We start from the raw sequence: 42,147 nt of genomic DNA on the forward strand, positions 1-42,147 counted from the left end.
CTGGTATAAAAGCTGTGTATCCAATTGTAACTGCATGGAAACCTCCTTGGCTTTTCGCGTGCGCATCGCTTGGCTGATTCCAATCATAGAGGTTGTCCCTACAGTAAGGTCAATTGTATAAACAGGACAAAATTTTCTTTTGAATTTTTTCTATTACAACAATATTTGCAGCTCATACCAGGCGTCCGACCAGTCGGTCAGGTTATCTTCGAACTCCAACGCGATGGCAAACTTGGGCTGTTCCTTGTTGGAAAAGTAGGTGGTGAGCAGGCCCGGGTCCCAGTCCTCGTGCAGCAGCTGTGTCCGCAGGCACAGGTATTCACCCGCCGGTAAAATATCATACAGGTCCTCTTTCAGCTGGGGCTTTGCGCTGAAATAAGTAAAATATGTCCGGGGATAAAACTCCCTGCGGAACAGACTGTCGATATCCAGGCGGTAGCCGTATTGCCGGTGGAAGGATTCGCCGCGGTATGCCGGCCTGCTCTTCACCTCTGCCAGGCGGATTTCCATATTGGCGAGAGGTTCCTTATAATAGCAGGGACAGCTGACGATATACCGCTCCGGATGGCGCACCGTGTAAAGCTGTTCCGCTCCGCCCTGGGAATCCATATAGGTGCAGTAGTCGATGTACCAATCCAGGTTTTCCCGCCGCTTCTGCAAATCCCGCATCTCCCGGTCCATGTCCGCCCGCTTTTTTTGGAGCTGCTGAAGCAGGTGGTCGTTTTTTCCGTTCTGGATGATGAGCTGAATCTCCTCCAGAGACATGCCGAAGCCCTGCAGATATTTGATCCTGTCAATGATGTGGAACTGCTGGTAACGGTAATGCCTGTACCCGGTCTCGGGGTCCACATGGCATGGCGAAAGCAGACCGATCCGGTCGTAATGCCGCAGCGTCTGCGTGGTGACGCCCAGCAGTTTTGCTGTTTCTCCGATGGTATAATACTGTTTCATGCAGTCTGTCCTCCCGGCGCTGCAGAACTTTTTGTGCTGTTTGCCGCAGCTGTATATAGATTACTCTGTTTTTTGAGGCAATGTCAATGTTCGTTTTCATCGTTGACACAGGGAATTTTCATATGCTATGATGCAGAAAACATTGACTTGTACGGGAGGGCGGCTATGCGCGCACCATTGGAATCTGTTTGGAAAAATACCGGCGTTATGATCATCGACGGCTCCATGTCCACCGCACTGGAGCAGTTGGGCTGTGATCTGAACGACAGCCTCTGGACCGCGAAAGCCTTGGCGGAGTGTCCGGAACTGATACGGCAGGTCCACACGGATTACTTCCGGGCCGGTGCGGACTGCGGCATCACCTGCAGCTATCAGGCCACCGTTCCGGGGCTGACGGCCAGGGGATATTCCGCGGAGGAAGCCGAACACCTCATTACCCGCTCGGCGCAGCTTCTTTTAGAGGCCCGGGAAGCCTGGTGGACGGCGGAGGGAAAGGGGGAAGGGCGTCTTTGGCCCCTGTGCCTGGGTTCTGTGGGGCCCTATGGCGCCTATCTGGCCGATGGGTCTGAATACCGGGGAAACTACGGCGTTTCTCCGGAGGTCCTGCGGAGTTTTCACAAGCGGCGGATGGAGCTTTTGTGGGAGGCCGGCGTGGACCTCCTGCTGATCGAAACACAGCCATCTCTGACCGAGGCGCTTGTTGAAGCTGACATCGCTGAGGAGCTGGGCGCGGATTATTGGATCAGCTTTTCCTGCCGGGACGGACGGCATATCAACGAGGGCGATCTGATCCGTGACTGCGCGGCGGCTCTTGCGAAGGGACATCCCCATCTGAAAATGATCGGCGTCAACTGCGTGCCGCCGCAGTTCGTGGAGCAGCTGATCGGCGAGATAAAGGCGGGCTGCGGCCTGCCGGTGGCGGTCTATCCCAACAGCGGCGAGGAGTATGACCCTGCCACCAAAACCTGGCATGGAAGCCGGGACGGCGTCACCTTCGGCGACTACGCCCGCCGCTGGATCCGCGCTGGTGCCAGCGCCGTGGGCGGCTGCTGCCGAACTGTGGACAGCCATATCCGGGAGGCGGCCCGGGCCCGTGAGATCACGGGGAAGATCCGCGTTCCCCGGGGATGAATCGCGCCCGCAAGCGGCGGAATGCGCTCCCTGTGCCGGATAGACACTTGTACCGTTATCAGCACATAAAATTCGTTGTTAGAAGAAAGCCGACCCTATTATAGTCGGCGCGCTTGGGAAAGGGTAAAAAGGAAGCGAGAGAAAAGGGGATACAGCAGGGTGGAGGATGCAGGCGGACTGACGTCCGCCAAAGACGGCAACGCCGCTGGTTCTCGTTTTATCCACCGAACTTTACCGGTTTTCAGGTGCGCCGGCTATAAAACATATTAGCCATAAATTCCACAGATTTTTATGGAAAAGGGGCAATTGACTTTAGTCCTGCAGCAAACTGTATGTTTACGGTATCAAGTAAAGACGGAGGGATTGACGTGAAAGCCCTGAAGCGGGCCTGGCTTGAAATATCGTTTGACCGCCTGCGTTTCAAAGGTCAGCCGCATACCCGCCGGGACATATGTGGGGTACAGCCGGGTATTTCAGGCGGAAAGGGAAATGGATATCGCGATCCTCACGATCGGGTATTCGGATGCCTCCGCAAAAAGGCGGCGGAAGCACGATGGCGGCCTATATCCTGATCCGCATCCCGAAATCAGCTCATGGATGCAGAAGACTGTGCAGGATATCGACTGGTGTGTATAGGTGTCAGCACAATGACGACCGCCATGCAGAAAAAACAAAAGCTGTGAAGGTTGGAAGGAAAGAATGGACACCGCTTTTGCCGCGCATCAATGGGAGACTGCTGCTTACCGGCAGCATTTAGAACGGTATAGGTGCTGAAATGCTGCCGCTCTATATGGGCGGCGGCCCCTCTGACGGGCGCCACGGTCGCCGTGGCCGTGGCGGTTGCCGAGAGCCGGAAGTAAGTTTCCAATACGAAATGTAAAAATCCCCGGAGTTTTTACTCTGGGGATTTCTTTCTGCCCAAAAGCAGCATAAAAAGACCTGCGACACACAACAAAATGCAGCCGCTGATCTCAGACAGGCCATGCACCCAATAAATCATCAGCTCTTCTGGGCTTTGCGGAACCCAAAAGAAATAGAGAAGGGAACCCAGAAACCGCAGGAGTCCGGTCTTCAGCGGAGCGACTGGAAATCCAAACAGTCCCATGGCAACCAGCGCCCAGCCGGCATGATACCACCGAAGGTTCCCGGCGGCCCGCTTTCCGTATAGAACCGCCAGGGCGCCCAGCAGCATTTTCAACAGATTCTCCAGGTGCGTTGGAAGCAGGGCGATAAAAAGCAGGTTCAACATACCCATCAGCCCGCCTACAGGCAGATAGAGCACCACTGCGTTCCAGATGGAACATAGCAATCCAGAGATGCCCCACGCCACCAGCAGCCAACCTGAGAGCCAGGCCTTTTCCCGGTAAAGCGCAGCGGCCCGTTCCCAGAGGGAAAAAGAGGGCGCAGCCTGTGGTGGAACAGGTGAAACAGAGCGGCCCCGCACCAATTCGTCCAGAGAGACCTCAAACAGATCGCTCAGCTTCACCAGTTTATCCAGCTCCGGCACGCTGGCGTCCGTCTCCCATTTGCTGACGGACTGCCGGGAGACGCCCAGGCTCTCCGCCAGGGCGTCCTGGGACAGTCCCTTTTGATTCCGCAGCCGGACCAGCCGTTCCCCGAAAGTCACAGCGTCACCTCCCTATGTAGATGCTTTTATGGTAGCAGAGGACCCCAAATCTGTCCAGCAAGGCCGCTTGACGTTTCGCAACCGGCAGTTGCAGGTGGTGCTGAAATATAGTCAATTAACTTGAAAAATCGCAAGCGATTTTCCAAGCGAGCTACGCCCGCTGCACGCAAAGCGTGCAGTCATTGACTATGAAATCCAAATTAAGGCCGCATACCGCGGCCTGTCAAAGCGCACATGCGCTGTGACACTTGAAAAGCGGTTTTACCACTTTTCAAGTAATTTGATTATTATAAAAAGAGGACGCCCAAGGCGTCCTCTTTGCGATGCTATGTAAGGAATCAGTCGTCGCACAGACCGGCGGTGATGATGGCCATGGAATAGACCTCCTGGGCGTTGCAGCCGCGGGACAGGTCGTTGATGGGGGCGTTCAGACCCTGCAGGATGGGGCCGTAGGCCTCGAAGGAGCCCATGCGCTGGCAGATCTTGTAGCCGATGTTGCCGGCGTTGATGTCGGGGAAGATGAAGGTGTTGGCATGACCGGCCACCTTGGAGTCGGGGCACTTGGTATGGGCGACCCGGGGAGAGACGGCAGCGTCGAACTGCAGCTCGCCGTCGATGGCCAGGTCGGGAGCGGCGGCCTTGGCCTTAGCGCAGGCGTTGCGCATCTTGTCCACGTCCTCGCCCTTGCCGGAGCCCAGGGTGGAGTAGCTCAGGAAGGCGACCTTGGGATCGATGCCGAACACCTTGGCGGTGTTGGCGGTCTCCAGGGCGATCTCCACCAGCTCGTCCTCATTGGGCTTGATGTTGATGGCGCAGTCGCCCATGGCCAGGACCTCGCGGTCGCCGGTGGCGGAGGGACGGACCAGAATGAAGCAGGAGGACACGATCTTGCTGCCGGGCTTGGTCTTGATGATCTGCAGGGCGGGACGGACAGTGTCGGCGGTGGAGTAGGTGGCGCCGCCCAGCAGGGCGTCGGCGTAGCCCATCTTCACCAGCATGGTGCCAAAGTAGTTGCCCTGCTTCAGGACTGCGCGGCACTGCTCCTCGGTCATCTTGCCCTTGCGCAGCTCCACCAGCGTGGCGACCATCTTGTCCATATCCGCAAAAGTCTCGGGATCAACGATCTCGGCGCCGCGGATATTGAAGCCGATCTCCTCGGCGGCCTTCTGGACCTCGTCCACATTGCCCACCAGAACGGGGGTCAGGAAGGTACCGGACAGCAGACGGGCAGAGGCCTCCAGGATACGGGGATCGGTGCCCTCGGTAAACACAATCTTGCGGGGATGGGCTTTCAGCTTCTTGATCAAGAACTCAAACATTTTGATTTCCTCCAAAAATTGTCAGGTTGGGCTGAATCATATACTAATTTCATTATACACAACTGATTGGCGGGGTCAATCAGAAAATGGAAATATCACCACAAAAATTTACGAACACTTCACCAATTCTTCTGTTGAATGTGTAAAATAATCAGCGCTGTTTCCCCGTGGACAGAGGAAGCAAAAGTGTCAAAATGGAGCCATTTGAAGCGGTTTTAGGTACAAATAAAACTTGACGAACCCCTGTAAAAGGGGTATCATGAAATGGTAACAATTTGTAACTATTTTGGATGTCATTGATTCAGGAGAATTATGAGTCAGAATACAAAAAGAGAACATCAGTCGGAGACCCAGGGGGGCAAACGGCTGTCAAAGCCTGCGCAGTCCCGCCGCACGGTCGGCGAGACCAGGCGGCGGAGACCGGAGGCCGGACGCAGGGAGGACCGGGAACCCCGGACGCAGACGGAGGCGGATGCCGCTGCCGAGGAGCGGACAGAGGACCGTGGAACGGCCCGCCGGCCCGCCAAGGCTGCTATTTCCGCATGGGAGGAGCCGCCCGCGGCACGCCCGGAGCGGAAACGGCCGGTGCGTAAGACGCGAAAAAGCATCCTGGAAAATCTGCTGGAGGACTGGCGGGACCCGGAGGACGACGCCGGATTTTTCAAGAGCTGCTACTTTGGCATGAAGCGGATCACGCGGCGGGTCCGCCGCCGCTGGCGGCACATCGTCCGGGAAAAGCACGCCCACAACTTCCCGGAATCGGAGCGTCTGCCCATTCAGATCCTGCTGTTCGCCTGGTGCATGCTGCCCATGCTGGGCAGCCGCCTGCGGAAATTGCTCCTGGGGCGCCGCCGTCAGGCGGCCAAAGGACCGGGACGTGCGCGGAAGTGGAAGCGAACGATCCACCCCGCGGCGTTTCTGGGCGGCGGCTGCGTCATCGCGGCGGTGATCCTGTTCTGCTCCACCTATACCTTCGGCACGACAGTCAGCTATGACGGCGAGGTGATCGCCGCCGTGGCCAGCAAGAGCACAGCCGAGGATGTGCAGAAGGATCTGGAGCAGATCACCACCCGGACCCTGGGAGAGACCTTTACCATCGACGACTCCCTGATTCAATATTCCTCCGGCCTGCTGCGCCGGAAGGACGTGGTGGACAAGGACACGCTGGAGGAGGACCTGTCCGAGGAGATCGGTCTGGTGACGTCGGCCTACTGCCTGTATGTGGACGGCGAGCGCATCGGCGCAACGCCCTACGAGGGGGCCCTGGATGAGCTGCTGAAGCAGCTCCGCAGCGGCGCCACGGACGAAAACACCATCTCCTGCACCTTTGCCGAGGATGTGGAGATCAAGCAGGAATTTGTTCCCACAGATGAGATCATGAACCTGGGCCACCTGGCGGAGACACTGTACAGCACCAAGACCGCCGAGGTGACCTACGAGGTGAAGAAGGGCGACACCTGGTCGGAGATCGCCAACAGCCACGGTCTGACCTCCAAGGAGCTGCTGGCGCTGAACCCCGGCTACAACATCAACAAATTGCAGATCGGCGAAGTGCTGACGCTGTCCGCGTCCGTGCCCTATCTGACCATGACCGTGGTGCAGCGGGAGCGGTATGTGGAGGACGTGATGTACGACATCGAGTACACCGACTCCGCCAATATGTACCAGGGCGATACCAAGGTCACCTCCGCCGGCCAGTACGGCGCGGCTGACGTGGTGGCCACCGTCACCTACGTCAACGGCGAGGAGACGGAGCGGACGGTGCTGTCCTCTGTCACATTGCGGGAACCTGTCACGGAGCAGCAGCTCCGGGGCACAAAGGTCCGGCCCACCTGGCTGCCCACCGGCAGCTTCCGCTGGCCGGTCTCCGGACGCATCACCTCCCGTTTCGGCGGGCGGAAATCGCCGGGCGGCATCGGCTCCACCAATCACAAGGGCATCGACATCGCAGCGCCGAGAGGAACGCCGGTCTGCGCCGCTGACGGCGGTATCGTGACCTACGCCGGATGGATGGGCGGATATGGCTATCTGGTCCGCATCAACCACAACGGCAACGGCTACGAGACGTATTACGGCCACAACAGCAGCCTGACGGTCTCCGTGGGCGACAGGGTCTATAAGGGCCAGCAGATCGCCCGGGTGGGCTCCACCGGCAACTCCACCGGAAACCACTGCCATTTTGAGGTGCGCTACAACGGCGTTGCCAAAAATCCGCTGAATTACCTGTAAAGAGGCCAACAGAAGGCGCCCGCACGCGGGGCGCCTTCTGTCATCGTAGGAGGGCTGAACAGGAGCTTTTTAAAAAAATGCGGATGATTTGAAATTTTTCTTACATTTTTAGTCTCAAATGTGGTATACTAAATACGCAGCGTGTGGTCCCGGCAGACGTAAGTCCAGTTGCCGGGACCACACGCGTTTTGTATAAGGAGGGATTTTCATGCTTCAGCCAGGAGATATGGTCGTATATGGAACCACCGGTGTCTGCCGGGTAGAGGAGGTCACCCGTCCCAATATGCGCGGCGTGGACCGGAACAGGCTGTACTACCTACTCAAACCGCTTTTTCAGGACGGTGTGATCTATAGCCCCGTGGAAAATGGAAAGGTGTCCATCCGTCCGGTGCTCTCCGCGGAGGAGGCAGAGGCACTGATCGACCTGATCCCGAGTATGCGGGCGGAGGCCTGCCATGCGCCGACACTGCAGGCCCTGGCTCAGCACTATCAGACCTCGGTGCGCAGCCATGACTGCAGGGATCTGATGGAATTGATGATGTCTATCTATACCAAGCGCCGCCAGGCGGAGGCGCAGAAGAGGCGGCTGGGCATGGTGGACGAGAAGTATATGAAACAGGCGGAGCGCCTGCTTCACGGGGAATTTTCCGTGGCCCTGGGTATTCCCTTTGACAAGGTGCCGTCCTACATTGCCGGCCGGGTGGCGGGGGAACCTCCCGCCAAAGCGTCCGGCATGTAAGTGAGGAGAGGCAGGGCATTCCCCGGTACTCCCTGGTTTCATATACCGTGATCCCATGAAAAACAGCGCGGCTGCGGACAATCAAGTCTGCAGCCGCGCTGTTTCACAGTTGAAGATACCGTCCGCCATTGTGCCGGTAGAGGCGGTGGGAGATGGAGATCACCGTGCGGTCCCGGGCGGCCTTTTGCAGCGCGGCCAAGACTGCCTGCTCCGTGTCCGCGTCCAGATTGGCGGTGATCTCGTCCAGCAGGAGGATGGCCGGGTCCGCGGCAACGGCCCTGGCAATAGCCAGAAGCTGCCGCTCCCCCTGGGAGAACAGCGCCTCTGTCCAGGGGGTGCCGTAGCCCAGCTCTAGGCGGGAGATGGTCTCGTGCAGCCCTGCCAGCTTGGCGGCGGCTACCACCTGTTCCTGCGGGATGGACGCATCCCAGAGGGCGATCTGGTCTGCCACCGTGCCGGGAACTGGGCGGAAGGTCTGCTCCACATAGCCGAAGAGCCTGCGCCTGACGGCGCTGGGGATCTTGTCCGCATCGGCGCCAAAGATGCGGACGCTGCCGCTGTCCGGCGCATACAGTCCCAGCAGCAGCTTGAACACCGTGCTCTTTCCCGCGCCGGTCCGGCCGGTAAGGGTGACGGTCTCCCCAGGGGCGACTGTAAAGCCGCAGCCGCGCAGGACCTGCTGGCTGCCGTCGTAGTGAAAGGACACGTCCTTCAGCTGAACAGCGGGTTTGCCGCTGGACAGGAGGGACTCCAGGGTGATGGAAGGGTCGCCCTCCGGCTGCTCCGGCTCCGCCAGGAATTCCTGGATGCGGCGGATACCGGCCACGGCGGACTGGATGTTTTGGATCTCCATGCCGATGCTCTCCAGCGGCTCAAACACCTTGCCCACATAGGCGATGACCGCCACGGCGGTGCCCACGGACATGCCGAACAGGGCCTGCGCCGGGCCGCCCAGGGAGGAGGCGGTCATCATGACGGCCACCACCACGGCGCTGATGGTCAGGATGATGGGGGAGTAGACGGCATCGTAGAAATTGGAGCGCTCCATGGCACGGTAGCTCTCCTGAATGGCCTCGTCATACCGCTCCTCCATATACCGCTCTTTGCGGAGGGTGTGGATCATGCGGATGTTTCGGATGGTCTCGGGAACATGCTGGCTGACACGGCTCACAGCCGCCCGGTTGTCCAGCTGCGCTTGCAGCATCCGCTTCTGGAAGAGGCGGGTCATGGCAAACAGCGGCGGCGTCACCAGCACCAGCAGGCATCCAAGCCCGGGGCTTTTGACAAAGATCACCGCCAGAATGCCGGCGATCTTGCACACGTCCACCACCATGCTGATAACGCCGGAGGCGAACAGCGTCTCCACGGTGTCCACATCCCCCACGAACCGGGAGACGGTGGCCCCGGGGGCCTGGGCGGTGAAATAGGCGGCGGGGAGACGGGACAGCTTGGCACACATGGTATGGCGGAGGCCGCGGGTGATCTTTTGACCGAATACGGTGATCAAAAACGCCTGGGCCGCGTCAAACAGGCCGGAGACCGCCAACGCCCCGAAATACAGCAGGGCCAGCCGGAGGGACACCGTTCCGCCGCCGGTCAGGGCATTGACGGCAGCCTCCAGCACCAGCGGCGGGAGCAGCGCGAAGGCCACGGAGCCTGCCGCGGCCAGCAGCAGCCCCAGAACCAGCAGCCTGTTCCGAAGCAGGACAGAGCGGAGGACGGTCCAGAGAGAGGGCTTATGCGTCATAGCGGGCACCTCCTTCCGCCTGGGCCTGATACAGCCTGGCGTATTCCGGACAGGACGCCATCAGCGCGGCGTGGGTGCCGGATGTGACCTGCCCGTGCTCCATCCAGAGTACCTGGTCAAAGGTGGGAAAGCGGGTCAGGCGATGGGAGATGAGGAGCACGACGCTCTCCCCGGCCAGCTGCCGCAGATGGGTCAGGATCTCCCGCTCGGTCCCCTGGTCCACGGCGGAGAAGGGATCGTCCAGGATCAGGAGCGGCCGCCTGTGGCAGAGCGTCCGGGCCAGCGCCAGGCGGGACTGCTGTCCGCCGGAAAGCCCTGTGCCGCCGTCTCCCACCAGCGTCTGGTCCCCGGCGGGCATGGCGGATACCTCATGATCCAGGCAGACAGCCTCCAGCCAGGGGGCCGCATCTCCATCGGCGCCCAGCAGGATGTTTTCCGCGATGCTGGCCCGAAGAAGCTCGGGCTGGTGGCCCAGATAGCCCACGACCGCACTGTGCTCCGCCGGGGACAGGGCGGACAGCTCCCGCCCGCCAAAGCGGATGCTGCCGCCGTAAGGCGTCTCGCACAAAAACGCCTTGCCCAGGGTGGATTTTCCGCAGGCCACAGGTCCGGTCACTCCGATGATCTGACCGGGCCGGGCGGAGAAGGAAACGCCTGAGAACACCTGGCGCCCGCCGGGATAGGAGAAGGACAGGCCGGAGACCGCCAACTCCGCAGAGGGCGCAGGCGGAAGCGCGGGCACGGTCTGGAGGGGTTGGAGCAGGGGCTTGACGCGCTTCCAGGACACCTGGGCCTTCTGCACGGAATTGAACAGCTTGGCGGCCTTGGAGGTCTTGACGGCCAGCTTGGCATAGCAGGTGAGAAAGGCGGTGAACGCCGCGATGTCCCAAGACATCCAGCCGGCGCCATGGACATTCCGCGCACCCAGCCACAGGATGGGCACCGTGCCCAGCATGGAGATGATCCGGTACAAGGGCGGCATGGTGTTTTCCCACAGGTTGGCGGCCACCGCCTGCTTTTCGTAATCAGCCAGCCGGACTTCGTAGTCGGCATTCCGGGTTTCCTCCAGGCCAAACACCCGGTAGGTTATGGCACCGGACACCCGGTCCAGTGTGGCGCCGCTCAGCTTTCCGGCACTCTCCTTATAGGCCGCCGCGCAGCGGGCCACCGGCTTTTTCATGTGCTCCGCCAGGAAAAGCGCCGCAGGAGGGAAGAGGCTGACCAGCAGGGCCAGACGCCAGTCGTAAAACAGCAGGAGGGCCAGATATGCCGCCATAGCCACCCCGGTGTCAAACACCTCTGTGGTGAATTTGCGCATTCCTTCCGCGCAGGCATCCACGTCGGCGATGGCACGGGTCATCATGCCGCCTACGCTCTCCCGTTCCAGCTCCGGCTTGGGCGTGTGCACCAGGCTGTTGTACAGGACGCGCTTCATGCGGCGGTTCACATCGTTGGCAAAGCGCCGCACATAAAAGCGCTTCAGATACCGCATCCCCTGCACGAACAGCGTCACAGCCCCATAGAGGGCCGCCGCGGCCAGCATGGCGGGCCACTGGGCAAGGCCCTGCAGGATCTCCAGCAGGCATTGGACCAGCTGGCCCTCCAGCAGGGGCCCTGCCGCAAGGCCCACATTGTAGAGGATCCCGGTCGCGGTGACGATCAGCAGAGGCTTTTTTTCCTGCGCAAAGTAGGAGAGGATGCGGTCCGGCCGCCGAAGGCCGGAGGTGTTTTGACTCATACCGATTCCTCCTCGCCCAAACGGGCGGTCACATGGGGAAAGCCGCTTCGGCTCTCGGTTTTGGAGCGGACGTAAAGCGTGTGCAGAAGACTTGTGAAGGTCTCCTGCTCGGCGGGAGACAGACCCTCCAGCAGCCACGCATAAAACGCGGTCTCCACCGTGACCTTGGAACGCTTCAGCGACTCCGCTTTTTCTGTGGCGTACAGCATCTGCCCCCGGCTGTCGGCGGGATTCTGATGCCGGACCAGATAGCCCTTGCCCTCCAGACTTGCCACCCGGCGGGCCACGGCGCCCTTGTCCATGTTCAAAAGCGCGCAGACCTCTTTTTGCGAGATGCCGGGATGGTGGCGGACGGCGTGGATCAGGTCAAATTCTCCGGTGCCGATCCCCGTCTCCTTCATCATGCGGATGGTCAGCTTGGCGGCCTCCCGGGCGATCTTGGTGATCTGACGTTTAGAAGCATCCATAAAAAGCACCCCGCTTAAATAGTTGTAGCATCAACTAAATCATAAGGCCGGAAGCTGAAAAAGTCAAGATTTCTGACTTCCCAAAGGGCACGTCATGGGATAAAATGGTCTTATCACAGGGAGACGCAGGTCTGAAAGGAGCGTATCGAATGAACAAGATCGGTTTTATCGGCGTGGGCCTGATGGGAAAATCCATGGTCCGCAATTTGATGAAAGCGGGATTTACTGTGCAGATCTATGCCCGCCGCCCGGAGAAGGTGCGGGACGTGGTGCGCGAGGGCGCGGAGCTTCGGGAGAGCATCGCCGCCTGCACGGCGGGCTGCCAGGCGGTCATTACCATCGTGGGCTTCCCGAAGGACGTGGAGGAGGTCTATTTTCAGCCGGGCAACATTTTGGACAGCGCGGAGCCGGGGGCCTACCTGATCGACATGACCACCACCAGCCCCACGCTGGCGGAAAAGCTCTACGCGGAGGGAACGGCCAGAGGGTTCCATGTGCTGGATGCCCCTGTCACCGGCGGCGATATTGGCGCGAAAAATGGAACGCTCTCCATTCTGGTGGGCGGTGAACAGGCGGACTATGAGACGTGCCTGCCCCTGTTCCAGGCCATGGGCACCAACCTGAACTATCAGGGCAAGGCGGGCTGCGGCCAGCACGCGAAGATGGCGAATCAGATCATGATCGCGGGGACGCTCTCCGGCGTGTGCGAGGCGCTGACCTATGCCAAGGCCAAGGGCCTGGACCTGGAAACGGTCCTGCGCTCCGTGTCCACCGGCGCGGCGGGCAGCGCCCAGCTGGACGCCTTTGGCCCCAAGATTTTGGCCGGGGACTATACGCCCGGGTTCTTCCTGAAGCACTTCATCAAGGACATGAAGCTGGCGGAGGCTGAGGCGGAGAACAGCGGCCTGCATCTGGACATTTTGAGCAGGGTCCTGGAAAATTACCAGGCGCTGGAGGCTGCTGGCTTCGGCGATCTGGGGACCCATGCGCTGATGAAACATTATGAGCGGTGAGACCGTTGGTTAAACACTTGCTTACAAAAACAAACGTCCGCCGCTGGCGAACTACACAAGAATCGTGCAGGACTGTTGTGAAATTAAATCAGAAATCAACGAAAAGGAAATAAATTTCAAAAACCACCTTGACTTTTTGAAAAATCCTGTGCTAGGATAACACCACAAAATACGAAGAAGGGAACAAGTAACCTGATTCGCTCCGCTTTCAGAGAATTGCCGGTTGGTGCGAGGCAATAAGTGCCGGGTCAAGTGAAATCATCCTGGAGTAGCCTGCTGAAGGAAGATCCATTAGGCAGTGCCGGGCCGCACCCGTTATCGTGCAGGGCTTGTTGGAGCCTGCTGAGATGACGGCATACCGGATATGCCGTTAACAAGAGTGGTACCGCGAAGGATGAAAGCCTTTGCCTCTTGAATTGCAAGAGGCAAAGGCTTTTTTGTTGTCTGCATCCTGCCCGCGGAGCGGGCCGCATCCTCTGCCAACAAAACAAACAAAAAGGAGATCACGAACATGGCTATCAAGAAGTATTACGATTCCGACTGCAATCTGGGACTGCTGGACGGCAAGACCGTCGCGGTTATCGGCTTTGGCTCTCAGGGCCATGCCCATTCTGAAAACCTGGCCGAGAGCGGCGTGAACGTGGTCGTCGGCCTGCGCAAGGGCTCCGCCCACTGGGAAAAGGCGGCGAAGTTCGCCGAGACCTGCCCCAATTTCCGCGTGTGCGAAGTGGAAGAGGCTGCCAAAGCCGGCGACGTTGTGATGATGCTGGTGCCTGACGAGCTGTGCGCCGACATCTACAACAAGCAGGTCGCGCCCTACATGACCGAGGGCAAGACCCTAGCCTTTGCACACGGCTTCAACATCCACTTCAAGACCATCGTCCCCCCCCGCCAATGTGGACGTCATCATGATCGCCCCCAAGGGCCCCGGCCACACCGTCCGCAGCCAGTATCTGGAGGGCAAGGGCGTTCCCAGCCTGATCTGCGTGGAGCAGAACTTCACCGGCAAGGCCAAGGACGTGGCCCTGGCCTATGCCTCCGCCATCGGCGCCGGCCGTGCGGGCATCCTGGAGACCACCTTCAAGGAGGAGACCGAGACCGACCTCTTCGGTGAACAGGCCGTTCTGTGCGGCGGCGTGTGCGAGCTGATCGTCGCCGGGTTCGAGACCCTGGTGGAGGCCGGTTATGAGCCGGAGATGGCCTACTTCGAGACCTGCCATGAGATGAAGCTGATCATCGACCTGATCAACCAGGGCGGCATGGCGAAAATGCGCTACTCCGTCTCCAACACCGCTGAGTACGGGGACTACCGCACCGGCAAGCGCATCATCACCGAAGAGACCCGCAAGGAGATGAAGAAGATCCTGCGGGAGATCCAGGACGGCACCTTTGCCTCCGAGTTCCTGACGGAGATGAATCCCAACGGCGGCCGCCGCACCCACTTCCTGGCCCAGCGGCGCATGGCTGCCGACCACCTGATCGAGAAGGTGGGCGCGCAGCTCCGCGGCATGATGAGCTGGCTGAAGAAGTGAGCCAAAGCGCTCAAAAAAACGCGGCGCAGGCCGGGACCATCCGTGGCCTCCGGCCTGCCCGCAGATGGATAGAAATCTCATTTTACAGCGCGAAGCGCGTATGAAAAGGAGAGCACCATGCGCAGTGATAATGTGACAAAGGGCGCCGAGCGGGCGCCCAACCGCAGTTTGTTTTACGCCCTGGGCTATACGCCTGAGGATCTGAAAAAGCCGCTGATCGCCGTGGTCAGCGCCCACAGCGACATCGTTCCCGGCCACATGAACCTGGATAAGCTCACCGACGCCGTGAAGAGCGGCATCGAGGCCGCCGGCGGCACCCCCTTCATGGTGCCTGCCATCGGCGTGTGCGACGGCATCGCCATGGGCCATGTGGGCATGAAGTACAGCCTGGCCAGCCGGGAGCTGATCTGCGACAGCGTGGAGACCATGTTCATGGCCCACCAGTTCGACGGCATGGTCCTGGTGCCCAACTGTGACAAGATCGTGCCCGGCATGGTCATGGCGGCGGTGCGGATGAACGTGCCTGCCGTGGTCTGCTCCGGCGGCCCCATGCTGGCGGGCACCTATGACGGACAGGAGGTCAGCCTCTCCAAAATGTTTGAGGCCGTTGGCTCCTACAAGGCCGGGATGATCGACGAGGACCAGCTGGAGGACTGCACCCAGAACTGCTGCCCCGGCTGCGGCAGCTGCTCCGGCATGTACACCGCCAACAGCATGAACTGCCTGTGCGAGGCCATCGGCATCGGCCTGCCCGGCAACGGCACCATCCCTGCGGTATACAGCAAGCGGCTCCAGCTGGGCCGCCAGGCCGGCGCCGCCATCATGGAACTGGTCCGCAGGAACATCTGCGCCCGGGATATCATCAACGAGCGCAGCATCCGCAACGCCCTGACCTGCGACATGGCCCTGGGCTGCTCCACCAACACGGTGCTGCACCTGCTGGCCATTGCCCACGAGGCGGGGGTGCCTGTGGACCTGGCCCTGTTCAACGAGATCTCCGCCCAAACCCCCAACCTGTGCCACCTGGCGCCCGCCGGCCCCACCCATATGCCGGACCTGTACGCCGCCGGCGGCATCCCCGCCGTCCAGGCGGAGCTGGCCAAGCGGGATCTGCTGGACCTGGACTGCCTGACCGTCACCGGCAGGACTGTGGGCGAGAACATCAAACACGCCAAAAACAAAGACCACAGCGCCATCCGGCCCATCGAGGACCCGTACAGCGCCACCGGCGGCCTCCAGATCTTGTGGGGCAACCTGGCCCCCAACGGCTGTGTGGTCAAGCGCAGCGCCGTGGCCCCCGAGATGCAGGCCCACACCGGCCCCGCCCGGGTGTTTGACAGCGAGGAGAACGCCATCGCCGCCATCTATGCGGGCAGGATCGTCCCCGGCGATGTGGTGGTCATCCGCTACGAGGGCCCCAAGGGCGGTCCCGGTATGCGGGAGATGCTGAATCCCACCTCCGCCCTGGCGGGCATGGGCCTGGATAAGACTGTGGCCCTCATCACCGATGGCCGTTTCTCCGGCGCCAGCCGCGGCGCGTCCATCGGCCATGTCAGCCCGGAGGCCGCTTCCGGCGGCCCCATCGGCCTGGTGCGGGAGGGCGACCAGATCGCCATTGATATCCCCAATGCCTCCATTACCCTCCAGGTGTCCGAGGAGGAGCTGGCTGTCCGCAGGGCCGCCTATGTGCAGCCTGAGCCCAACATCACCACCGGCTGGCTCAGCCGCTATGCCCGCATGGTCACCAGCGCCGACGAGGGTGCGGTGCTGCGGTAAATCCCATTCAGGATGTGAGGAGCTTGCGATTTGAAGAGATGAAAAACCGGCTGGCGGGGCTGGTGATCTTTCGGGAGCTGCTGAAGGACCCCGTGGTCACGGCCTTCCGGGAGATGCTGGAGAGCCGCTGCCGGACGGACGGAGAGACCTTCACCGCCAGCTGCGCCGCTTTTGAGGCCGCGCTGTTTGAGTCCGGCGACAACTGGTCCATATACCTGCACAATATCGTGATGGAGAGCGAGAACGTCTGCATCCGGCATCAGGCCGCCGGCGGCGTCAGCCCGGTCCTGGAGACGACCCTGCGCCGGGAGCTGGCCTTTTTTGACGAGCTGTCCCAGGTGCGGCTGGAGACCTTGGCGGACGGTTTGGCCGGTGCCCCTGACTTTTTGGAGAGCTGGACCACCGCGCCAAGCGACATCTCCGGCGATTATATGCAGAGGATGCGGGAGGTCGGCTCCAAGGGCTACGGTATTTTTGCCCGCTACCATGTGTTCACTGTGGAGAATGGCCAGCTGACGCCGGTGAAATACCCGGACCCCCAGCGGCTGGAGGAGCTGCCGGGCTACGAGCGGGAGCGGGAGAAGGTCATCGCCAACACCCGCGCCCTGCTGGAGGGCAGGCCCGCCAACAACGTGCTGCTGTACGGCGACGCGGGCACCGGCAAGTCCAGCGCCATCAAGGCCATTGCCAACGCCTTTGCGGGCGAGGGCCTGCGGCTGGTGGAGGTGAAGAAAAACCAACTCTACCAGATCCCGGACCTGATGGACGCCCTGGCGGCCAACCCCCTGAAATTCATCCTGTTCATCGACGATCTGAGCTTTACCGCCAATGACGACAACTTCGCCGCCCTGAAGGCGATTTTGGAGGGCAGCGTGGGCGGACGGGCCCACAATATCGCGGTGTACGCCACCAGCAACCGCCGCCATCTCATCAAGGAGACCCTGACGGACCGCTCCGGCGACGACATCCATGAGAGCGATACCCGCCAGGAGCTGATGAGCCTCTCCGCGCGCTTCGGCCTGACCATCACCTTCGGCAGTCCCGACCGGGAGCGGTATCTCTACATCGTGGGGCAGCTGGCCCGGCAGTACGGCGTGGAGATGGAGGAGCGGGAGCTGGCGGTCCGCAGCGAGGCCTTTGCCATCCGTGCCGGCGGGCGAAGCGCCCGTGTGGCAAAGCAGTTCATCGAGCTGTGCAAGGCCGGTGTCTCCTGCTGAGAGAATACGAGAAAAAGGGAGGCATGTCCCATGCCCTTGGCAGTCTATTTGGAGCTGGCGGTCTCCGCCTGCGCAACGACCTTTTCCCCAGGGCCGAACAACATCCTGCTGCTGAGCAGCACCAGCACCCATGGCTTCCGCAAGTGCCTGCCGCTGCTCTTCGGCATCTGGACGGGCCTTCTGACCATCATGCTGGTCTGCGGCTTCGGCTGTGCCGCCCTGGGCGGGCTAGTGCCCCAGATCGTCCCCGTGGCAAAATATGTGGGCGCGGCGTACATCCTGTATCTGGCCTACCGCACGCTGCTGCGAAAGACCGGCAGCACTGGGGAAGGGGCGTCCAAGCCTCTGACCTACGCCAACGGCTTCCTGCTCCAGTTTTTGAATGTGAAGATCATGATGCTGGGCATCTCCTTTTATTCCAGCTTCATCATGCCCCACGGCTTTCGCGTATCCGCGGTGCTGGCCTTCGCGGTCATCATGGCGGTCTGCGCCGGAACGGGGAACGTGATCTGGGCCACCCTGGGAGCCATGCTGTTCCCCATCTACCAGCGGTACAACAAGGTCATCAATGTGATCATGGCGCTGCTGCTGGTGTGGTGCGCCTGGAAGATCGTCTCGATCTGACATCAAGATAGAGAAAAAGAGCGCCTGGTTTTGAAAAAACCAGGCGCCCTTTTTGCTGTATAAATGAAAACCACGGGCTAAGCCCGTGGTTCTAAAAAGGCTAAGCCTATGCGGAGAAAAATGAGAAGAAAAGAGACCAAAGAAAGCAACCAGGTTGAGTACAAGCACGAATATAGACATTGGAACTAAATGAAAAGAACCCAAGCAAGAAAAAGTCTCGGAGAGACGAAAAAGACTGCACCCCACCGCCGATAAAAATCGGCAGCAGGGCACAGATGCAGTAGAAATAAAATTCGAAAGCCTTTAGGCTTTGCCAGTAAAAGCCCCTTATAGGGGCGAGTGCAGGCCACCCGTTATACGGGTGGTCCTGACTGTCGGGCGAAACGCCGGCAGAGAAGCCCTCCGGCGGATAAAACGGCTTATTTCCGGACCATCAGCCGCTTCATACCGGCTTCCAGCCCCTCTGCGGAGAGGTCGTACATGTGGAACAGGTGCCCCAGCTGCAAGTGGGTCTGGCTCCAATAGTCCTCCCGGGTGGGCATGGGCTCCGGGTTCAGCCAGATCAGATAGGGATACTGCGCCCGAAACCGGGCCAGCCACTCCAGCCCGGAGGGACCGTATGTGCCCTGGCTCCAGTTGTACCGATGCTCCCGCAGCTCGTAAGGGCTCATGGCGGCGTCTCCCACGATGATGACCTTGTAGCTGCTGTCATAGTTTTTCAGCACCCAGTCTGTGGAGATGGTGCTGTCCCCCCGCAGGCCGGGGTGGGTGTAAAGCTCTCCGAAAATGCAGTTGTGAAAATAATAGGTGTGCAGCTCCTTGAAGTGGTTGGACTTCGTCGCCGCCTGGAACAGCATGCTGCAAAGTCCGGAATAGTAGTCCATGGAGCCGCCGGAGTCCATCAGGAGCAGGACTTTGACGGTGTTTTTCCGGGGATGCTGGTAGCGGATCTTCAAAGTTCCCGCGTTGTCGCAGGTGTCCCGGACGGTCCCGTCCACATCCAGCACCCTTTCCGCGCTGTCTGCCTGGGCAGACAGCTGCCGCAGAAGGCGGAAGGCCATCTGGAACTGCCGGGTGTCCAGGGTGTTGTCCTTGCGGAAGTCCCGGTATTTCCGCTCCCCGGCCACCATCATGGCGGTCCGGTGCTGGCTGCGCCCGCCGACGCGGATGCCGTTGGGATGCCAGCCGCTGTTGCCAAAGGGAGAGCGGCCCTGGGTGCCTACCCAGTAGCTGCCGCCGTTGTGTTCGGAGGTCTGCTCCTTCAGCCGCTCTTCCAGCAGCTTTAGCAGATCCTCCAGCGTCTCGTCCGGGAATCCCCGGGACCGCAGCTCCTCAATGGTGCGGTGCAGGTCCTCTGACGGGTGGTCCAGCCAGTCCAACAGCTCCTCGGGCAGCTCCCCCTGATAGGGCACGTCCCGGAAGAACTCCAGAAATACCTGGTCGAACCGGTCGTACTCGGTCTCATTCCGTACCAAGATGGCCCGGCAGAGGTGGTAGAAGCCGGTGAGACTGGAGTGGTGCAGGCCCTTTTCCATGCCCTCCAAAAGCGTCAGCCACTCATTCAGGGACACATGCAGGCCCCGCTGACGCAGCAGGTAAAAAAATGCAGCAAACATGGCCTTACCGCAGATTCCGGCGCAGGGTGTGCAGATCTTTATCCTTTTTCAGCAGAACGCCGGAAAAGGGGATCTCGGAGACGATGCGGTCCGGGTCGATGCCGCCGGCCACCAGTGCCCGCAGCCAGTCTACCAGCTCGGAGGTGCTGGGCTTTTTTTCAATGTCCCGCAGCTGCCGCACCCAATAGAAGGCGGCCAGCGCCTGCTGGACCAGGTGCTCCTCCAATTGCCCGAAGTGGACACGGAGGATCTGCTCCATCTGCGCCTGCTCCGGAAATTCGATGTAGTGGAACACGCACCGGCGCAAAAAGGCGTCCGGCAGCTCCTTCTCCGCGTTGGAGGTGATGATGACGATGGGCCGCTGGCGGGCCCTGACGGTCTCCTGGGTCTCGGGGATATAGAACTCCATCTGGTCCAGCTCCCACAGCAGGTCGTTGGGGAACTCCAGGTCCGCCTTGTCGATCTCGTCGATCAGCAGGACCACCTGCTCGTCGGACTGGAAGGCCTCGCCCAGCTTGCCCAGCTTGATATAGCGGGCGATGTCGTCCACGCCGTGGGTGCCGAACTGGCTGTCGTACAGCCGCTGCACCACGTCGTAGACATACAGGCCGTCCTGGGCCTTGGTGGTGGATTTCACATTCCAGATGATGAGCTTCTTGCCCAGGGCATCCGCCACGGCTTGAGCCAGCATGGTCTTGCCGGTGCCGGGTTCGCCCTTGATCAGCAGGGGCTTTTGCAGGGTGACGGCGATGTTGACGGCGCCCATCAGCTCGTCAGACGCCACATAATGACTGCTTCCGGTAAAAGTTTGATCCATAATAAATACCTCTTGTTATATAAATGAAAAATCATACGAGACGTATTTGCAGGGCCGGTTCACCGGGCGGAGCGGAACCGGGGCAGCCAGACCCGCAGGATGGAGGAGATCAGCATGGCGCCCACGGACAGGGCGGCGGCAAAGCCCAGGGTGTGCAGCAGCGTGGACAGAAACAGAGGAGTCTCCCCCGCGATGCAGTACTGCATGGCCCGATAGATGCCCGCGCCGGGGACCAGCGGGAGCAGCGCCACCTGTAAATACCCGGTGACAGGGCAGTGCCGGATGCGGGCCATCAGCTCGGAGTAGGCGCTGATGGACATGGCCGCCAGAAAGGCGGAGAAGATGTCCGAGTGGAGAGCGCCCAGGGACAGCAGGTAGATCAGCCAGCCCAGGGCCGCCCCCAGTCCGCAGATCAGGATGCCGATGCCCTGGATGTTGAACTCGATGCCGAAGCCCACGCAGGCAAGAAAAGCCCACAGGCAGGGGAGCAGGTATGCGTCCGTCACCGCCTGGGCGGGCGGGGCGGCGTCCCAAAGTCCCTGCCCGGCCAGAAGCGGCAGGGCGGTGCCCAGGGCGATGGCGGTGGCCACCAGCAGCGTTTCGGCGGTGCGGGTGAGGCCGGAGATCAGGTCCCCGGCCATGATCTCCCGCATGGCGTTGGTCAGCGCCATGCCGGGCACCAGGACCATCAGCGTGGCGATGGTGATGATATCCGGGCTTCGGCCCCAGCCGATTTGGACCAGGACCAGAGCCAGCAGGGAGGCCACCGCGGCGCACACCGCTGTGCGGAAAAAGATGTTGGAGCCGATAAACGCCTGACCGAACAGAACGCAGATGCCCACCGCCAGACCGGCGATGGCGGCGCAGAGAAGATCCCGGACACCGCCGTTGAAAAAGAGGGCGAAAAAGGCGGGGGCCATCATATAGCCCAGAAGGACCACGCGGGGAGAAAAGCTCCGGCAGCGGTCCGCCAGACCGTCCACCAGCCGCTGGGCCTCCTCCACCGGAGGCGTCTCCCGGCACAGGCGGCGGCACAGGTCGTTGCACCGCTCCAGAAGCTCAATGTCCGTGCCGTGGGCGGGGATGCGGTACATCTGCGTGAGGGGCGTTCCATCCGGCGTGTTGATGCTGACGATCAGGCAGCTGGGGATGGAAAAGACCTGGGGGTCCAGCCCATAGGCGGTCAGCAGGCGGCTCACGGATTCCTCCACCCGGTAGATCTCCGCCCCGCTGGCCATCAGCTGTCGGCCCAGCTGGGCGCCCATTTGCAGCAGTTTATAGTAATCCATGTGCGGCCTCCCCGTGGATATCGTCAACGCAGTTGAAAAGGCGCGTGAGCGTTGCCTGTGAAATCAAGCACGGAGGACCCCATATGCGGTCTCCAGTGCTGCGCAGCAGCGATACATGAAAAAGATTCTTTCCAACTGTACCGGCTGCAACACTCTCAAGATACCATGTTTTTGCAAAAATGCAAGGGGAAAGACCGGATGAGAGCTGTTTCGGGCCGCCAAAGAGACTCTTTGATATCCGCCGTGCGTAAAACGCACAGGGACTGCTCGTAAAAGCGGGCGCACAGATGGCATTCATCTGTGCGCCCTTTGTGCAAGCTGTGGAAAACAAAGCGAAAGCGCGGCGGGGACACATGCCCGCTGGCGGTCATGTCATTTTCAGGATCTGCACCTCATAGATGCAGTCCTTGAAGCTGGTGAAGTTGTCCTCATATTCATTGGCCAAAGCCAGGCACGGCGCTGTCTCATCCCGAAAATACCGGCGGACGAAGGTGTTGTCAAAAGGCTCCGCCAGAATGCGGGACTGAATACAGAAATAGGTGCCCGCCGGGATGCGCATGAAATGGGGATGCTGGATCTTCGGCATCTCCCGCAGGTATACAAAGTAATGGGTGGGGACGATCTTCCCGGCTATCAGAGAGGGAAAATCCAGCAGATACCCGACTTGCCGCAGAAAATGCACATCGGAGAGAAGCTCGCTGTGCTGCAGCTTGGTCAGCCGCTGACCCGCGGTGCCATAGATATCCTCGCCGGGGAGCAGAGGCTCCGCCAGAATATACCGCTCCGGCTCTTTCGCCTTATAGGGCAGGTCGTTATAGTTATAGTAGTCGATGTGATTGTAGTAATCCACATAACAATCCAGCTCGTCCAGCAATTCCCGCAGATGGTCCAGCTCCGCCTGCATGGCATGCCGCCGCCGGAGCAGGAACTGCTTGAACTGCCCGGTATCATTGGAGGCCAGCGCCTCCCGGATATCGTCCAGCCGGAACCCAAAGCGCTGTAAGTACTTGACCCGGGCGATATAGTGGATCTGGTCATAGCTGTAATAGCGGTAGCCCGTCTTTTGATCGGTATAGTAGGGGACCACGATTTCGTGCTTGTCGTAAAAACGGATCGTCTGAGGGGACATATTCAAAAGCGCGGCGACCTCACCGATGGTATAACGTTCTTTCATTGGGACACCTCCCTGCGTATCAGTATGACAAAAAAAATCAGAAAAGTCTATACCTAACTAGAAGGTTTGACAAAAAAGTCTTTCAAAAAATGGGCTGATACAACAAAGTTGGGCGGCAGAATTTTGTGAAAATTCCCAAAGAATTTCGGTTGACTTTATAGCGTGGAAAAGTTCTACTCTGGCAGCAGAGGAAGTCGCAAACCCTTTTAATCAAGAGAAAAAGAAGAGAAAGAGAGGAAACTACACATGACATTTATCGATTTCCTGTACAAGCTGGACGGCTGGGTCTGGGGAAAGCCTCTGCTGGTCCTGGTGTTCGTCCTTGGCGTCTACTACATGGTCAAGGGCAAATTCTTTCCCTTTGTACACTTTGGACATGCGGTGAAAAACACCGTCCTGGCTGAAAGCGCGGAATCCGGCAAGAGCGGTGACGGCAAGATCTCTCCCTATCGGGCGTTCTGCCTGGCATTGGGCGGCGCCGTCGGCATGGGCAACATCTCCGGCGTAGCCACCTCCATCGCGGTCGGCGGCCCTGGCGCCATTTTCTGGATGTGGGTCTGGGCCTTCTTCGGCATGATGATCAAGACCGCCGAGACCTCTTTGGGCCTGTATTACCGCCACAAGGAGGCTGACGGCAAATACAGCGGCAGCGCCATGCACTACATGGAGCGCGGCATCAAGGGCGAGATGGGCCTGAAGTTCGGCAAACCGCTGGCTGTGCTGTTTGCAATCTCCCTGTTCCTGATGGTGGTCCAGGGCAGCGGCGCCTACACCGTGGGCGAGACGCTGAACGCTTCCTTCGGCCTGAACCTCATGGCTGTAGTCATCGTCTATGTGCTCTTCGTCGTGTACCTGCTGATCCGCGGCGAAAACGCCATTGGCAGGGTGGCGGAGAAGCTGGTCCCCGTTATGTGCGGCGCCTATCTGCTGGCCACCATTGTTATCCTGCTGCTGAACATCACCTATCTTCCTACGATGTTTGCGGAGATCTTCAAGGGTGCCTTTACCGGCACTGCTGCCGTGGGTGGTTTTGCCGGCTCTGCGGTCTCTCTGACGATCCGCCAGGGCGTTTCCCGGTCCGTGTACTCCAATGAGGCCGGTAACGGCACCTCTCCCCTGATCCACGGCTCCGCCGACACCGTTCATCCTGTCCGTCAGGGCCTCTGGGGCGCTGTGGAAGTGTTCTGCGACACCCTGATCGTCTGCACCTGCTCCGGCCTTGCCATTCTGGCCACCGGAACCTGGAGTTCCGGCGTCAGCGGCGCGCCTCTGGGCGTTCTGGCCTTCACCACCGCCTTTGGCGGATTCGGAAAATACTTCCTCGGCGTCATGACGATCCTCTTCGCATTCACCACGTCTACCACTTGGTATATCTTCTACCAGAATATCCTGACGTACCTCCTGGAAAAGTGGCCCAATGCCCAGAAGGTCGCTCACAAGATCTTTGCCGTTGCCTTCCCGCTGATCATGGTTGGCAATGCGGCGCTGGTGTACTATTCCAATTCCGACGCCACGCTGTTCTGGACCATCGTCAGCATCGTCACCGGATTCCCGCTGTTCTTTAATGCCCTGGCCCTGTTTGTCCTGCGCAAGAAGTTCTGGGCGCTGCTCAAGGACTATAAGGCCCGCTATATGGGGATCGGCGAGGTGGACCCGAACTTCCATGTCTTTGCGGAGGATGATCCGGAGGTCATGGCGAAGATCAACAAAAACCTCAAGAATTCCTGAGCAAACCACCTGCAAAACCACGAGCTTTCAATAAGGAGAAATATACTATGCCTGAATATTCCGTTAGCACAGAGGCCCTGTATCAGGGCAACCATATCCGGGGAATGGAGATGCACCCGGAGACCATTCCCTGCTTCCTGACCACCGCCTTCACCATGAAGGGGTTCAAGGAGGTCCAGGAGACCTATGACACCAAGGGCTATACCTACATCCGCACCCGCAACCCCAACCGCACCGCCCTGGGAGAGGTCATCTCCTGCCTGGAGGGCGGCGAGGAGTCCCTGGTCTTTTCCTCCGGCATGGGCGCCATCACCACGACCCTGATGGCGCTGCTGGAGCCCGGCGACCATGTGATCTGCAACGCCAACATCTACGGCGAGACCTTCTGCGTCATGACCCAGATCTTGAAAAAGTGCGGGGTGGAGGTGACCTTCGTGGACTATCAGAACACAGAGGACATCGCCAAGGCCGTGCGGCCCAACACCAAGCTGATCTACTCCGAGGTGTTCTCCAATCCCACGCTGACGCTGGTGGACCTGCGCGCGGTGTCCGCGCTCGCCCATCAAAACGGCGCGCTGCTGATGGTGGACAACACCTTCACCAGCCCCATCGCCATCCGGCCCATCGACTTCGGCGCAGATATCGTGATCAACAGCCTGACCAAGTTCCTCAACGGCCACAGCGACGCCGTGGGCGGCGCCGTGACCACCACCCAGGCCCTGTGCGACAAGATTCAGTCGGTGGCCATGCTGCTGGGCACCCCCGGCGATCCCTTCAGCTCCTGGCTGATCCACCGGGGCATCAACACCGCCTCCGTGCGGATCCCCCAGCAGATGCACACGGCGGAGCGGCTGGCCCAGGTGCTGTCCCAGAACAAGCACGTCTCCAAGGTCAACCATCCCAGCCTGCCCACCTATCCCCAGAAGGAGCTGGCGGACAGCATGTTCGGCAAGAACGGATACTGCGCCATGCTGAGCTTCATCGTGCCGGAGGACCTGGAAAAGATCGACCAGTTCATGCTGGCGCTGAAGTTCCCCCGCTACGCCCCCACTCTGGGCGGCCTGCACACCACCCTCAGCCACCCCGTTACATCCTCCCACATGGGCGTGCCTGACGAGACCCGGCGGAAGATGGGCATCACCCCCGGCATGATCCGCGTCTCCGTGGGCATCGAGGATGCCGACGACCTGGCGGCGGATTTCGAGAACGCGCTGAAGGTTTTCGACTGATAAAAACAAGGCATTACCTCCACAGAAGGGCGGTCCCCTCACGGACCGCCCCGCTCCAAAACGGATTTCAGGCAAGTGATCCTGCCGCAAGGTTTATGAAAAAATTCGCATAGGGCGCCCTATGCGTTTGCTCTATTTTCAATAGAGCAAAATGAGCTTTGTATTGCTTCAACACATTTAAAACTGCAACAGGAGGAAGATTCCCATGGCACAGATGTTTGAGATGATGATGTTGATTTGTTTCGGCATATCCTGGCCGCTTAATATCGTGAAGTCGCTCCGCTCGCATACAGCGAAAGGTAAAAGTTTGCTGTTTGAAATCTGCATAGTTACAGGGTATTGTTTCGGCTTAGCTGGAAAGTTTATCAGCGGAAATGTGACCTATGTGGCGGTATTCTATGTGTTGGACATTTTGATGGTTTCTACGGACCTTATCTTGACTTGCCGCAATCGGAAACTAGACCATTTGGCAAAAGTCAAGTTCGGAGAAATTGATTCTCTAGGCACCTCAAAACCAATAGGCATTTGAACTATTCAAGAAAAATACAAGGAGGAAAACGGTCATGGGTAAAGGAAAAGGTCTCAAGAAAAGCAGAGTTCCGCATGTATGTGTCATTATTGTTTTAATTATTCTGCTTGCGGCGGTATTGACATATGTGGTTCCGGCTGGCTCCTATGAGCGGTATAAGGATGAGGATACGGGACGAACGTTAGTTGTCTCGGATAGTTACACGACTATCGAGCGCACACCGGTTACACCTTTTGCTGTTTTGAAATCTATCCCGCAGGGCATGGTTGAGAGCGCTAATGTTATTTTCATGGTGCTCCTCTATGGCGGTGCTTTTGGCATCATCAATAGTACAGGGGTTATTGAGCTTGGATTAAAAAGCCTGATTAAAAAAATGCGTGGGGCCGCGATTTTGCTGATTCCCATTATGATTATCCTGTTTGCGGCCATGGGAGGCTTCCTGGGACTGACTACCAGTGCGGTTGTTTTTGTCCCCATATGTATTTCAATAGCCAGGGCTTTGGGCTTTGACGCGATGGTGGGAGTAGCCATGGTAAACTTGGGTATCATGGCTGGATTTACGGCTGGTCCCACCAATATGTATAGTACAGGTGTTGCGCAGGGCATTGCGGAGCTACCGCTGTTTTCTGGAATGGGCCTCCGTATGGCGCTGTTTGCGCTTCTGGTGGGCACGGCCATCCTTTATGTGCTGTACTATGGGCGAAAGATCAAGAAGAATCCGGAGACCAGTTTGGTATACCAGCAGGAATTGGATTATAAAAACACCGAAGCCAAGGAAGCTGAACTGGAAAGCAATTTTACCGCGCGGAAAAAAGTCGTTTTAACGGCCCTTCTGCTGGGATTTGTTCTGTTGATTGTGGGAATTCTGAAATTGGGTTGGACATCTGGCACGGCAATCAGCGCTTATCTTATTGGCCTTTCCGTGGTAGTCGGATTCATAGACGGGAAGAATGGCGATGAACTGTCCGTGGATTTCATTGCGGGCGCAAAGAGCGTTTTGATGGGTGCGCTGCTTATCGGTTTGGCAAGGGCGGCTTTGGTTGTGCTGACTGAGGGCAATATTATTGACACATTCCTCTATGGCGCGGCCAACATTCTTGGACGGTTTTCTCCGGTCATTGGTATCATTCTCATGTTCACATTCCAGTGGCTCTTCAACTTCTTGGTGAATTCTGGAAGCGGCCAAGCCGCCGCGACCATGCCGCTGATGGTTCCGCTTGGAGATCTGATTGGCGTGACACGCCAGACCTCCGTGCTGGCTTTCCAAATGGGTGATGGCCTCAGCAATCTGATTTTCCCCACTTCCGGCACACTGATGGCGAATCTGTCCATAGCAAATATTTCCTATGACAAATGGGTGAAATGGGTGGCTCCCTTTATGGCGATTACTTTTGTGGAGTCGTGTTTATTCCTGGTTCTGTGTGTACAATTCGGCGTAGGCCCATTTTGATTGTGAATAGGAGTATAGGATGGATACACAGGAGATAAGAAAACTTGCGGAAACTTATCGCGACTATGCGGTGGAGGCAAGACGTTGGTTCCACTCCCACGCGGAGTTGAGCAATCAAGAATTTCAAACTACAGAATATATTATCCGGCAGTTGGAAGAGATGGGGATTCCATATGTCACCCCTGGGAACACTGGCGCTATTGGAATTATTTCCGGTATTCAGCCCGGTCCAGTTTTGGGTATCCGGGCCGATATTGACGCGCTTCCAATTCAGGAGTTGAGCGATGTTCCATACCGTTCGATGTATGATGGTGTCATGCATGCCTGCGGTCATGACGCTCATGCGGCAAGTCTGCTTGGAACCGCGCAGATATTGAACCAACTAAAGGACCGCTTTCATGGTACAGTAAAATTAATTTTTCAGCCCGCGGAAGAATATTTCCCCAGTGGAGCTTTGACCATGATGGGAAAGGGTGACCTGGATGACTGTGACGCAATAATCGGTGCTCACACGGGAGGCCTCATTCCCAGTGGAAAGGTCAATGTAGAGCCAGGCCCAAGAATGGCGTCTTCCGCCAGTGTCAATATCCATGTCAAAGGGCAGGGAGGACATGGCGGACGCCCCCATGAAGCCATAGATGCAATTGTTGTAGCTGCGGCAATTATTATGAATCTGCAAACAGTGGTCAGCCGGGAATTGAACATCAACAATTCAGCGGTGCTGTCTATTGGGACTTTGCAGGCGGGAACCGCCAAAAATATTATTGCTGAAGACGCCTATATGACGGGCACTCTGCGGTATTTTGATCCCGAACTAATCAAAACGCTGGAAGCATCTGTGCAAAGAGTCGCCTCCAATACTGCTGCGGCCTATCGTGCGACCGCAGAAGTAGAGATCGTTCCGGGCCTTCCAGCGGTGATTAATGACTATGCCCTGGCTGAACTTGCTGAGAAGACGGCCATTGATCTTTTTGGAAAGGACAACATCATACCGCTGTCAAAAGTTTGTGGAACGGATGATTTTGCGTACTATGCTGATAAAGCGCCTATTCTCTATGCTAGAATCGGCGTGATGAACGAAGAAAAAGTTCAGGCTGTGCCTCTTCATAATCCCAGATTTGATATTGATGAGGATTATCTCGTGCAGGCAATGGAGTTCTTTTCCGCATTTGCGCTCCGCTACAACAACCGCTGAACCGCTTTATAAGCGTTCCTCTCTCTTTCCCTCTGGCAGACCGGCTGGCCCTTTGGGCCAGCCGGTCTGTCCATTTTGATTGAAAACCGATATCTCCCTCGCGGCACGCAAAAACCGCGGGGGATTTTTTGCGCCCTCCGCGCATGAAAACGGAAAAAACAGAAACCCTATTCCAGAACAAGCGCAACACATTTTGACCCTGAAAAGGAGTGAGCCTATTGGAGACGGGAATCCATAATACCTCCGAGATCGGGCGGCTGAAAAAGGTCATGCTGCACCGCCCCGGCATGGAGCTGGAGAACCTGATGCCGGAATATCTGGAACGGCTGCTGTTTGACGATATCCCCTACCTGCGGGAGGCCCAGCGGGAGCACGACGCCTTCGCGGACTGCCTGCGGAACCAAGGGGTGGAGGTGGTCTATCTGACGGACCTGGTGGTCCAGTCCCTGACCTCCGACGAGGTGCGGCAGGATCTGATCCGCCAGTTTTTGGACGAATCCGGCGTGCGGGATGACCGGACACGGGGCGTCCTGACGGATCTTCTGGAAAAAATGCCGGACAAGGAGATGGTGTCCACCATGATGGCCGGTATCCGCAAGAGCCAGCTGCGGGCCCAGAGCGGGAAGCTGGGCGACTACCTGTCCGCCGTGGAGGACGACTATCCCTTTGCAGTGGACCCCATGCCCAACCTGTATTTCACCCGAGACCCCTTTGCCACCATCGGCACCGGCGTGTCCATCCACAAGATGCACACCGCCACCCGGAACCGGGAGACGCTGTTCGGCAAATTCATCTTTGAACACCATCCGGAGTATATGCACGCGCCCCGCTGGTACGACCGGGGGGAGACCTCCTCTCTGGAGGGCGGCGATATCCTGGTGCTGTCCCCCCAGGTGCTGGCGGTGGGCATCTCCCAGCGGACCCATGAGGACTCCATCGACCAGCTGGCGGAGACGGTCCTCTCCCAGAGCAAGACCTTCCGGAAGGTCCTGGCCTTCAACATCCCCAAGACCCGGTCCTTTATGCACCTGGACACCGTGTTTACCATGGTGGACCGGGACAAATTCACCGTCCATCCCAATATCCTCTCCAGCATCACCGTGTTCGTCATGGAGATGGACGAGGACCGCAGGATGAAGATCCGCCAGGAGGATGGACGGCTGGAGGATATTCTGAAGGAGCATTTGAATCTGGACAAGGTGACGCTGATCCCCTGCGGCCAGGGCAGCGAGATCGATGCCGCCCGGGAGCAGTGGAGCGACGGCAGCAACACTTTGGCCATTGGCCCCGGCGAGGTGGTGGTGTACTCCCGGAACTATGTCACCAACCGCTCCCTGGAGGAGGCGGGCATTCGCATCCACACCATTCCCAGCGCGGAGCTGAGCCGCGGCCGGGGCGGCCCGAGATGCATGTCCATGCCCCTTTGGAGAGAGGACCCGTGAAAAATCGGGGATTGGGGATCTGCTTCCAAGATCCTGATTTCTAATTGAATGAAGAGGAGAACTGATTTATGGCAGTCAATTTAAAAGGCCGGAGCTTTTTGACTCTGGAGGACTTTACCCCCGCGGAGATCCGCTACCTGCTGGATCTGGGCCACGACCTGAAGGCCAAGCGCCGGGCGGGCATCTGCGAGCCCACCTTAAAGGGCAAGCACATCGTGCTGCTGTTTGAAAAGACCTCCACCCGCACCCGCTGCTCTTTCGAGGTGGCGGCCACCCAGGAGGGTGCCCACGTCACTTATTTGGACGCGGGCAGCTCCCAGATGGGCAAGAAGGAGTCTCTGGAGGACTCCGCCAAGGTGCTGGGCCGCTTCTTTGACGGCATCGAGTACCGGGGCTACGACCAGAAGAACGTGGAGGACCTGGCGAAGTACGCCGGTGTTCCCGTGTGGAACGGCCTCACCGACGCGGACCACCCCACCCAGATCCTGGCGGACATGATGACCATTGAGGAGCACTGCCACAAGCCCCTGAACAAGGTCAAGGTGGTGTTCCCCGGCGACGTGCGGAACAACATGTGCTACGCCTGGATGATCGGCGCAGCGAAGATGGGTATGCACTTCGTGGCCATGGGACCGGAGGAACTGGCCAAGGAGATGGACAAGGACCTCATCAAGCGGGTATTCGCCACCGCCCGGGAGAACGGCGGCCTCATCGAGATCACGGACAACAAGAACGACTTCAAGGACGCGGACGTCATCTACGGCGACATCTGGGCCTCCATGGGCGAGGAGGAGCTGATCCCCAAGCGGGCGGAGCTGCTGTCCCCCTTCCGGGTGACGGAGGAGACCCTGAAGGCCACCGGAAACCCCAATGTGCTGTATATGCACTGCCTGCCCTCCTTCCACGACTTTGAGACCAAGCTGGCCAAGGAGTGGAAGGACAAGGGTGTGGACATCCGGGAGGTCACCGACGAGGTGTTCCGCAGCCGCAGCAGCGTGGTGTTCGACGAGGCGGAGAACCGGATGCACTCCATCAAGGCGGTCATGGTGGCGACCATCGGAAAATAAGGAGGGGAGACCCTTTGAAAAGATCCAAATTCCGGATGCCTACCGCCTATACCATTTTGTTCCTGCTCATCATTCTGGTGGCCATCGCCACCTGGTTCATCCCGGCGGGGGCCTATGAATATGTGGACGGCGTGCCGGTGGCGGGGACCTACCACGAGGTGGCCCCCAATCCCCAGGGTGTGGGTGATGTGCTGAAGGCTGCGTTCTCCGGCTTTTACGACGCTGTGGACGTCTGCGTATTCATTTTGATGGTGGGCGGCTTCCTGGGCGTAGTGATGAAGACCGGCGCAGTGGATGCGGGCGTCAGCAATGTCATCCGCCTGCTGGACAACAGGGAAAAGTGGCTCATCCCGATTTTGATGCTTCTCTTTGGCCTGGGCGGCACCACTTACGGCATGTGGGAGGAGACCATGGCCTTTTACCCCCTGCTGATCCCCGTGTTTCTGGCCGCGGGCTATGACGCGGTGGTGGGCATCTCCGTGATCCTGCTGGGGGCCGGAGCCGGCGTCATCAGCTCCACGGTGAACCCCTTTGCCACGGGTATCGCGGCGGGGTTCGCCGGGGTATCCCTGGGGGACGGCATCCTGCTCCGCGTTCTTCAGTGGATCGTATTTGAAGGCGCGGCCATCTGGTTTGTCATGGCCTATGCCGCCAAGGTGAAGAAAAATCCCTCTAAATCCGTGGTGGGCGTGGGCGCCGGCAAGATCAAGGTGGCCATGGACGAGACCGTGCCCTTCAACACAAAGCGGAAGATCATCATGGCCCTGTTCACCCTGGCCTTTCTGGTGATGATCTACGGCGTGATCCCCTTTGACGAGATGGGGCTGCCCCTGCCGGTATTGGGGTGGTGGTTCCCGGAGCTGTCGGCACTGTTTCTGGCGGCGGGCATCATCATCGGCCTCATCGACGGGCAGCGGGAGGACGAGATCGCCGAAACCTTTGTGGCGGGCTGCGCGGACCTGCTGGGTGTGGCGTTCATCATCGGCATCAGCCGGGGCATCACCGTGCTGATGAACGACGGCGGCATCACCGATACCGTTCTCCACTGGGGCGAGGACGCGCTGGCGGGCGCCGGACCCATCAGCTTTGTCCTGCTGGTATATCTCATCTACCTGCCCCTGACCATCCTGATCCCGTCCTCCTCCGGCCTTGCCACATTGTCGGTGCCCATTATGGCGCCCCTGGGCAAGTTCGCCGGGGTGGGGGGAGATTTGGTGGTGACGGCGTTCCAGTCCGCCTCCGGCCTGGTGAACATCATCACCCCCACGGCGGCGGTGGTCATGGGCGCCCTGGCCCTGGGCCATGTGCCCTATGACCGCTGGGTCAAATACGTGTGGAAGCTGATCCTGTATTTTCTTCTGCTGACCATGGCGTTTTTGGTGATAGGCGTTATCATCGGATGATTGAAAGACACGCGGGCGCTGATGCGCCCGCGTGTCTTTTTCAAGATCTCCAGAGTTTTCGCGGACAGATGCGGGGAACCTTTATACAGCGTATGCGTCAGAAATGGAAATATTCATTTTTATATACAGAATGCTCTGGGGGATATCTATAAAAACAACAAATAATCCTTGGAGACAACGGGGAATTTTCAACGGAAACGTAGAAACGGGTCAAATAAATATACATTTTTTTTGTAAAAGTATTGACAGGAGAGGCGGGGAGTGATAAGGCATCCACAGTCAGCGGGAGGAAATCATTCCCTCCCGGCGGCACTGGAAATTGACGCTCCCCACAAGGGGGAGGAAATTGATTGGAAAAGGAAGATTGCATCATGAAAAAGCTGTTTGCACTGTTGCTGACTTTGGCAATGGTCCTGTCTCTGGCCGCCTGCGGCGGAAAGGACGAACCCGCCCCCGACACCCAGGAGGATCCCGCCAACAACACGGAGATCCAGGAGCCTGCCGAACCCACCATCACCACGGTCGTTGCTGGCAAGCTGACCGTGGCCACCAGCCCCGACTTCGCGCCCTATGAGTTCTATGCTGTGGATGAGAACGGAAACGCAAACCTGGCCGGTTTTGACATGGCCTTGGCCCAGTATATTGCCGATTATCTGGACTTGGAACTGGATGTGATTCCCATGGATTTTGACGGCGTGCTGAGCGAAGTTACCGCCGGCAACGTGGACTTGGGCATGGCCGGCCTGTCTCCCGATCCCGAGCGTATGGATGCTATGGACTTCTCCGATATCTACTACATGGGCGGCCAGTCTCTGGTAGTCACCCAGGCGAACAAGGACAAGTGGTCCGCGCTGGAAGAACTGAACGATCCCTCTCTGAGCATTGGTGCCCAGCTGGGTTCCATTCAGTATAACCTGGCTGTGGAGAACACCCCCGACGCTGACATCATTCAACTGGCAAAGGTGACGGATGTTGTCTCTGAGCTGCTGGGCGGCAAGCTGGATGCCGGCTTCATCGAGACCGTTGTGGCGGAGAGCTATGCCAAGAACTACCCGGATCTGTATGTGGCCTTCGACGTTCCCTATGATGTGGAGGGTTCCTCCATCGGTGTGGTGAAGGGCAATGAGGCTCTGCTGGCCGGTGTCAACGAGGCCATTGCCGCCGCTCTGGCCGATGGTTCCATGGACGACTTTGTGGCTGAGGCCAATGAATTGGCTTCTGGCGACATCATTGAGGGTTTGGTTGGCTGATCCCCTAAAATTCCGTTATGTATCCGCAATTCCTCCCCGTAAGAGCGCGGGGAGGAATTGCGCGTTCAAGAAACAGCCCCCGAAAGGAGTTGCGCGATGAAAATCTCAGCGGCAGGCTTTGAAAAAGTGTGGCAGTATTCCCAAATGTTTAAGGAGGGCATGCTCTGCACCATCTATCTCTCTTTGTTTACGGTCATTCTGGGCTTTTTGCTGGCCTTGGTGCTGGCGACCATGCGGATGACCAATTTCCGCCCCTTCCGCACATTGGGATTGGACAAGGATGGGCATCTCCGGGACGGGGGGTTCCTGCTGCTCCTGAGCAGGTTTAACCCCATCAGCTTTATTGCCACGATCTATGTGGAGGTCGTGCGGGCCACACCTATGCTGGTGCAGCTGTTTATCGTGTATCAGGTGGTTTTCAATAAGAATGTCATCAATCTTCCCTCTGTGACAATCCTGGGCTTTATCAGACTGGACCGGTTCCTGCCCGGCGTCATTGCGCTGGCACTGAATTCCGGCGCCTATTTATCTGAGATCATCCGGGCCGGCATCCAGTCTATTGACGGCGGCCAGACCGAGGCGGCCCGTTCTCTGGGCCTGACCCAGGGGCAGAATATGATACACATCGTATTGCCCCAGGCCATCAAAAACATCCTGCCTGCTATCGGCAATGAGTTTGTCACCATTATCAAAGAGTCCGCTATTACATATACCATTGGCGTCCAGGATCTGATGGCTGCGGTGAAGGCTGCTCAGGCCGGGACCTTCCTGGTATTGGAACCGCTGCTGGTGGTGGCGGCGATGTATTTCTGCCTGACCTTCCCTACCTCCAAGGTCATTGCCTACTTTGAAAGGAGAATGAGCCGTGGCGACAAGAGATAGTCTGATCCAGGTCACTGATCTGAAGAAATACTACAACAAGGGCGCCATCAAGGCCCTGGACGGCGTGACGGTGGACATCAACCGGGGCGACGTGATGGTGGTCATCGGCCCCTCCGGCTCTGGCAAATCCACCTTTCTCCGCAGCTTGAACCTGCTGGAGGAGCCCACAGGTGGTTCCATCATCTTTGACGGCGTGGATATCACGAAAAAGAAGGTGCGGAATGCCGAGGGCAAGCTGGTGAAGCTGGATATCGACCAGCACCGGCAGAAGATGGGCATGGTGTTCCAGCACTTCAACCTCTTCCCCCATATGACGATCCTGGACAATATGACGCTGGCTCCCATCAAGGTCAAGGGCATGGCGAAGGCTGAGGCCGAGGAGAAGGCGCTGGCCCTGCTGGACCGGGTGGGGCTGAAGGACCGTGCCGGGGCGTATCCCATCCAGCTCTCCGGCGGCCAGAAGCAGCGTGTGGCCATCGTCCGGGCCCTGGCCATGGAGCCGGAAGTCATGCTCTTTGACGAGCCCACCTCCGCCCTGGACCCCGAGATGGTGGGCGAGGTGCTGGAGGTCATGAAGCAGCTGGCCCTTGAGGGTATGACCATGGTGGTGGTCACCCATGAGATGGGCTTCGCCCGGGAGGTGGGCAACCGTGTGCTGTTCATGGCGGACGGCAAGCTGCTGGAGGAGGGGCCTCCGGCGGATATCTTCGGCGATCCCAAGCACCCCAGACTTCAGGACTTTCTGAGCAAGGTCCTGTGACCGGGACCGCTATTCAAATCAACAGGATAGGAGAGGGCACGCACTTTCGTGCGTGTCCTTTTTCGCAGGCAGAACAATATAAGAAAAAGAGGTATCGTCATGACAAAAGAAAAGCAGGCGGCGATCCGCACTGTGGAGGAAAAAGCGGGACTGGTGGCAGAGGTGGCGGACCACATTTGGGAGTATGCCGAGCTGTCCCTCCAGGAGGAGAAGTCCGCCGCATTGTACTGCAAAGTGCTGGAGAGTGAGGGCTTCCGGGTGGAAAAGGGGATCTGCGGGATCCCCACGGCCTTCTCCGCGTCCTATGGCAGCGGACGGCCCGTCATCGGCATCCTGGCGGAGTACGACGCGCTGTCCGGCCTGTCCCAGAAAGCGGGCAGCGTGGAGCGGGAGGAACTGGTCCCCGGCGGCTGCGGCCACGGCTGCGGCCACAATCTGCTGGGTGCGGGGGCCTTCGCGGCGGCTCTCGGCGTCAAGGCGTATCTGGAGGCGGCGAAACAGTCCGGGACCGTGGTGCTCTACGGCTGCCCCGGCGAAGAGGGCGGCGCGGCCAAGGCCTTTATGGCCAGGGATGGCCTGTGGTACGGCCTGGACGCGGCGCTGACCTGGCATCCGGAGGACACCAACGAGGTCGTCACAGGGTCCACCAACTCCTGCATCCAGACCCAGTACAAATTCACCGGCATCGCCGCCCACGCCGCCGGAGACCCGGACCGGGGCCGCAGCGCCCTGGACGCGGTGGAGCTGATGAACATCGGCGTGCAGTTCCTGCGGGAGCACATGAGCGACAAGGCCCGTATCCACTATGCCATCACTGACGCCGGCGGGCGCAGCCCCAATGTGGTCCAGCCCAGGGCCAGCGTGCTGTATATGGTGCGGTCCAATCACGTGGCGGAGGCGGTGGAGCTGCAAAAACGGGTGGATCAGATCGCGGAGGGCGCGGCGCTGATGACGGGAACCACCTATGAAAAGCAGTTTATCGACGGCCTGGCGGATACCGTGACGAACCATACGCTGGAAAATGTGCTCTACCGGAACTTTCGGGAGCTGGGCGTGCCCGGCTATACCCCGGAGGAACACGCCTTTGCGGATGCCCTCTCTGCCACATATCCCGGCGGCGACGGCGTGCCGGGCATCGGCAGCCGGTATGACGCCGGTTACGCGGACCAGGCCAAAGCCCTGCGGACCAGGGCGGGCCACGCCATGAATGATTTCCTGCTGCCGCTGTACCAGGGGGAGGCCTTCCGGCCGGGCTCCACGGATGTGGGCGACGTCAGCTGGCAATGCCCCACGGCCCAGATCCAGGTGGCGGCGTGGCCCAACGGCTGTCCGGGCCACAGCTGGCAGAACGTCTCCTGTGACCGGACGGAGATCGGACATAAGGCGGCGGTCCATGCCGGCAAGGTGCTGGCGGCAGCTGCCGTCGATCTGCTGACAGATCCCGCGCTGCTGGCTGAGGCGCGGGCGGAATTCCAAAAGCGGGCGGAGCCAGGATACGTCTGCCCGATCCCGGCGGATGCCGTGCCGGTGGTCCCGGATTGAGGGAAAGCCCCTGCGCGTTTGCGCGGGGGCTTTTTGAATAATTGGGGATTATACAAAATTTTATTAAGATGAACAAAAAATTTGTTTGCTTTTGCGGGGAGATGTGGTATCATGGGATCGTACCCCGAAAATCAACAAGGAGGCGTTTCCCATGAAGACCCCAGCATCCAGCCGGGACCTGCTGTTTCAGTTCCATGGAGTCCCGCCCTTTGGCACATCCGTATCCCTTGCGCTCCAGCATCTGGTGGCGATGATCGTAGGCTGCGTGACACCGCCGATCATCATCGCGGGCGCCATCGGCCTCTCCCAGGCGGACCGGGTGCTGCTGATCCAGGCGTCCCTGGTGATGTCCGCCGTGTCCACCCTGCTGCAGCTGTACCCCATTGGCGGACGGTTCGGCTCCGGCCTGCCGGTGATCCTGGGTGTCAGCTTTGCGTACGTACCCAGTATGCAGGCCATCGCGGCCTCCGGCGGAGGCGTGTCCGCCATTGCGGGCGCCATGCTGGTGGGCGGCCTGGTGGCGATCCTTGTGGGCATATTCGTGAAGAAGATCCGCCTGCTGTTCCCGCCGGTCATCACTGGAACAGTGGTGTTCACCATCGGCCTGTCGCTGTATCCCACCGCCATCAACTACATGGCGGGCGGCACGGCGAACACCTATGAGGCAGTCACGGCCAAGAGCCTGCCGGAGGCGCTGGTATACGGCTCCTGGCAGAACTGGCTGGTGGCGGCCCTGACGCTGGCGGCGGTCATGATCCTGAACCACCACGGCAGGGGCCTCTGCAAGCTGGCCTCCATTCTATTGGGGATGATCTTCGGCTACATAGTGGCCCTGTGTTTCGGCATGGTGAGTTTTGCCGACGTGGGGACGGCGGCCTGGTTCTCTCTGCCCCGGTTCATGCACTTCGGCGTGACCTTTGACGCGCCCAGCTGCGTGGCAGTGGGGCTTCTGTTTGCCATCAACTCCATCCAGGCCATCGGCGACTTTACCGCCACCACCGTGGGCGGCATGGACCGGGACCCCACGGACGGCGAATTGCAGGGCGGCATCATCGCCTACGGCTTCAGCAATATCCTGGCGGCGCTGTTGGGCGGACTGCCCACGGCGACCTATTCCCAGAACGTGGGTATCGTCAGCACCAATAAGGTGGTGAACCGGACGGTGTTCGCCCTCACCGGCGGCTTTTTGCTGCTGGCGGGCGTGTCGCCCAAGTTTGCGGCTCTGCTGACTACGATCCCCCAGTGCGTGCTGGGCGGCGCCACCATCACCGTGTTCTCCACCATCGCCATGACGGGCATGAAGCTCATCGCCTCCCAGGAGCTGACGGCCCGGAACACCACCATCGTGGGCCTGTCCGCCGCTTTGGGCGTGGGCATCTCCCAGGCCAGCGGCGCGCTGAGCCAGTTCCCGGACAGCTTTACCATGATCTTCGGCAAATCCCCAGTGGTCATCGCCACGCTGATGGCGGTGCTGCTGAATCTGATCCTGCCCAAAGAGGCGGCATGAAAACCGACTGCTTTTGACAGAGTACCGCGAGGTGTGATCGTTTAGACCGCACCTCGCGGTTTCTTATGGAGCGGATGAAGCCGGCAGGGAAGTCTGCATGTAGCTGAAAGGTTTTTAGGAAAAAGCCCTGCAAAATTGACGAAAACCACAAATAAACAACGCGAATTCTGTGAGATCCCGCAAGGAAATGCGGTTGACTTTATAGTTCGGAAAAACATGATACTGGTGTTGGAAATAAACTGGGATGAATTTTTGGGGAGGACGGAACATGGAAGACACAGGACGAAGAGACCGCTGCTGGGCAGTCATTGATTTGGATATCGTGCGTCAAAATGTGCAGGCCATCAAACGCCGGATTCCGGATACCTGCGCGTTGATGGCCGTGGTAAAGGGGGATGGATACGGACACGGCATCATTCCCATGGCACAGGCGTGCGCGGACGCTGGCGCGGAGTGGCTTAGCACGGCAACGCTGGAGGAGGCGGTCTGTCTGCGGGAAAGTGGCATCATGCTTCCGATTCTGATTTTGGGTGTCACGCCGCCGGAACGAGGACCGGAACTGTTCCGTTTTCGCCTGACACCGGTTGTTCCCTCTTTAGAATACGCAAAAGCATTGGCGCAGGCATTGCGCGGCTCCAATGGCCGGCTTTCCGTACACATCGGCGTAGATACCGGGATGGGACGTTTGGGATGGTGGGTCCAGCCGGAGACAATGCCCGAGATATGCGATGACATTGCACAGATCGGACAGGAGCGGGCGCTGAAAATCGAGGGGATCATGACGCATCTGTCATCAGCCCGGGGCAGTGATCCAACGGCGCTTGCCTATACCCGCCAACAGCTGGAACGATTTCAGCAGCTGTGCGGGGCTTTGAAAACAAGAGGCATTGCACCGCTGTACAGACATGCGATCAACAGCGGGGGACTGATGCATCACAGCGACTTTGCTATGGAGATGGTCCGGATCGGGCACCTGCTGTACGAACCACTCGCTGGCGCGGAGGACTTTGGCCTGCGGCCGGCCATGGAGATCAAGACGACCATTGCCTATATAAAGGAACTGCCTGCGGGTGCCTGTGTGGGATATGGACGGAGCTGCCGGCTTACCCGGCCCGCGCGAATTGCGGTTCTGAACATCGGATACTGCGATGGATATCCCGGCTGCCTCTCCAATAAGGGGGTCCTCCTGGTGCATGGGACCCGGGTCCCTGTAGTAGGAAGCGTCTGCATGGACCAGATGATGGTCGATATCTCGTCAGTGCCGGAGGCGGCGGTGGGGGATACGGTTACCATCGTTGGCCGGGACGGGGATGATGCGCTCACCATGGAGGATATCTCGCGGCAGGCAGATGGAATGATGGATGGACCTATCAGCATACATCTCACGAACCGCATGCCGCGCTATTATAAACACCAGTCCCGTCTGGCCGGATATCGGCAGATACAGGAAAGACTTGTGCCGCTTAATGACGAAGTTGCCCTCTGATTTGTTGAAAAATTTGGCGATTGTCAGCAAAAAGAATGGACAACCGCACTTGAAAAAGTATGACAGCAGTGTTACTATACAATACAGATTGTAAAGGCAGCTATTACAGAGACGACCGATTGTACAGAGGCCCGTTTCGAATAAAGACCATGAAAACCGCTGTCGTGCAAATTTGAAGGAGGTCTATTATGAAACAGACAGAGTGCACCAAATGGGTGGAGCGGGACAAAAAGGTGGTCGCCCCGTGCTCCCATCTCTCCTATTTTCCGCTGGTCGTTGAATCCGCCGACGGAGATATCATCAGAGATGCGGATGGAAATGAATTCATCGACTTTTTGACCAGCGCGTCCTCCCTGAACCTGGGCAGCCGCCATCCGGCGGTCATGAAGGCCATTGAAAAGCAGATCACGCAGTGCACGCAGTACACGGCGGCCTATACCTACAACAAGCCGATGATCGAATACGCCGAACGCCTCACTTCCGTGTACCCCGGCGGCGTGGAGGCCAAAATCTGCTTTGGCAACTGCGGCTCTGACGCCAACGACGCCGCCGTCAAGTTCGCAAGAGCCTATACCGGCCGTCAGAAGATCATCACCTTTGAGAACTCCTACCACGGGAACACCTACGGCTCCTCTACGCTCTCCGCGTGTTCCACCAGAATGAGCAAGGGCATGGGTCCCTTCCTGCCGGAGGTCTATCACTTCCCCTTCTATGGCGAAATGGATGTGGACGACAGCTGCAAGACCTGCGTGGGCGAGATCAAGGCGGCGTTCGAGTCCTATCTGCCCCCCCAGGAGGTTGCGGCGGTCATCATCGAGCTGATGCAGGGCGACGGCGGCCTGCACATGGCCCATCCCCGTTTTATCCAGGAGCTGTATGCCCTGTGCAGAGAGCACGGCATCCTGTTCATCGCCGAGGAGGTCCAGCAGGGACTTTTCCGGAACAAGCACTGGTTCAGCGTTGAGAATTACGAGGGCGTCATTCCGGACGGCATTATCATGGGTAAATCCGTGGGTGCTGGGCTGACTCTGGGCGCCTTCATGGCCCGGAAGGAGATCATGGACTGCCTGCCCGCCCCCGCCCATCTGTTCACCATGGGCGGCAACCACCTGGCCTGCGCGGCCGGCGTGGCGGCCTTCGACTATATGAAGTCCGAGGAGTTCCAGAACATTCTGGAGGTCAATATGAAGCGGATCGCGGAGCTGTGCTCCCAGACCGTCCATGAAAAGGGCCACCGCTGCCTGAAGTTCTATCGGGGCAACGGCATGTCCTACGGCATCGCCGTGGCGGACCCGGAGACGGGAGCGCCGGATTTGGAGGGCACTTTCAAGATCCTGTACCGGTGCTATGAATACGGCCTGCTGATCATCTCTGTGGCCGGAAACATCCTCCGCATCCAGCCGCCGCTGAATATCACCATGGAGCACCTGGAGAAGGGCTTTGAGATCCTGAACCGGGCCGTTGAAGACTTTGAGACCGGGAAAATCCCGGACGACGTGCTGCGCTACCGCAACGGCTGGTAAGGCGCTGGCTCTCCTTTAAAATGTATTCTGCGGACCGGCATATCCTCACTTTGGAGATATGCCGGTCTTTTTTGTTAAACGAAAACCACGTGCTATGCGCGTGGTTCCAAAAAGGTTTTACCTATGAGTAAAAATCGAAAAACGCATG

General features: G+C 58.9%; 34 protein-coding genes, 1 pseudogene and 1 other annotated feature (1 of these 36 cut by a window edge). Of the genes and pseudogenes, 24 read left to right on the plus strand and 11 right to left on the minus strand.

The genetic code is table 11. The features are described 5' to 3' along the window. A protein-coding gene (locus Q0Z71_RS07205; RefSeq protein WP_298020129.1) for a PLP-dependent aspartate aminotransferase family protein crosses the window boundary here: on the minus strand, positions 1-36 show its 5' portion. The gene continues 1,155 nt to the left of window position 1, outside the view; the window shows 36 of its 1,191 coding nt (coding positions 1-36); the start codon lies at positions 34-36; the stop codon falls past the left edge of the window. 117 nt (positions 37-153) lie between these two features. After that, the gene (locus tag Q0Z71_RS07210; RefSeq protein WP_298020132.1) at positions 154-951 is read right to left on the minus strand and encodes a helix-turn-helix domain-containing protein; all 798 of its coding nucleotides are present in this window, start codon (positions 949-951) and stop codon (positions 154-156) included. Positions 952-1,116: 165 nt separating this feature from the next. Here Q0Z71_RS07210 and mmuM point away from each other — a divergent pair, with 165 nt between their 5' ends. Both mmuM and Q0Z71_RS07220 read left to right on the plus strand, forming a co-directional pair. Continuing rightward, positions 1,117-2,082 carry a homocysteine S-methyltransferase gene (gene mmuM, locus Q0Z71_RS07215; protein WP_298020134.1) on the plus strand — a complete coding sequence of 322 codons (966 nt, stop codon included), beginning with the start codon at positions 1,117-1,119 and terminating at the stop codon, positions 2,080-2,082. 405 nt (positions 2,083-2,487) lie between these two features. Further along, entirely contained in the window at positions 2,488-2,718 is a 231-nt protein-coding gene (locus tag Q0Z71_RS07220; protein ID WP_298020228.1) for an alanine racemase C-terminal domain-containing protein, read from the plus strand. A 259-nt stretch (positions 2,719-2,977) separates the two neighbouring features. Here Q0Z71_RS07220 and Q0Z71_RS07225 read toward each other — a convergent pair whose 3' ends face one another. Together Q0Z71_RS07225 and pta are read right to left on the minus strand one after the other, a co-directional pair. Beyond that, positions 2,978-3,709, minus strand: coding sequence for a helix-turn-helix domain-containing protein (locus Q0Z71_RS07225; protein ID WP_298020136.1), 732 nt, complete (start codon positions 3,707-3,709; stop codon positions 2,978-2,980). A gap of 338 nt (positions 3,710-4,047) precedes the next feature. Beyond that, positions 4,048-5,028: a phosphate acetyltransferase gene (gene pta / locus Q0Z71_RS07230; RefSeq protein WP_298020139.1), complete on the minus strand. Its 981-nt coding sequence runs from the start codon at positions 5,026-5,028 to the stop codon at positions 4,048-4,050. A gap of 312 nt (positions 5,029-5,340) precedes the next feature. Between pta and Q0Z71_RS07235 the strand changes: the two genes are divergently transcribed. Then, entirely contained in the window at positions 5,341-7,257 is a 1,917-nt protein-coding gene (locus Q0Z71_RS07235) for a M23 family metallopeptidase (protein WP_298020142.1), read from the plus strand. Positions 7,258-7,465: 208 nt separating this feature from the next. After that, positions 7,466-7,996 carry a CarD family transcriptional regulator gene (locus Q0Z71_RS07240; RefSeq protein ID WP_298020143.1) on the plus strand — a complete coding sequence of 177 codons (531 nt, stop codon included), beginning with the start codon at positions 7,466-7,468 and terminating at the stop codon, positions 7,994-7,996. Positions 7,997-8,099: 103 nt separating this feature from the next. Here the strand turns inward: Q0Z71_RS07240 and Q0Z71_RS07245 are convergent, their stop codons facing one another. The 3 genes from Q0Z71_RS07245 to Q0Z71_RS07255 are packed head-to-tail and all read right to left on the minus strand — an operon-like array spanning position 8,100 to position 11,948. Next, positions 8,100-9,743 (minus strand): ABC transporter ATP-binding protein, encoded by a 1,644-nt coding sequence (locus tag Q0Z71_RS07245; protein ID WP_298020144.1) that lies wholly within the window; start codon positions 9,741-9,743, stop codon positions 8,100-8,102. Continuing rightward, positions 9,733-11,481 (minus strand): ABC transporter ATP-binding protein, encoded by a 1,749-nt coding sequence (locus Q0Z71_RS07250; RefSeq protein WP_298020146.1) that lies wholly within the window; start codon positions 11,479-11,481, stop codon positions 9,733-9,735. Before Q0Z71_RS07250 ends, Q0Z71_RS07245 begins: the two co-directional genes overlap by 11 nt. Continuing rightward, complete coding sequence (locus Q0Z71_RS07255) at positions 11,478-11,948, minus strand: MarR family winged helix-turn-helix transcriptional regulator (protein WP_298020149.1); 471 nt, start codon at positions 11,946-11,948, stop codon at positions 11,478-11,480. Before Q0Z71_RS07255 ends, Q0Z71_RS07250 begins: the two co-directional genes overlap by 4 nt. A 149-nt stretch (positions 11,949-12,097) precedes the next feature. On the opposite strand from Q0Z71_RS07255, the gene Q0Z71_RS07260 reads away from it, so the two are divergent. From Q0Z71_RS07260 to Q0Z71_RS07280, 5 genes and pseudogenes are all read left to right on the plus strand, one after another. Continuing rightward, entirely contained in the window at positions 12,098-12,961 is an 864-nt protein-coding gene (locus Q0Z71_RS07260) for an NAD(P)-dependent oxidoreductase (RefSeq protein ID WP_298020151.1), read from the plus strand. A 165-nt stretch (positions 12,962-13,126) separates the two neighbouring features. Continuing rightward, positions 13,127-13,376, plus strand: a binding site (T-box leader). Positions 13,377-13,472: 96 nt separating this feature from the next. Continuing rightward, positions 13,473-14,493: pseudogene (ilvC, locus tag Q0Z71_RS07265) on the plus strand (ketol-acid reductoisomerase). 117 nt (positions 14,494-14,610) lie between these two features. Then, positions 14,611-16,269: a dihydroxy-acid dehydratase gene (gene ilvD / locus Q0Z71_RS07270; protein ID WP_298020154.1), complete on the plus strand. Its 1,659-nt coding sequence runs from the start codon at positions 14,611-14,613 to the stop codon at positions 16,267-16,269. 23 nt (positions 16,270-16,292) lie between these two features. Beyond that, on the plus strand, positions 16,293-17,486 hold the full coding sequence (locus Q0Z71_RS07275) for an ATP-binding protein (RefSeq protein ID WP_363316689.1): 1,194 nt from the start codon (positions 16,293-16,295) through the stop codon (positions 17,484-17,486). A 30-nt stretch (positions 17,487-17,516) separates the two neighbouring features. Continuing rightward, positions 17,517-18,110, plus strand: coding sequence for a LysE family transporter (locus Q0Z71_RS07280; RefSeq protein ID WP_298020157.1), 594 nt, complete (start codon positions 17,517-17,519; stop codon positions 18,108-18,110). Positions 18,111-18,529: 419 nt separating this feature from the next. Here Q0Z71_RS07280 and Q0Z71_RS07285 read toward each other — a convergent pair whose 3' ends face one another. The 4 genes from Q0Z71_RS07285 to Q0Z71_RS07300 all read right to left on the minus strand — a co-directional run bounded on the left by Q0Z71_RS07285 (position 18,530) and on the right by Q0Z71_RS07300 (position 23,006). Further along, complete coding sequence (locus Q0Z71_RS07285) at positions 18,530-19,726, minus strand: VWA domain-containing protein (RefSeq protein ID WP_298020160.1); 1,197 nt, start codon at positions 19,724-19,726, stop codon at positions 18,530-18,532. Positions 19,727-19,730: 4 nt separating this feature from the next. Beyond that, positions 19,731-20,543 carry a MoxR family ATPase gene (locus Q0Z71_RS07290; protein WP_298020163.1) on the minus strand — a complete coding sequence of 271 codons (813 nt, stop codon included), beginning with the start codon at positions 20,541-20,543 and terminating at the stop codon, positions 19,731-19,733. Between the two features lie 59 nt (positions 20,544-20,602). Further along, positions 20,603-21,832, minus strand: coding sequence for a threonine/serine exporter ThrE family protein (locus Q0Z71_RS07295; protein WP_298020168.1), 1,230 nt, complete (start codon positions 21,830-21,832; stop codon positions 20,603-20,605). 367 nt (positions 21,833-22,199) lie between these two features. Beyond that, positions 22,200-23,006 (minus strand): MerR family transcriptional regulator, encoded by an 807-nt coding sequence (locus Q0Z71_RS07300; RefSeq protein WP_298020171.1) that lies wholly within the window; start codon positions 23,004-23,006, stop codon positions 22,200-22,202. A 246-nt stretch (positions 23,007-23,252) separates the two neighbouring features. On the opposite strand from Q0Z71_RS07300, the gene Q0Z71_RS07305 reads away from it, so the two are divergent. From Q0Z71_RS07305 to Q0Z71_RS07375, 15 genes are all read left to right on the plus strand, one after another. Then, positions 23,253-24,734 (plus strand): sodium:alanine symporter family protein, encoded by a 1,482-nt coding sequence (locus tag Q0Z71_RS07305; RefSeq protein ID WP_298020175.1) that lies wholly within the window; start codon positions 23,253-23,255, stop codon positions 24,732-24,734. 47 nt (positions 24,735-24,781) lie between these two features. Next, a complete protein-coding gene (locus Q0Z71_RS07310; protein ID WP_298020178.1) occupies positions 24,782-25,963 on the plus strand; it encodes a PLP-dependent aspartate aminotransferase family protein in 1,182 nt (393 codons plus the stop codon). Positions 25,964-26,168: 205 nt separating this feature from the next. Beyond that, positions 26,169-26,492 (plus strand): hypothetical protein, encoded by a 324-nt coding sequence (locus tag Q0Z71_RS07315; RefSeq protein ID WP_298020182.1) that lies wholly within the window; start codon positions 26,169-26,171, stop codon positions 26,490-26,492. Positions 26,493-26,526: 34 nt separating this feature from the next. After that, the gene (locus Q0Z71_RS07320) at positions 26,527-27,942 is read left to right on the plus strand and encodes a YfcC family protein (RefSeq protein ID WP_298020185.1); all 1,416 of its coding nucleotides are present in this window, start codon (positions 26,527-26,529) and stop codon (positions 27,940-27,942) included. A gap of 19 nt (positions 27,943-27,961) precedes the next feature. Next, complete coding sequence (locus Q0Z71_RS07325; RefSeq protein ID WP_298020188.1) at positions 27,962-29,137, plus strand: M20 family metallopeptidase; 1,176 nt, start codon at positions 27,962-27,964, stop codon at positions 29,135-29,137. A gap of 218 nt (positions 29,138-29,355) precedes the next feature. Next, positions 29,356-30,579, plus strand: a complete 1,224-nt coding sequence (gene arcA / locus Q0Z71_RS07330; protein ID WP_298020191.1) for an arginine deiminase — start codon at positions 29,356-29,358, stop codon at positions 30,577-30,579. 68 nt (positions 30,580-30,647) lie between these two features. Continuing rightward, on the plus strand, positions 30,648-31,646 hold the full coding sequence (argF, locus tag Q0Z71_RS07335) for an ornithine carbamoyltransferase (RefSeq protein WP_298020193.1): 999 nt from the start codon (positions 30,648-30,650) through the stop codon (positions 31,644-31,646). 14 nt (positions 31,647-31,660) lie between these two features. After that, a complete protein-coding gene (locus Q0Z71_RS07340) occupies positions 31,661-33,049 on the plus strand; it encodes a YfcC family protein (protein ID WP_298020196.1) in 1,389 nt (462 codons plus the stop codon). Between the two features lie 371 nt (positions 33,050-33,420). Continuing rightward, a complete protein-coding gene (locus Q0Z71_RS07345) occupies positions 33,421-34,299 on the plus strand; it encodes a transporter substrate-binding domain-containing protein (protein WP_298020199.1) in 879 nt (292 codons plus the stop codon). Positions 34,300-34,395: 96 nt separating this feature from the next. Continuing rightward, entirely contained in the window at positions 34,396-35,181 is a 786-nt protein-coding gene (locus tag Q0Z71_RS07350; protein WP_298020202.1) for an amino acid ABC transporter permease, read from the plus strand. Between the two features lie 19 nt (positions 35,182-35,200). Further along, entirely contained in the window at positions 35,201-35,941 is a 741-nt protein-coding gene (locus Q0Z71_RS07355) for an amino acid ABC transporter ATP-binding protein (RefSeq protein WP_363316691.1), read from the plus strand. 99 nt (positions 35,942-36,040) lie between these two features. Beyond that, positions 36,041-37,483, plus strand: coding sequence for a M20 family metallopeptidase (locus Q0Z71_RS07360; RefSeq protein WP_298020208.1), 1,443 nt, complete (start codon positions 36,041-36,043; stop codon positions 37,481-37,483). A gap of 151 nt (positions 37,484-37,634) precedes the next feature. Next, positions 37,635-38,990: a uracil-xanthine permease family protein gene (locus Q0Z71_RS07365; protein ID WP_298020211.1), complete on the plus strand. Its 1,356-nt coding sequence runs from the start codon at positions 37,635-37,637 to the stop codon at positions 38,988-38,990. A gap of 268 nt (positions 38,991-39,258) precedes the next feature. Continuing rightward, the gene (alr, locus tag Q0Z71_RS07370) at positions 39,259-40,476 is read left to right on the plus strand and encodes an alanine racemase (protein WP_298020214.1); all 1,218 of its coding nucleotides are present in this window, start codon (positions 39,259-39,261) and stop codon (positions 40,474-40,476) included. Positions 40,477-40,664: 188 nt separating this feature from the next. Then, complete coding sequence (locus Q0Z71_RS07375) at positions 40,665-41,999, plus strand: aminotransferase class III-fold pyridoxal phosphate-dependent enzyme (RefSeq protein ID WP_298020217.1); 1,335 nt, start codon at positions 40,665-40,667, stop codon at positions 41,997-41,999. The last annotated feature ends 148 nt before the right edge of the window (positions 42,000-42,147 follow it).

This window comes from uncultured Dysosmobacter sp. (assembly GCF_947631635.1).
Taxonomy (GTDB): domain Bacteria; phylum Bacillota; class Clostridia; order Oscillospirales; family Oscillospiraceae; genus Oscillibacter.

What these genes read in the sequence shown, in the direction of transcription:
- Q0Z71_RS07240 (WP_298020143.1), top strand. Translation starts at nt 7,466, where the DNA reads ATGCTTCAGCCAGGAGATATGGTCGTATATGGAACCACCGGTGTCTGC.
- Q0Z71_RS07235 (WP_298020142.1), top strand. Translation starts at nt 5,341, where the DNA reads ATGAGTCAGAATACAAAAAGAGAACATCAGTCGGAGACCCAGGGGGGC.
- Q0Z71_RS07300 (WP_298020171.1), bottom strand. Translation starts at nt 23,006, where the DNA reads ATGAAAGAACGTTATACCATCGGTGAGGTCGCCGCGCTTTTGAATATG.
- Q0Z71_RS07315 (WP_298020182.1), top strand. Translation starts at nt 26,169, where the DNA reads ATGGCACAGATGTTTGAGATGATGATGTTGATTTGTTTCGGCATATCC.
- Q0Z71_RS07345 (WP_298020199.1), top strand. Translation starts at nt 33,421, where the DNA reads ATGAAAAAGCTGTTTGCACTGTTGCTGACTTTGGCAATGGTCCTGTCT.
- Q0Z71_RS07295 (WP_298020168.1), bottom strand. Translation starts at nt 21,832, where the DNA reads ATGGATTACTATAAACTGCTGCAAATGGGCGCCCAGCTGGGCCGACAG.
- Q0Z71_RS07310 (WP_298020178.1), top strand. Translation starts at nt 24,782, where the DNA reads ATGCCTGAATATTCCGTTAGCACAGAGGCCCTGTATCAGGGCAACCAT.
- Q0Z71_RS07325 (WP_298020188.1), top strand. Translation starts at nt 27,962, where the DNA reads ATGGATACACAGGAGATAAGAAAACTTGCGGAAACTTATCGCGACTAT.
- Q0Z71_RS07260 (WP_298020151.1), top strand. Translation starts at nt 12,098, where the DNA reads ATGAACAAGATCGGTTTTATCGGCGTGGGCCTGATGGGAAAATCCATG.
- Q0Z71_RS07250 (WP_298020146.1), bottom strand. Translation starts at nt 11,481, where the DNA reads ATGAGTCAAAACACCTCCGGCCTTCGGCGGCCGGACCGCATCCTCTCC.
- pta (WP_298020139.1), bottom strand. Translation starts at nt 5,028, where the DNA reads ATGTTTGAGTTCTTGATCAAGAAGCTGAAAGCCCATCCCCGCAAGATT.
- mmuM (WP_298020134.1), top strand. Translation starts at nt 1,117, where the DNA reads ATGCGCGCACCATTGGAATCTGTTTGGAAAAATACCGGCGTTATGATC.
- alr (WP_298020214.1), top strand. Translation starts at nt 39,259, where the DNA reads ATGGAAGACACAGGACGAAGAGACCGCTGCTGGGCAGTCATTGATTTG.
- Q0Z71_RS07320 (WP_298020185.1), top strand. Translation starts at nt 26,527, where the DNA reads ATGGGTAAAGGAAAAGGTCTCAAGAAAAGCAGAGTTCCGCATGTATGT.
- Q0Z71_RS07280 (WP_298020157.1), top strand. Translation starts at nt 17,517, where the DNA reads ATGCCCTTGGCAGTCTATTTGGAGCTGGCGGTCTCCGCCTGCGCAACG.
- Q0Z71_RS07290 (WP_298020163.1), bottom strand. Translation starts at nt 20,543, where the DNA reads ATGGATCAAACTTTTACCGGAAGCAGTCATTATGTGGCGTCTGACGAG.
- Q0Z71_RS07255 (WP_298020149.1), bottom strand. Translation starts at nt 11,948, where the DNA reads ATGGATGCTTCTAAACGTCAGATCACCAAGATCGCCCGGGAGGCCGCC.
- ilvD (WP_298020154.1), top strand. Translation starts at nt 14,611, where the DNA reads ATGCGCAGTGATAATGTGACAAAGGGCGCCGAGCGGGCGCCCAACCGC.
- Q0Z71_RS07350 (WP_298020202.1), top strand. Translation starts at nt 34,396, where the DNA reads ATGAAAATCTCAGCGGCAGGCTTTGAAAAAGTGTGGCAGTATTCCCAA.
- argF (WP_298020193.1), top strand. Translation starts at nt 30,648, where the DNA reads ATGGCAGTCAATTTAAAAGGCCGGAGCTTTTTGACTCTGGAGGACTTT.
- Q0Z71_RS07210 (WP_298020132.1), bottom strand. Translation starts at nt 951, where the DNA reads ATGAAACAGTATTATACCATCGGAGAAACAGCAAAACTGCTGGGCGTC.
- Q0Z71_RS07375 (WP_298020217.1), top strand. Translation starts at nt 40,665, where the DNA reads ATGAAACAGACAGAGTGCACCAAATGGGTGGAGCGGGACAAAAAGGTG.
- Q0Z71_RS07365 (WP_298020211.1), top strand. Translation starts at nt 37,635, where the DNA reads ATGAAGACCCCAGCATCCAGCCGGGACCTGCTGTTTCAGTTCCATGGA.
- Q0Z71_RS07360 (WP_298020208.1), top strand. Translation starts at nt 36,041, where the DNA reads ATGACAAAAGAAAAGCAGGCGGCGATCCGCACTGTGGAGGAAAAAGCG.
- Q0Z71_RS07285 (WP_298020160.1), bottom strand. Translation starts at nt 19,726, where the DNA reads ATGTTTGCTGCATTTTTTTACCTGCTGCGTCAGCGGGGCCTGCATGTG.
- Q0Z71_RS07305 (WP_298020175.1), top strand. Translation starts at nt 23,253, where the DNA reads ATGACATTTATCGATTTCCTGTACAAGCTGGACGGCTGGGTCTGGGGA.
- Q0Z71_RS07245 (WP_298020144.1), bottom strand. Translation starts at nt 9,743, where the DNA reads ATGACGCATAAGCCCTCTCTCTGGACCGTCCTCCGCTCTGTCCTGCTT.